This is a genomic window from Companilactobacillus sp. y65-5, from assembly GCF_057541095.1.
In genome coordinates, this window is sequence record NZ_BAAJOA010000006.1 from 115344 (window position 1) to 173014 (window position 57671).

Below are 57671 nucleotides of genomic sequence, written 5' to 3' on the forward strand. Positions count from 1 at the left end.
AGTCTTTTGTAGCGCTTGTTCACCAAAAGCAATTCTAGCTGCTCCAGATAAACCACTCATTTGCTTTTCCAAACTGGCACCTGAACCAAAAATCAAATACTTACCTAGTAAGATTCCTGTAACAGCTCCAACCGGATAAAATGTTTGAGAAATATTCAATCTCAAAGTTGATGTCTTTTCAGGTCCAAGCAATGAACTATATGTATTAGCAGATGTCTCCAAGAAACTCAATCCGATGGCAATTGCGAACAAAGCTACTAAGAAAACACTGTATGTGGCCATAGTTGATGCAGGGAAAAATAACATGCATCCGGCAGTGTAGAATAGAAGACCGATCAAAATTGCAATCTTATATGATGTCTTCTTGATTACGATCGATGCTGGAATGGCTATCACAAAATAACCACCATAAAAGGCACTTTGAACAAAAGCACTAGCAAAGTTGCTCAGTGTAAAAATAGTTTTAAATTGTGTGATCAAAATATCATTCAAACTGGCAGCAGCCGCCCACATTGGAAAAAGACACGACAGCAAAATGAATTGAAAAATTGGAATTTTATTTAAATATCCATCATCCATTTGCTTGGCGTGTAGCTTAAAGAGATGAAATCCATTTCCGCCAACTTTATGTACTGATGTATTAGTATTTGTGTTTTCCATTGTTACACCTTCCTTAGTTAGCCGTTAACAATCTTCATACTTGCGCTAGTTCCTAAACGAGTAGCACCTGCATCAATCATTGCTTGAGCTTCTTCTTGGGAATGAATACCGCCTGAAGCTTTGACTTGGATGTTATCTCCAACTGTATCTTTTAGAAGTTTTACATCTTCAACTTTGGCACCACTTGTTGAAAATCCTGTGGATGTTTTAACAAAATCTGCTCCAGCACTCATAATCAACTCAGCAGCTTTCACTTTTTCATCATCTGTCAAAAGTGCTGTTTCAATGATGACTTTGACTAGCTTGTCATTGGAATGTCCCTCATCAACAACAGCTTTGATGTCACTCTCGACATTCTCATAATTCTTACCTTTTAATTCACCGATGTTGATTACCATATCTAATTCATCAACACCATCAGCAATTGCTTGTTTTGATTCCGCAACTTTGATTGCAGTAGTATTAGCTCCTAGAGGAAATCCGATGACAGTTGCTGTCTTAACGTCTGTATCCTTCAAAGCTTCATGAACGTGTTTTACCCAATATGGGTTAATCATAACTGATGCGAAATCATATTCTTTGGCCTCTGCAACAACCTTGTCTATTTGTTCTTCAGTAGCTTCTGGTTTTAACAATGTGTGATCAATGTATTTTGATAGTTTCATTTTTGAAACCCCTTTCATATCCGATGACAATAGAATACCATCATTTTTTACATATGTAAATATTCTATTTGAAATTATGTTCATATTTTTTGTATTCGCTTACCTCAAAAAATGGCACTAAAAAAACTGAATCCTATCATATAAGGATTCAGCTTCTTCAAAATGCTTTGTCTTATCTTGGAACAAAATTAAAATCTCTAAGCTCAATATAGCTATCAGTTAACTCAATCGAAGTGATGCTACCATTATCAGGAAAAGCACGTGAGTTTCCAAATTCGGATTTAAAATATTTCAGCAGTAATGTCTCAATATAGGCTCCATGTGTGACTACCAAGACCTTAGCATCTGAATCGTTCTCATTACGTAGCTGTTGGATAGCTCGTTCAATTCGCAAACCTAGATCCTTAGTATCTTCAGCCCAATTTTTTGGTTCTGCCTTTTTCAAGACTTCTCTAGCAAATTCGATCGAGTACTTAGCCGCAACTTCATTTTGTGTAGAACAGTTATAAGGTGCCGCAAGCTTTTGCCATGTAATTGCCGCCTCTGATCCTTCGAATGAGCCAAAAAAGATTTCTCTAAAATTGCTACTTACATTTATTTCTGGAGGATCAGTCAAATTTTCGTTTTTTATTATCTTTGCTGTATCGATAGCTCTTTTCAAATCCGAGCTATAAATCGCATCGAAATGCGTATTTTGCAGATACTTACCTGTTTTTCTTAAATCTTCTATACCCACTTCAGTCAGCGGAGTATCAGACCATCCCTGCATCTTATTAAGTACATTAAATATTGTCTGTCCATGTCGTACAAAAAGTAATTCCAATAATCCCACCCCATTATTTAATAAAAGATTTTAAGTCTGAAACTAATTATTTAACTGTTGGTAAATAAAATTCATTACATCATCCACTGTTGTCTCCTTATCACTTAGCAAATGTAAAAAACTTTCCATATTCAACAAGAACATCAAATCTTGAAGAGCAGTCAGATGATCTGTCGAATTGATGGCACTCAAAATGAATATATACTTAATCCTCTTACCATTGTCAAAAACCAACGGTTGCTCCAAAGTAGCAAGGCCTATACCTATTTTTTTAGCCCCGTACCGTGGATTAGTATGTGGCAAAGCTATATCTGGGGCAATGATAAACGTAGACTGATGATCATTGATCTGTTTTATGATTTCATCAATGTATTCCTGTTCAACCACACCATCATCCAATAACGGTTCTGCCGCATGAGATATTGCATCCACAAAATTAGTCTCTTTGATTTTAAGTTTAACAAATTCTGGTTTTAAAACATCAAGTAAAGATACTTTGTGTTTATTGAACACCGCTTTGGGTTTAAAAACATTGTCCGATAATTCTTTTCTGATCCTATTCAAAGTATCGGAACTATTGATACTATGACCGACTATCCTCATGACTGAGTCTAATGTTGGTACAACAAAATCTGTAGTGGAAAACTCACTATTGACCTTCTGCATAATAGAATACTTGTCATTAGTAGTCATAATGGGATTGATAACAAAACATGGTTTACCTTTAGCGAATAAATCACTTCTATAAAAGGTCGAGAATATCATATCTATCTCATCCAAATGTTTATCTAAGTCAGAATATGGGAATGGAATCAAAAATTTGATATTAGGAAATAAGCTAGTCAATTGTAAATAGGCCAATGCTGAACTACCGATTCCGTTAGGACAGACGATAGCGGCTGAGAGAAAATGTTTCTTTTGGCTATTAGCGCTATAAATAAAACCTATCAAGTGAATCGTTAAAAAAGCTATTTCTTCATCTGGGACCTTGCCCAGTTCTTCTCTAAATGGAACTACTGCTTGTGTGACTAGTGTGAATATCTCCCCATACTCTTGAATAACTTGATCTGTCAAAGGATTAGTTATCGGAAATTTGAATTGTAATCTAAAGTACATCGATCTAAAGTGTGTAAACAATTGATGGACTACTTTGTCATTATCCACAAAACTAATACCTGAAATATTAGAGAATTTTCTTACAATCAAACTAGTAATATCATAAATGTGCTTGTCTTCAATCAAGTTGTCATATCCACCGATACTCAAACACAGTACGATCGTCGTGATATATTCAACAGTATTTGTATTAGTTATCCCTAGCTCACTCAATATTTCTTTGGAAAAATCATACTCATTCGTTTTGCTTATTTCATAATATTTTGCTTTAGCGGGAATGTAGTTAGGCTTCATCAGTAATCGATTCAAGATGATCACCAGAATGTAGCAAAACTCCCTTAATCGATTTTCGATAAATTCAATATCATATTCGTTAGATACTTTCGCTACTAATTCAAATACTTTTTTTATTTTGCAATCACTATTTAAATTAATAAAATTATCCAGTAAATCCGCGCGATTTTCCATTAATTCATTGGATACTACCTTTATTAAATAACTTCTCAATGCATTCTCATGACCAACTATCTTGTATCCGTTCTTGCGATCATAGTTTATTTTTAGTTGTTCCTTTAATAAGTCAATTTCCAGTTGTTTCAGGTCTTTTGAAACAGTAGATTGACTAACTTGTAGTATTTCTTGTAGATGCACTAATGATAAGTAGTCATTATTAGTCGATAATAACAGAATCAAAAATAGCTTACGTTCTTTGGTGCTAAGAATATACCCCTTCAACGAAGTAAGATTATCCGAAACTCTGATTCCTAATAAGAATTTGTAAGTATCACTAGGAACTGTTATATAAACACCTTCTGAATCAATTTTCTGTTTATCCTGCTCATCTAAGTACTGATTTAATTTTTCAATAGAATACTCTATTTGACGATCAGTTAATGAAAGATTTTTGATCAATTCATCTTTGGTCAAAATTGGGTTTTGAATTAGTTTATCAATAATTTGTAATTGCTTATTATCTAACATCAAGGTCTCCCTCCTAAATTAATAAAAAGCTGACAGCCCCGTTATAAAAGACTGACAGCTCTATAAATTATTGTTGACGGAAATCATCGATTTTCTTTCTGAAGGCTGCAGCAGCTGTGGCGATTTCATCAACTGATCCCTTTGATAAGGCACCACCGATCCCAACTACATCAGCTCCAGCTTCTAGCCAATCTGTGATGTTATCTACATTTACACCACCAGATTCAATCAGTGGCAAATATGGAATTGGCGTCTTCAAGGTCTTGATCAAGTCTGGACCGACGATTCCTCCATACGGAAATACTTTCACAAAGGTTGCTCCAGCTCGTAATGCTTCTACAGCCTCTGTAACTGAGGTGCATCCAGGTGCATAGGGGATTTGATATTGATTACATAGCATTGCAACGTCTTTATCAAACATTGGTGAATAGATGAAATCTGCACCATTAGCAATAGCTTCTTTGGCAGTGGGTCCATCTAGGATCGTTCCTGCACCAACTAATAACTTATCTCCAAATGTTTTGTGCAAGGTTCTGATTGATTCAGGTGCGCTAGCAATCGTATAGCTAACTTCCATTACATCAACTCCACCTTTTACAATCCCTTCAGCAATTTCTACCACTCGCTCAGGCTCTGCACGTACTACTGCTAGTGCACCTGAGTTGGCGATTCTATTTACACGATCTAGTTTTTTCATATGATCCACTCCTAAATAATCTTGTTGTCCTTGTAATACTTAATCATTTCTTTGATTTTGTTTTCTTGCTCAGCATTAGGCATGCTTGCAGGAGCGCGTGCTGGTCCAACATCTACGCCAGATGCTGTAACCGAAGCTTTGAGTGCTGTTGGAGTAGTACGCATATGTAAGACTTCTCGTAGTGGTTCGATTTGTTTTTGACATCTTTCAGCATTTTCCAAATCACCAGCTTTGAAATATTGATAAATATCAACGTCATTTTGAGTCAGCAAGTTTGCAGTGGCAGCGATGGCACCATCCCCACCAGCTTCCAACAAAGCCAGAATCTTAGAGTCAGATCCTGAAAGAACGGCAAAACTATCATCAGCACGAAGTTTCAGATATCCTTTCATGTTATCGATCTTTCCAGAACTATCTTTAACCCCGACAATATTCTTGTTCTTGGATAAGATGGCAATTGTTTCTGGATCTACATTTACACCTGTCTTACCAGGCATGTTATAAATGAGTATTGGAACTGATACGGCATTTGCAAGTTTTTCGAAATGATCAATCAACTCTTCTTGTGTAGGAGCAACAAAGTATGGAGTTACAACTGATAATGCATCAGGGTTCAATGTAGCGATTCTCTTACTAAATACTATTGTTTCTCTAGTGCTATTTAGCCCCGTCCCAACATAGACGTTAGTTCTGCCAGCAACATAATCTATAACGTATTTAGCAAAATCATATTTTTCATCCTGAGTCAGAGCATATGCTTCACCATTGGTTCCCAAAATAAAAATACCGTTGATTTTGTGATTCAATAGATGATTTAATAATTTAGCTGTCTTTTCATAACTAATATTTTGATTTTCATCGAGCGGTGTAATCATCGCAACTATGATTCCTGAAACATCAACCATAAATTAAAATTCCTCCTAAAGTATTATTTATTAATGAATTAAACCTAAGAACCAGTTCAATAGTGAACCAACGACGTTGTAATCAACGTTAGGGAAGGTTGAACCAGTGATTCCCATGCCTGAGAATGTTGGATATAGAAGTAGTGGCAAGAATGCTAGTAATAGACCAACAACGAATGAACCTAATACAGCACCTCTCCAACCACCAGTTGAATTACCGAATACTCCGGCTGTACCACCTGAGAAGAAACAAATGTGAGCGGCTGGAATAATAACGATAGGGAACTTCATGAGTACCATTACAAAAATTGCCAAGATTCCGGCAGTATATGAACTTAAGAAACCAACCAAGACGGCTGTTGGTGCAAATGGGAAGATTGTTGGAACATCCAAAGCTGGACGTGAGCCAGGAATGAATTTTTCTGAAATAGCAACGAAAGCTGCTGTGATTTCAGCCAAGAACATACGAACACCTGTCATCAAGATTGAAATACCAGCTGTAAATGTTAGTGCTTGGATCATTGGGAATACTAGCCAATCTGTTGTACCAGATAGTTTTGAAACAACTGACTTACCTGCGGCAAGTGCAGCAACATAGAAGATAACTAACATAACAACTGCAACACCCATCAAGAAATCCTTGAAGAATGATAGCCATTGTGGGAAGTTGATGTTTTCAGTTGTTTGGTCTTTGTGTTTTTTGAAAACTCCACCTAGTAGACCAGATAAAGCATAACCAATCATGTTAAAGTGACCGATAGCTTGGAAATCTCCACCTGTAATCTTTCTCATAAATGGTTGACATAACTGTGGTAGTGCTGCTGAAACAAATCCTAATAATGTACCACCGATAATGATGGCGATAGTATTACTGTATCCATATGATTTCAGAATTAATGCTAGAACACAGGCGAAGAACAAACTGTGACCACCTGTGAAGAAAACGTTCTTAAATGGTGTAATTCTTGCAAACACAAGGTTCATGATGAATCCCATGATCAATGTGACTGAAACTACGAATCCATACTTACCTTGTGCCAGAGCTGTGGCAGCTTCAGGTGAAGCAATAACACCAGTTAGATGGAAACCCTTTTGGAACATGACGTTAAAATTCTGCAATGTTCCTGTCATGGTAGTGGCACCAACGCCAAAGATTAGAAAACCGATGGCAGTTCTAAATGTTCCGGTTAATATTTCTGTTCCTTTTTTATGTTGAGCAATTAAACCCACACAAGAAACAATACCTAATAAAATAGCTGGATTAGATAGTAAACTTACTAAGAAATTCATATAGCCTTCCCCCTCGAAGTCTTTATATTTAAAATTTATTCTTCACCAATGTTTTTCAATGCTGCAGATAACTTCGTATAGATTTCATCCTTATCGAGGATATTTCTGATGCCGACAACTTCCTTATCGATGCCTTGTTCGTTGAGTTCATCTGCAACGTCACTCAATGAAACAACGATTGGACCATCAAAACCTGGTAAACCATCTAAGGATGAATGTTCAACTTGAACTGGTAGGTCATGTTCACTAATTACCTCATTCAACTTAATCTTCAACATCAAACTTGAACCAACACCTGCACGACATGCTACTAAAGCTTTAACCATAATAAATACTTCCTTCCGCTATCCTTTTAGGATATTTTTTTATTTAATACAGAATCTTTTATAAACTGTAAAATTTCTCTTGGGCTTTGTGATTTATCCAAAACTCCATAGAATTCATCCCCCGATAATAATTCCACCAACTCTTGCATTGCCTTCAAGTGAGAATCACTATCAGGTGCGCTTAGAGTGAATACATAGGAAACTGGATCGTTATCAGCATTATTGAATTTTATAGCTGGTCTCAAGGTTGAAATACCCATTGCGAGTGATTTAGCCCCAGATTCACTAGGTGCATGTGCCAATGCTACATGAGGAGCAATGACAAAATATGGTCCGTATTCATTTACAGAATTAATAATCTCGGAAACATAATTATCTGTAATGTAGTTATCATCTACCAGTGGTTGTGCGGATTGCTTAATAGCATCTTTCCAATCGCTAGCTTCGATATTAAGTTTTATCAAATCCTCTTGTATAATTCTTTCAATCATTAACAACACCGCCTAATCTCTTTTACAACGTTATTATATTTTCAGATACCATCCTCCAGCAATGGTAATCGCTTACACCTTTTGGACTGGCTTGGACATTTATTACAATCAAGATTTTTTTGAAACCGATATAACTATTGATATATCAGCACTTTAGATATATTGTGATTTTCCGAACAATAGTCTTTTGAGACCCCGGAAGACACAATATACAACCAATGACAATTGACCTCTTATTTATATTTATATAAAAATAGACTCATATAGTTTGAACTGGAGGCAAGAATATGTCTGAAAATTATTCAGTATTAATGCAAGAATTCATGACAAGTGAAATTGATTCTTTAGAAGTCATAAAAAATAGCATCTCAGAAAATGCAAATGAAGTGGTAGAGAAATTGCTTCATCTGGATGGAAAACTGATCTTCATGGGAGTAGGCAAATCAGGTTTGATCGGTAGGAAATTAGCTGCTACTTTTTCCAGCACGGGTACTCCATCGTTCTTTGTCCATGCGACCGAGAGCGTTCACGGTGATCTAGGTATGATCGAAAAAAATGATACAGTGATCCTCATCTCTAATAGTGGTGAAACAGCTGAGATATTGGCTCCCATCCCTTCTCTCAAGAGGATTGGTGCTAGCTTGATCGCCTTCACAGGCAACAGCGACTCTTCATTGGCACAGCAATGCGATCTGAGTCTAATCATCCCCGTAGACCATGAGGCAGATAAATTAAACCTTGCCCCAACGAATAGTTCCACAGCAGTTCTAGTCGTTGGCGATGCGATTGCTTGTACCCTTTCAGAACTCAAAGGTTTCACCAAAGAAGATTTTGCAACGTTCCATCCTGGCGGTGCCTTAGGTAAAAAACTTCTCCATACTAAATAATCTTTGAAAAACGATTTTAACTAAAAAAGTGCATTAATACTATTTATTTGATAGTATCAATGCACTTTTATTATTTTTTATATAGAAATAGAGCAGGTATCCCTATGAAACAATATTATACTGTTCAAACCCAAATCCATCCCCATCCAATCGTGCGATCGACACGCTACCATTATCAGGAAAGGCATCCTCTGGATCCAAATTCAAATCTGAATAATTCAACGCCATTGTTTTGATGAGTGTTCCATGAGTCACTACTAGCACTCTTGCATCAGAGCTATTTTCATCCAACAATTGTTGCCAACCGAGTTTTATCCGTTTATTTATAGCCTCGGCATCTTCGGCGAAGCCTTTGGAATCGGCTTTATTCATCGCATCTCTGACAAAATCCATAGAGTGTTTTCGAATTAAGTCATTTTGATTATCGATGCCGTATGGTTTACCGATGGTCTCCCAAGTATAAACATTGTTCAGCCCTTCAAAAGAGCCAAAAAATATCTCTCGAAAATTCTTACTTGTTTGAAGCTCCAGGTCACTAACTTGATTCTCAGCTCTGATGATCTCTGCCGTATCCATTGCTCGCTTTGAGTCCGAGCTATACAAGGCATCGAAGTGGACTGAGCTTAAGTAATCACCGGTTTTCTTAAGGTCAGCAACTCCTCTATCTGTGAGTGGTGAATCAGCCCATCCCTGCATCTTACTCATCAAATTAAAAATAGTCTGACCATGTCTTACAAAATATACTTCCATCTTCTTCCCCCCATTGACTAATCACAATAAGTCCAGTATCTGCTCAACACAAATACTGGACTTATTTTATCAGAAATTATTAAGCTAGAACTTTTTTAATGATTTCAAACAGAGTTTTGACATCTTCTGGACGGGTGTCGCCTGTCTCCTTGTCAATAATAGAGCTGTATACGTGAGGAATGATCTTCTTAACTCCGGCATCAACTGCTACTTGAAGAATTTCTTCAAAATTATCTAAGTCTAAGCCACCAGTTGGCTCGAGATAAAAGTCGTTCTCAGCACAGGCTTTAGCAACTACTTTGAATTCTTCAATATGTGCTAATCCCTTCATTGGGAAGAACTTGATCGAGCTACCACCCATGTCTTTGAGCAAGGCAATGGCTGTTTCGATAGGAACTTCTGCGGCTGGTTGTTGGCTACTCAATGGACCTGTAGCAACATTGACCAATCCTGGTTTGCCAGTTGGTGATACTAAACCATTGATAAATGTGTCAGATTGACCTAACAAGGCCCTACTTGTTCCTACACCTGTGAATACTTGGTTGATATGTTGTGGTTGTAGTTCAGCTGATATTCTACTTACCATTTGGCTCTGGTTAGGGTCACCAGCACCCAAGCCAACTGAGAGTGCGTTATCTGTTTCTGCTTGATACAACTTCATATCTGCAATAGCGGCTTCATCGCTATCATAATTCTTAGATAGAACACCTAGTACGACATGATGGTCTGCGGCTTCATAGCAATCCTTGGCATTTTGAACTGATCCTGCCAAAACATTGAGTGCGACACGATCTTTATAAAAATTAGGTACGTTTGACATAAGTAAGACTCCTCTTGATTATTTAATTTTGTTATTTAAGTGATACTGGGAAGAATGCTCCAAAAATCATAGCTCCTAAGATGGCTCCACCAGCGATAGGTTTCTTCCAAAGATAGAAGATAACTGCACCAATAATTGAACCAATACCGATAGGAATAGATGCTGTAGCGGCACTAAGAATGATCAAAGGTCCAAGGAAACGACCTGATGAATTACCAGCTCCCATCATGACGTCGGCACCGAAGGTTGCATTGGATTGATTGATAGTATACTTACGAACCAAAGTGATGATGCCACCGATTATCAAGCCTAGTACCATTCCGGTTGTAATCGACAGAGCAAAGTTAGTGATCGGTGCTTTCCAGCCAATACTCAACATGATAGCGGGAATACCAATACCTACACCAGTTAATATCGAACCACCTAAATCCAAAATACCAACTAGTGATCCTTCCAAAATACGAGCAAATAAGAAACTAGCACCAAAAGCAGCTGCAGCTCCATATGAACCACCGTCCATACCAGCCTTCAACATCGCAACGATCGCAACTTCATTAAAGGCACCGACATTATATACAAAGTACATATGCGTTCCCGCAAAGACACCTGCGGCCATTAGTCCAACCATTATTGGGAAAGACCATTCTGAATACCAAAAACTTTTTTTATCTATTTCCATTGTTTGTTCTTCATCCATGATTTCCCCTCCTACTTAACGTTGAACACATTGTGCATATTATTTAAGAAACTTGGAACTTGAAGTTTGAAACTCTCGATCATTTGAAGATCGAATCCTCTAAAGAATCCACTCAAGATGAACAGTGCAATGATTGCTCCGAACATAACTCTAGTGATACGTGTCCAACCTAATTCGTCGACACCTTTACCAATAAGAATACCTAGAACTACACCGGGAACAGCATTTCCCATGATCATAGCTGATAGTCCACCGAAAATAGTTCCCCATAATCCTGAACGTTTACCTGCATCGATAGCAGCCAACCAGAAGATGATAGGCATAACTGTGTTGATCAATAGTTCAGCGGCTGGAACTAAGACTTTGACCGCTGTGATCTGTAATGACTTAGGAATAGCTGATGCGGTTGTATTTAAGAATGCGACTACAATAATACCGATAACAGCGCCCGCAATAGCCATCTTTTTAGGATTGTGAACTGTATTTTCGACTTTCTTGTCCTTCAATAAGAGGACTGATGCTGCCCAGTTAGGAATAACACGGTGAGTAACATCCTGTGTGAACGCACCAGCACCAACAGTTGATGCCCATGCATTGAAGAAGAAACCTAATCCGAATGAAAAATGTGATGCGGCATCCCCTTCACAGGCATTCATTTCCCCTAGAGTTCTAAAAGCACCTAGCGCCTGAACGGTCGGAGCGTTGAACATTCTGGCAGCACCCATGCCGGCAGCGAATCCAACTAATCCACCAATTAGAATCGATTTAAGTAAAATGACGAATATTGTCATAATTAACTCCCCTTACTACTTCCCAATGAACCAAGTTTTGGTAACTTAACACCATTAGGATCGCTTATTTGTTTTTCGACGAAATCTATTTCTGCCAAGTCCATCGACTTGATTTCAACATTGATACTCATTGAAATATTGTAAATAGTTCTTTTTCTAGGTAGAAAAACAAAAAGGAAGTGTTCGGTATATTCTCTACATTCTGCCTGATCGATCTCGATAGAAACAGGCGTTATTTGCACTGTGATTTCGTTTTTCTTTCTAATGATCTTAGATATCTTAGCCAAGCCGTCAGCAACTGCTTCTTGTTTCGTTTGACCAGTACCGGATACTTGGATGACTTCGTTTGATACCTTCTGAGAGTTGCTCATCTTCTTAACCTCGATTCCTATGAGTGTACACGGTTGTATGCTTCAACCAATTTTGTTCCTAGTTCTTCTTTGTCCATGAATCCAAAACCTAGTGCTTGAATGCCGTCTTCAATCGCTGTGATTCCTTCTTGAACTGAACGCATGCTGTGACGTTCGCTGTAACCATATTTGTTCTTAGCAGTGATTGCTCCTGCACCACCACTACCACAGAATGAAATTCCGATGTCAGCGTTTTGTTTTTTCATTTCGTCGCCAAGACGCATGTCAGCACCCATACCTGGAACGACAATAGCCTCTCCGCCTGCGGCTTCAACACCTTTAGCTACGTTTTGACCTTTACCCATTCTATCTGCAATAACTACTTTAACCATTTTTACGTCCTCCTTATTTACGTGCAACTTCGAAATGAACTGCTAGAATATACTTTTCTTGATCTTTTAAATTACCGATCTTATCGATGACTTTGCCTGCCACAGCGATGCTGTCCTTTGGTAGACCATCAAATACTTCAAGGTCGACATCGTCTAATTGGCGATTGGTCTCTGATCTATCAACCATTTCAGCCACGTGATTCGTTAAGACTTCTGCCTGTGTTTCATCAGGAAATGAATTTATTGTCTGCATCTGGCTGAGCGTGTATTCAAGTATTTCTCTAACTCTCTTAGGATCGATGCTGTCTTGAATTATCTTCTCAGCTGCTGCGTTTAGTTCGATAGTATTCATAGATGCCACCTACTTCATTATTTGTTTGATTTTATCAACGATCATTGTCATTTCTGTTTCATGAACCGCACGAACATCGAATTCGATGATACCCATATTTGCTCGATACTCTCTGGTATACACGGCTGGACTGTCTTTTTTTAGTCCTGCGATCAAGGCTGGTGCATCAATCTTTGCGTCCGCATTCACGGTCACACTGGCACGATAGATGTCACGACCAGCGGCGTCTTGTACGATTTTGGCATCGATACCATTGATCTCGTTCAATGCTTCGACGAAAGGTGTCAATCTTGCTTTCATTGAATCACCAGTTTCAGGACCATATTCTAGATAATCTTCAATAGCCTTAGTAAGTCCTAAAATATTATCTTTACCGATCTTCATCGAACGACCGATACCCTTTGACTGTAGTCTGATCCATTCGATATAAGGTTTCTTACCTAAGGTCAAGCATGATGAAGGTCCTGAGAAGGCTTTGGCACCACTATAAATTACGATATCCGCATCCATATTGACGTATTTTTTCAAATCTTCTTCGGCGGCGGCGTCGAGGATCAATGGTAAGTTATGCTTGTGTGCTACTTCGATCGCATCCTTGACACTCAACATACTCTTTTGGACTGCATGATGACTCTTAACATAGAAGATAGCGGCAGTTTGGTCTGTGATCATCATTTCCACATGTTCTTTACTGCACATATTGGCGTAACCAGCTTCAACGACTTTTCCGCCACCAAGTTCTAGCATTACTTCTTCTGGAGTACCGTAGTCGACATTTTGACCTTTAGGGATAATGATTTCACGATTTGTGTAACGTGCATCGAATGGATGATATACGTGATGCATACTACCTTGTCCAATGATTCCTGCGACTGCTTGGGCAATAGCTGCGGAAGCTGAGGCTAGAACTACTCCGTCTTCAGCTCCGATTACTTTGGCAAGATGTTGTCCAGTTTTTAGAACTAGATCACTCATTTCAAAGAAATGTTGTCCACCAAATTTTTGTGCTTCTATAATATCATCTGAAACTTTTGAAACGCCTAAGATAGTCATCTTTCCACTGGCATTGATCACTTGCTTCAAACCATATTTTTCGTAAACATTTTCCATTAGAATTCCTCCAACTTTGTTTCATAAACATTTCCTGCAACAACTGCATAATGTGGTACAACGACTTGGTTTGTAGTCTCTTTGTTTCCGTTTGAATCGGTCAATTCTTTTTCTCGATCTTCAATATCAAAGATCGTTAAGTCACCGTCAAAGCCCTTTTGTAGTGAGCCTTTATTTTCCAAATGAAAATCTTCGGCTGGATTAGTAGTTATCATTGGGAGGATTTCTTCCATCGTATAACCCAGATGAAGCATCTTATCCAAGCAAGTAGCTAGGTTGTAAACTGGACCGTTCTCGCGATTCTTATGGTAAAGATCACTACTGATAGTCTTAGGAGTTAAGCCGATACCCTTGGCAACTCGAGCTACTTCAAAGTTGAAACTATCCGTTCCGTGACCTACATCGAAAATAATTCCTCTATTATATGAATCAATCGCAAATTGTTTGATTTGATGCAAGTCCAAATTCATGATCCCGTTTGGCTTACCATTGTAACAATGTGTAATGATGTCACCCGGATCCAAGAGATCCATAATATCGCTTAGCTCTGGTGGGTTGGTTCCAATGTGAACCATCAGTGGGATATTATTATTTAATTTTTGAATTTCTTTGGCACGTTCCAAAGGATGGATGCCACTTCCTGAAACAACTGACTTGCTCATTCTGGCTTTGATACCAACTACGAAGTCGGGGTAGTTCTTGATGATATCCTTGACTAAGTTGTCTTGAATACGATCCATGTGACCTAATTCATCTTGAGCAATGATTCCAGTCTTAGAAATATTGCACATAGCGTAGACATTCGTTCTTACTTTTTTAGTTAATTCATAAAAATCAGGTAAATTGTCAGCCCCAGTTGACCCAGCATCAACGACTGTTGTTACGCCGGCATCAACACCATCTAAATCGGGTTGATCATAATACAAAGTTAATTTTTCGTAGCAGTGAACGTGATCATCGATCCATCCAGCGCTTAAATAATATTTTGATTCCAAATCTAATGTTTTTTTAGCACTAACATCACCGTCAATATGTGATTGAACATCAATAATTTTTCCTTGATCAATTAATACATCAACGGGACTTCCAGTAATTGTTTTACCGTTCTTTACATATAAGTCGACCATTTCAAGTCCCCCTTATTTGATTACGAATACATAATAACATTATAATGTTATTATGTAAACGCTTCCTTTAAATTTCGTATTTTATTTTATAAGGGAATTCATTCGTTAAATAAATTGCCTCAGCGTACTCCACTAGATTATCGAGTTGATTATACGACTTTCTGATCCGTTTGATACCCACATTGTCAGTCGTTTCTAGTACTTTTTGTTGTTGTTCATCTAAGATACAGCCATAAAAATCATCATCGAATCTATTTACCATCTCACCCATTTCCTTAATAACCTGATACAGTGAGACCTTGTCCAGATCCTTACGACTCTCTGCATCCAGTTTGAATGGCAGATAATGTTTAAAAATAATCAATGGTTTTTCATTCATCTCATAGATTTTCGTAACTTCAGTAATACATCCCGTCAACCGATTGATCTCGAATTCGGCTGGACTGGCTTCGGCAGATATCTCTTTGATAGATACGATTCTCTTCTTAACATCTTTACCATTATTTTCCAAGATACTGCTGAATGATTCAGCCTTGGATAAGCGATTGAAAAGACGATTGCTGATGACCGTCGTCCCCTTGCCACTTTGCTTAGTCACGTATCCTTCATTGACCAGTAGCTTGATGGCATTTCGAATAGTTATTTTACTAACATCGTATATTTTTTCTAATTCTATTTCTGTTGGTAAGAAGTCTCCGACAGAATAAGTATCATTCAATATTTTTTTCTTCAAATCTTCGGCTACACTCTGGTACAAGATTCTTCTTTCCATTGTCTTTTCCTCTTAAATTCAAATATTCTTTGTATACGCATTCACTATTATTTTTATACACCATCTAGAGTAGTATTTCAATCATTAAAATTATAATGTTATAATGTTTTTGTTATTAAATACTAAAAAGAGCGTGAAATGTATATTTCAAATCGCTATTAATTGAATATATGTACAATTTTAAGTACAATATTGTGTACAAGGAAGGTGATTTTATGACATTAGCTTTAACTCAAAGTGACTTCAGAGCTCACATAAAAAAATACTTAGATCAAGTTAATGATGACGACGAAACGGTCTACATTGCTCGTTCAAATAGTCGTTCGGTAGCTATTATTTCTCAAGAAAAAATGTATTGGCTAGAACAGGCGATAAATGCAAAAGAAGATTCACTAGAATTTGCGGTTGCTCGTGACCAACTTATCAAGCGTCACGTCTTACCAGATGACGATGTCATAACAGATACTGACGATTATTGGAGTCAATTCAAAAAATGAAAAGACTACGATTCAAACCTAGGGCAACTTTTAATGCCGATTTAAAAAGATTGGCCATCTTAGACCAGTCGATCATCGATGAGGTTAAAGAAGCGATTTACATATTGTTAGAACAACATCGCCTACCACCCGAATTTGATGATCATGAATTAAGTCGTAGAATGGCTGGATACCACGAATTTCATCTGCGTGATACTCCAAAAGGTAAACGACCTAACGACGTTAACGACATACTAGTCGTTTATACGATCGATAACGAAGAATTGGTCTTAATTGGAATTAGAATCGGTTCTCATGCCCGTCTATTCCCTAATCAAAACAGTTTGAAAAAATATCAAAAAAATGAAGACTAAATATTTTTCAGAGTAAAAGAGCGTGAAATCAGCCATAATCGACTGATTTCACGCTCTTTTTGTAATTAAGCACTATAGGTACTATCTTTATCCTCTAATCCTAAGAATCTCCGCATGATATGCTTCGGCATTCTTCTTAACTTGCTCATAGTCACCTTTAGCTGCTGGTCCAACTAAGTTTCCACCAGCTCCAACCACGATGACACCTTTATCGAACCATTCTTTCATGTTCTCCAAAGATACGCCACCCGTTGGCATGATATTCACTTGTGGGAATGGACCCTTTAATGCGGAGACCATTCCTTGACCTACAACTGAGCCTGGGAAAACCTTGATGACGTCTGAACCATAAGTCAATGCGTCCTGCACTTCCTTAGGTGTCATACATCCCGGCATATATGGAAGGGCATAGAGATTACTCAACTTGGCTACTTCTTTATTGAAAGAAGGACTCACGATGAACTTAGCTCCAGCGATGATAGCCAGACGAGCTGTAGCTGGTTCTAGAACTGTTCCAGCTCCGATAACTACTTCAGGATCATCCTTGTATTCTTCGACTAACTCACCGATGATCTCATCGGCGTGTGGTGCCGTAAATGTGAGTTCGATGGCTTTGACGCCACCTTCGATGCAGGCTTTAGCAGCTTGATAGGCTTCTTCTTTTGAAGCACCACGAACAACTGCCACAACACCGGATTTTTGAACACTTTTGAGAATTTCTGCTTTTTGTAACATTTAATTATCACCTCAATAAGATTTAAGAGCAGTCATCTAGTGATTACTCCATGTTACTATGTGCTGACTTAGCTGAATCATTTGATGTATGATCACGTCTACTTAACTTCAAGCACAATGCATCTAGTGTGATGTGCACACTTTGATCAAATAAAGTGCTCAATAATTGGATCGACTTAACGCCATCGCCGCTCTTTGTGGCTCCAGGTACAACGATAGTGGCATCGCCCAATTGACCCAATGGTGAGTCTGCCTTGCTAGTGAGGGCAACGATCTCCACGCCGTCTTCTTTAGCTTTTTGAGTTAATTCCAAGATGCTAGCTGTCTTACCAGAACCTGAAACTGAGACTAATACGTCACCTGATTGAACTGAAGGTGTAATTGTTTCGCCGATCACAAAGACTGTATAGCCGATATGCATCAAGCGCATTGCAAATCCTTTAGCCATCAATCCTGAACGTCCGGCACCGAGAACAAAGATGCGTTTGTCTTTTTTGATTAGCTTTTCGGCGTTATCCAATTGGTCCTCATCGACCATGTTCATAACTTCGTTAACTTCTTGCATTATTTGACTAATTAATGTCATTTTATTGCCTCCATGAATTGTTTAGCAGATTCTACTGGATTATCTGTCTTAACTATTTTACCACCAACGATAATCGTGTCAGCAATCCCTTGTGTAGCAATGGCTTTGGCTTGTTTCAAGTCGATTCCACCAGCAACTGCGATTTTTTTGATGTCTGGGAAATTTTTCTTGAATTTATCTAAAGTGTCTACTGCGTCAAAGGAATCTTGAGCATCTTTGGAATGATGTAATCCATATATTGCGTTGTTAAATCCTGAAATTTCTTTGATCTTATTGTCGTCTACCTCTATTAGATCGATCAACATCTCTTTTTTATGACTTTCAGTCACATCATAAACTTGTTTGATTGTATCCAATGATGATCCGCCCATAACCGTGAGGATATCAGCCTTAGCGTCGAATCCCTTCTCAAATTCATACACGCCTTCATCATTTGTCTTCAGATCATACAATATTTCAGATTTAGTAACATTAAATGGTGCATCTTTCAGTGCTAATAATCCATAATCCTTGATCAATGAAGTACCTATCTCAATAATATCAACTACTCCATCCAATTCATGCGTCAATTCAATTGCTTCGTCTAAAGTTACTCTATCAATGGCCACTTGAAGCTTCATTATTATTCTTGAACTCCTTCTTTTGCGTAAAATTCTTTCAATCCATCTTTATCTGGATATCCATCATTATCACCCAATGTCTGAACTTGTAAAGCTCCAACGGCATTACCACGTAACACGGCTGACTTCATTGGTTGTCCTTCAAGTAAGGCTGTGATAACTCCGAGTGCAAATCCATCACCGGCACCAACAGTATCAACGACTTTGTCGACCTTGAAACCTTTAACTGTATAGCTGTCACCATCTGAAGTCTTAACAAAGGCACCTTCGGCACCGACTTTGACGATAACTGTCTTAGTACGTTCACCTTTAAGATAGAAGTCGGCGATTTCTTCTGGATCATCTGATCCCATCAAGATCTTACCTTCTTCAACACCTGGCAATACGATATCAGCTGAAGCTGCCAATTCATTGATCGTACTGATCATCTTTTCTTGGCTGCTCCACAATGATGGTCTCAAGTTTGGATCGAATGTAACTAAGATACCCTTGTCAACGATTCTCTTGAGCAAGGTTCTGAATGTGTCCTCAGCAGTATCTGAGATGGCTGGGAAAATTCCTGACATGTGCGCAACTTTGACACCGTCAAGGTCTACTTTGTTGATGACTTCACTAGTTAAGTGAGAAGCAGCAGAACCTTTACGATAATTGAATGTGTCAGGATCACCTTTAGTAACTAATTGTTTTAACTGATGACCAGTGAAATTGTTAGGATCTTTTGAGATATACTTGGTACCCACATCGTGGCTCAAGATCGTCTTGATGACATAGTCACCGAATGGATCAGCGCCAACTTGAGAGATATATTCGACTGAATGTCCCAGACGACGTACACCGATAGCGACGTTCAATTCAGCTCCACCCATGATCTTGTGGAAATTAATGGCATCAACTAATGATACGTCAGGGTCCTTTGATGCAAATGCTACTAATGGTTCGCCAATTGTAATAACTTCACTCATGATAAAACTCCTTTGATTTGATTAATATTTTTTGATTTAACCGAAGAAATAATAAACTAGAACTTCATTAATAATCGAGACTATCCACATGACCGGTACGCCATACTTCAGGAAGCTCTTAGATTGAACTTTCATGTAATCTAGTCCCCAGATATTCCATGATTGGGTGATATCGGTTGAGACAGCTAGTAATGTTGGTACGTATAGTAATGGTAGTAAGAATGCGTCACTGAACAATCCAGTTCCTGATAGAACTGCGGCTGTTGCGGCACCAGCACCCCATACGTGCAATGGTCCACGGAATAAGGCTAGTGGTGCCAATACACCTAGAGCAATGGCTAAGATCAAATGATCATGAGGCAAGATTGCCTGGAATACCGGACGGAAGCGGGCAGCATTCAATGAAGCGGCACCAGTAAACATAGTTAGTGCCATTAAGAACATGATCAATCCAGAAATATCACTGATAGATTTTTTGATCGATTCATTCAAGAAATTAACGAAGGCTTTGTAGCTCTTCATCTTACCAGTTAGCAACATAGCTAGTAATGTCGAAACTGTTAGTGCAGGTACGGCATCCCATTTGAAGATCATATTCATAGCAACTGGGATGATTGGAATAATAAATGCAATCTTAGGAATCTTATTACCATCGTCAGCATCATCAGCACTGGCGCCGATAATCTCCAAGTTCTTTTCTGCTTGTGATGGGTCGATCTTTTTGCGGTTAAGGATCAACAAGATAATAACAGCGACTAATTGAACAAGTGCTGCGATAACACCGAAGACAAGATATTCACCGCCATAAACTGCCTTAGGGAAGAATGCCTTGATTTGATTATATAAAACAACGTTGATGTACATTGGAGCACCGATTGCGAGTGCAAAGACTGATAGAGCTAAGTCTCTTGGCAAACCAATCGAAAGAAGGATCGGTAGTAAAATAACACCAATAGCGATAACTGAACCTACACCGTAGGCACTAACGAAGATAAAAGCTGTAACGATGATAACTAGAATTCCAGCTAGCAACGGTTTCTTTCTACCTACTTTGTTAGTCTGCTCCGAAATTGCTGGAGCGATACCACTTTCAACCAAAACACGTCCGAACCAAGAACCAAAGACAATGTAGATAATGGTTGGCCCGTAATTCAATGCTGGTTCAGCAAAAATCTTTTGAACAGCAGTATCGAACGGAACCATACCGATCAATGCCCATAAGATGGCCATCACGAAGAATCCGACCATCAAGTTACCACCTTTAATGATGTAATAGATAAAGGCAGCAAACGTAATTAATAATAGTATTGCGATTACTGTAGAGCTCATATGCTATGCACCTACCTCTTTTTGAAACAACTCGATTTGACCTTTGATTTGTTCATCTGTTGCCATTGGATATTCAAGTGCGAAATAGACATCTTTTGGTAGATATGTAAGGATGTTCTTCCAGTCATAAATACCTACGTCTAGATCATCAGATGTTGATAATTCACCTGCGTTGTCGATCGTATTCTTCAAGTGAATGTAATGTGTGTATGGTGCAAGAGCTTTAGCAGCTTCAACTGCATCACCGTGTGTGAATGCCCAGTTACCTAAGTCATATACATAGCCGATTTCTGGAAGGCCTGCATCATGTGCAGCTGACAAGAACTTAGTCAAGGCTTCAACAGTACCGGATACTTGTGTTTGGTCATTTTCAACGTTCATCTCGATTTGGTCGAGTGGGAATTGTCCTAGAGCTTCTTTCAAGTCACCAGTGAACTTGTCGAAATGACCGATATTGAATTTGATCTTCTTCAATCCTAATGTCTTACCTTCTTCAAAATAAGTCTTTAACATTGGATTCAATGAACCATCTTCTTCGAAGACGACGTCAGGAACACTGTAATTTACTACTAAATTATGTTCTTGAGCTTTTTTAGCTGTTTCTGGTAATTCTTTGTCCAAGTCCTTGAAATATTCACGGCGTACTTCGATACCATCTGCCCCCAAAGCAGCCACACGATCTACTAAATCAACTTGGTTAGTACCTTCCTTAACGTCTTTTTCAAAAATCCATGTATTTAAAATTAAAGTCATTTTTTCCACCTCATTAATAGTTGTTTAAATCACGTACACGATTGATCAATTCTTCAAAACTCAAATCTTGAAATTGTGTCCCATCATCTTCAAAGCTTTTATCCTCGGCTCTGTTGAAGTCTTGGGCTAGATAATATGCAGTTAGATAGCTGATCAAGTAATTCTTCGACTCTTTGATCAGCTCTTTTTTATCGAACCCCTTCTCATAACTAGAGCTAGCAAAGTTCAATGCAAATTTTTCTGGATCAATTTGTGTTCTCTCCGACATATGCACATCTCCACATCATTCTATTTTTGTAACCCTTTACAAGACATATGGTAAACGTTTTCCTAAAATATTTCAAGTATTTTTTTATATTTTTATAAATCCCTCTATATCAACAATAGATGGATATTTATGTTAGAATACTAATAGTAAAACGTTTAACTTGATAAATTATCTTATGATTTAAATATAATCACAATATGGTATAGTATTAATTGATATTTTAGGAATAATGGTAAATTAAATAATGAAGAAGAAACAAGCTGCTAACATGAAAGACGTAGCCGCCCTATCGAATGTATCGATCGCTACCGTCTCTCGTTTTTTAAATAATGATCTTTCGCGTATGTCTGAAGAAACTGCTAAACGTGTTGCCGATGCTATCGACAAACTCAACTACGTCCCTAATTCAGCTGCTCGACAGATGGTCACTAAGACTAGCAATATGATCGCCGTCGTGGTCTCCAATATCGATGATTACTTCTCAACCGAGCTGTTCAAAGGTGTCAGTTCTATCTTGGAGAGCAATGGCTATATCGGTGTCTTATTTGACACCGATACCAATCAGAAGCGTGAGATCCAATTGATGGACTCAGTCAACAAGCACAGTTTTGATGGTTTGATCTTCCAGCCATTGACTAGTGACATGAACTTGATATCTGATGAGATCCGTCGGGACATCCCCATCGTGATAGTCGATCGTGAGATCGAACGTTCTCCCTGGCCTCAAGTCATCACCAACAACTTTGACGCTGCCCGTGAAGCCATGATTCACTTCAATGACAGAGGCTTCAAACACGTCATCGTACTGAGTTCCGAGATCAACATCGCTTCAACTCGTCGTGAACGTTTCCAAGGAATACAATCAGTGATCCCCGATGAAAATATCGACATTATCGAGATATCTGAACAGTCTCACAACCACAAAGAAATCCAAAAAGAGATCGTCTCCTTGCTTAAAAACAGTGATGAGAAGACTTTGATCTTCGCCATTAAGGAGAGATGGTTACTAGAATTCATGCCGGGACTGATTGCTGGTGGATACGTTGATGACGTCAACGTAACTTCAACCGGCTTCTCCGATACTGATCTAGCTCGAGCTATTGAACCTAAGGCCAAGTTGATCGAACAAAACCCCTTCTTGATGGGAGCTAGTGCGGCAGAAGTCATGATCGACCTGCTAAATGACAACGACAAGAATATCAGTTCCAAATTAGTCATACCTGCAAAATTAAGATAGTGAACACAAAAAAGCTTCGATGATTTTCAATCAAATCATCGAAGTTTTTTATTCACTCACATTTTCTTGTTGGTAAAATGCTTCTAATCCAGCTGTATCAGGATAGCCATCATTGTCACCCGGCGTCTGAATCTGCAATGCTCCGACTGCATTACCACGCAACACGGCCGACTTCATTGACTTACCTTCGAGTAAGGCGGTGATCACTCCGAGTGCAAATCCATCACCTGCACCAACAGTATCTACGATATTATCCACCTTGAATCCTTTGACAGTATAGCTGTCGCCATCCTTAGTCTTCACATAAGCTCCGTCAGAACCTATCTTGACGATGACCGTCTTAGTACGTTCACCCTTCAAATAAAAATCGGCGATAACTTCTGGGTCATCAGATCCAACTAAGATCTTACCTTCATTGATTCCCGGTAATACGATATTGGCTGATGAAGCTAGTTCATTGATCGTACTGATCATCTTCTCTTGGCTACTCCACAATGGCGGTCTCAAGTTAGGATCAAAAGTTACTAAAATATCCTTATCAACGATCCGCTTCAATAATGTCTTAAATGTTTCTTCAGCCGTATCTGAGATTGCCGGAAAAATACCAGACATGTGCGCTACTTTAACACCATCCAGATCAATCTCATTGATGGTATCACTCGTCAAATGTGAAGAAGCAGAGCCTTTACGATAATTGAACGTATCAGGGTCTCCCTCAGTGACTAATTGCTTCAATTGATGACCGGTAAAATTATCAGAGTCTCTGGAGATGTACCTAGTCCCAACATCATGGCTCAAAATAGTCTTGATGACATAGTCACCAAACGGATCGGCACCCACTCGAGAAATATAATCGACAGAATGTCCCAATCGACGTACACCGATTGCAACGTTCAACTCAGCCCCGCCCATTAGTTTTTGAAAGTTGACAGCATCAGTCAATGAAACATCTGGATCCTTTGATGCAAAGATGACTAATGGCTCGCCAATTGTGATAACTTCGCTCATAATAACTCCTCCTCAGTTTAAATTAATTCCATCTGTTCTTTGATTTCTTCATCCGTATCTATGGGGTATTCTAAGGCAATATCAACATCGGGTAAGTATGTGACGATGTCTTTCCAATCATAAATACCTGTATCCAAGTCGACTGACGTCGCAAAGTTACCTTCGTCCTCGATGATATTTTTTAAGTGAATGTAATGAGTATAGGGTGCCAGTTCCTTGGCATTTTCGACCGCATCTTCATGTGTAAAGGCCCAATTACCGAGATCATAGACATACCCGATCTGTGTAAGACCCACTTCGTAGACTGTCTTTAAAAATTTCAGCAGTGATACTTTAGTACCTGATAAACTAGTCTGGTCATTTTCAACATTCATTTCGATCTCATCGATGGGATAGGCACTCAAACTAGCTTTGAGATCACCTTTGAAGTTATCAAAATAGCCCACGTTGAATTTTATCTTCTGCACTCCTAGTCTTTTACCTTCATCAAAATATCCTTGTAGCTTAGGATTGACCGTGCCATCTTCTTCAAAAATAATATCAGGAACACTGTAATTAGCGAGTAAGTCGTTCTTCTGAATCTTATCAGCCGTTTTGGTTATTTCATCATCGAAGTTTTGGAAATATTCACGTCTAATTTCCACTCCTTGAGCACCCAATTGACCGACACGATCGATCAAGTCGACTTGACTAGTACCTTTATTCACATCGTCCGCAAACAGTAACGTATTTATAATCAATGACATTTTAACACCCCGTATTTCGTAATTTTTTTTAAAAAAAGAGCCGGAACCGCAGTTCCTGCCCCTTTCACAACAAACTAATCAATCTCGTAGTCGATCACAAAACTCCGCTGTGAGCGAGCAGCCAGTTTACAATTGCCTTCTTTATCATTCAACTCGACTTCTTCGCCGTACTTATCTGAAACACCATAGAACGGCTCGATACATAAGAACCCAGCCTTAGCATCGTTCTGCGTCCACAGACATAATTGTGGAAAATCTTCGAATTTTGCCGTGATCGAATGTTCACCATCAGCTGACTTCAGTGCAACACTGTCCAAATGATTTTTTTCAGTGAAGACGATCAGTCCATCTTGGAATAACTCGTGACTGAGTGGTAGAAAGTCGCCATTGTAACTCATAAGTTTCTTGAGCTTACCCGTTCGCAACGGCACACCGGTCTTAAAGGTTATTTCGTGATATTCCAATTGTTTGACACTAGGTTCAAAGACTAAATAATAATCCTCGAATTCACTACTATTGGAGCCGATCGGAACATTAAAAGCTGGATGGGTTCCCACAGCAAAGCTCATTACTTTGTCATTTAGGTTCTTGACCGTATCGATCATCCGCAAACGTCTGCCAACTAATTCAAACTTGATCGAGAACTCAAACTCAAACGGATAATATTCTTTAGTTTCATCATCACTGTGCATGGTGAATTCAACACTATTGTCTGATAATTTGTTAGCAACGTATTGATGGAAAAATCCCACACCGTGTTGAGGCATTTCGTATCTCGTGCCATTGACTAAATAGTGATCGTTCATAGATCTTCCGATAGATGGAAACAGATTAGGAGCATGCTTAGGCCAGATATCAGGATCGGCGTCCCAAATATAATTAAACCCCGTTTTTTTATCGACTAAACTAGTTAATTCAGCCCCTAATTCGTTGATTTCAGCTCGTAAATAATCATTTTCAATTACTTGCATCATTGGCCTCCTGTAAAATTACAACTTATTGATTGGATAGTGGATCTTTTCTCCGTTAGCGAATCTTACAGATTCTTCAGCCACTTTGCGTTTTAATTCTGAGGCTGCTTCGACTGAATACCAAGCCATATGTGGAGTAGCAATCAAATTGTCATGTCTGAATAGCTTATTATCAGCCGAAACAGGCTCGTTTAACATGCAGTCTAAACCAGCGCCTGCTATTTCACCAGCAGTCAACGCCTTATCTAAGTCATCTTCATTGATGATTCCACCACGAGCTACATTGATGATGACCGCACTCTTTTTCATCTGTTGGAAGGCCGCATAATTGAACAAATCTACGTTATTGTCAGATGGAATATGTAGTGAAATGGCATCTGATTCTTTGATCAAGTCTTCCAATTCTACTGGTTTGATGTAATCAAATTCTTCTGAGGGTTTAAAGTATGGGTCGTAGCCGATAACTTTGAATCCTAGTGCATGAACTTTGGACGCAAAGTTACGACCGATTCGACCTAAACCAACAACTCCGACAGTTTCCTCGCTGAATCGATGGATCGGAACGGATTTTTGGAAGTTCCATTCATTATTCTTAGTATTATCGTTCATCATGACGATCTTTCGCTTGAGGCTCAAGAGAAGTGCGATCGCATGGTCAGCCACTTCATTCATCCCATAGTCAGGGACATTTCCAATTTGAATACCATGTTTGGTAGCTTCTGGGACGTCGATCGTATCTACACCGACTCCGTAACGAACGATATACTTCAAGCTCGGAATAGCATCCATTACTTTTTTAGTTATTTTGGCATACTGTATGATAAAAATATCACCATCACCGCATTGATCGATAACTTCATCTTCAGTCTTAGCATCGCACAGTGTTACTTCCATACCTGCCTTAGCGAAGACGTCTTTTTCGATATCGACACTTCCTTGATCACAATCTGTAATATAAATTTTCATGATTTCACCCTCACTATTATTTAACTAAGTATCCACCATCTACTGGAATGATGGCTCCATTGATGTAATTAGAAGCATCTGAAGCTAGCCATACGACTGGTCCCTTCATATCTTCTGGTTGTCCCCAAGCTTTAGCAGGGATTCGGTTGGTAATTGCTTCGTAACGTGGATTAGCTGGATCAAGCAAGGCAGTATTCATAGTCGTTGCCATATATCCCGGCGCTAAGGCATTTACGTTGATACCTTTTTCAGCCCATTCGTTACAGAGAGCCTTCGTCAATTGAGCAACTCCACCCTTGGAAGCAGCGTATGCAGGGACGGTATAACCTCCGAAGAATGATAGCATCGAAGCGATATTGATAATTTTACCTGGTCCGTCTTGTTCGATGAATTTTTTACCTGCCAATTGACATAGTGCAAAGACTGCTCGTAAGTTGACGTTGATCACGAAGTCCCAATCTTCCATTGGAAATTCTTCACTCTTATGACGACGTTGCACTCCGGCACCATTGACCAAGATGTCTAGATGCCCACCTAATTTTTCAACCGCTTCATCAAAAGCAGCACTTCTCTTGTCATCATCTCCAAGGTCAGCGATAACTGCGTAACAGTGGTAGCCTTTTTTAGTGAATTCTTCAGCTACTTCTGTCGCTTTCGGATTAACATCCAAAATCGTTACATCTGCTCCCGCTTCAAGTAAACCTTCAGCCATACCATTACTGAGACCTTGAGCTGCTCCTGTCACAATTGCTTTTTTACCAGTTAAATCATTCAAATTCATATTATTTTCCTCCTACGCTTAACGCTTCTACTTTTATATTGCTTTTGTGTGCATCTAAATATTTATTGATGGAAACAAGAACTACTAATGCCACCGCTACCATAACTAACATAATTATGAAGACCGGTATGTACGAACCCGTGCTCTCATAAATTTTACTTGAGCCATACGAACCGATAAACACGGAAATGATTCCATAACTATTGATAACACCAAAGTTAAGAGCCATATTCTTCAAGCCCCAGATTGTCTTGGTGAAGTAGGTCATGACGATCAAGATGGAACCAAAGGACATACCACAGAGCAGGCAACCTAGTGATAAAATCCAAATACTGTTGTTATACTCAGACATCAATAACAATCCAATCGCAACAACGTACAGTAAGTTGGAGAAGAACATCGTATTCTTCCGACCATACTTATCTAGAACAAAACCACCGATCAAACGGCCAGCGCCATTACCTAAGCTAACCAATCCAACGATGATCGCAGCTAAGGTAGCCGCTATGTGATGTTGATCAGGTAGACTCTTACCGATACCCAGAATACCTAAGCCGACGCCACCTAGAAGAACCATCCAAATATAGAACAAGTAGAACACTGGATCACGTAACATATCATGAAAGTCTTTATCTTGTGTTTTCTCAACTTGACCTTGATCATCTGCTTCGACTTCAACGATGTTATCTGCAGCTGTTGGGTCTTTGATCACAAATGAACTAAACAACACCAGAGCTGAGAAGATAATACCTATTGCAATAAATACTATTCTCCATTGAACCACAACGTAAATCTTAGTAATAATTGGCCCTAATATAAAAGCTCCCATACCATAACTCATCAATAAGGTACCTTGAGCTTTACCGACATTGTCCGGATACCATGCCGTGATCGTTGGTAAAATCCCGTTATAAACGAAACCTATTCCTAAGCTGGTCAGCACACCGTATAAACTATAAATGACTACTAAATCATATGGTGCACGTGCAAACGCTGATCCGACGAAACCTATCAGTATACAAACAGCACCTAAATTAAAAACAGTCTTAACGGAATACTTCTTCAACAGCCTACCGGCAATGATATTACCAATAGTAAAACTGATTATCGATAAGACGAAGATCATTGATAATTCAGATGGAGTCCAACTAAATTCTTTCTTTAGGGGAACCATAACGATTGAATAAGCATAAATCAGACCCAAAGAAAGTAACAAAACACATGCATCAATCAAAAGATATTTTCTTTTTTGCACTTAAAGCTCGCCTCTTCTCTTAAAACAATAACTATACAGTAACTATGGTAAGCGCTTACCAATCAGAACAAATAAATAAGTCATCTGATGAATTAAAACTATCACACATCAGATGACTTTGTCAATTTATTTTTTTAACAACCTTTTGAACGCCAGACGATTATTAGCCATGTGTACTAGCATGGAATCATGCGCCATGATAGCATTGTGGTCACTTATCGCCTGACAGATCTCCCGATGTATTTTTACAGTAAATCTTTTGGCGTCATCATCAACATAATTGCGATTGAACACCAGAATGGACGTATTAATTATCGGTAATATGTAGGAGTATGCCATGTTATCACTAGCTTTGGCAATCAAAGAATGAAATTTTATATCTAAGTTTATGTGGTCATTGTTACCCAAACTGAATGACTTCTCAATCTCTTTGGCTAGTCTATTGATCTCTTCGACTTGATCATCTGTCGCATAAATAGCAGCTTTACTGGCAACCTCAGGCTCCAAAACGTAACGCATATCGTAAAAATCACTGATCACTTTGGTTTTATCACGAATCATCGTCAAACCAAACGGATCAGTCGAACGCCCTTCCTTCTCACTGACATACGTTCCTGAACCTTGCCGAACCTCAAGTATATTCCTCGATATGAGGATTCGAATAGCCTCTCTGAAAGTACTCCTACCAACATCTAGATTGGTGGAAAGCGTATATTCGTTAGGTAACTTCTTGCCGGGTTGAATGTTATTTTCCTTTATGTACTCAATTATCTTATCTGTCGTTTGTTGTACTAAATTTTGAGCCATAACGTCCTCCTAAGTCATCATATGTATTTTCATTGATTTAATGATTACTACTGCTTATCAATACTTATATTACACTATGGTATGATGACTTTTCAAATTTTGGAGGTTGATAACCAAAAACAATCTAAGGCAATATATTAAATTCTCCAATCTCAAACCCTTTACTGGTCAGATATGTCTTAGTAATACTCCCATTATCTGGGAATGCATCCTCTACGCTAACTTTTGGATGTGCATATTCTAAAATCATAGTTTCAATCAACGTTCCATGTGTAACAACAGCAATTCTCGCATCTCTCTTATTTTCTCTATTAAGGTCTTCTAATCCCTTATTGAAGCGAACTAATAAGTCATCAGAACCTTCTGCATAACCCCAAGAATCTGCTTTTTTCATAATGTCTCTCGTGAATTTCATTGAGTATTTTTTAGCGAAGTCTAATTGATTATCAAATCCATAAGGCTTGCCCAATTTTTTCCACAGATCGGTACTATTTAAGCCTTCCAGTGAACCAAAAAATATCTCTCGAAAATTTTCATTGACCTCTAAATTCAAATCACTAGCTTGATTCTCTTTTTGGATTATCTTGGCAGTATCTATTGCACGTTTCAAGTCTGAACTATATAAAGCATCATAGTGAACATTTTGTAGATATTTGCCTGTTTTTTTTAAATCATCAATCCCCTGATTCGTCAGCGGCGTGTCTGACCATCCCTGCATTTTATCCATTAAATTGAATATTGTCTGTCCATGTCTGATAAAATCTATTTCCATGATTATTCCTCCAAATAAAAAATGAGGAATCACAAATCAAACTCCTCATTATTATTTAAATCTATTTATTATCAACTATCGAAACGCTTTGACTAGTACCTAATCTAGAGGCTCCACTCTTGATCATATCCATAGCTTCAGAATATGAATGGATCCCACCAGATGCTTTGACTAATGTTCCATTACTTACATTATCGCTTAAGATCTTGACGTCGCGAACTGTCGCCCCTTTAGATGAAAATCCTGTTGAAGTCTTTACATAATCAGCACCACTTTCAGATACTATTTGTGCAGCCTTTGCCTTTTCAGCATCTGTAAGAAATGATGTTTCAATGATTACTTTTAATATCCTCTGACTTCCGTGCGCCAACCTAGCAAGCCTGTTAATTTCATTAGCAACGTAAGTATAATTACCTTCTTTGAACATGCCTATATTTATTACCATATCCAATTCATCGGCACCATTCTGAATTGCATTCTCCAATTCAAATTCTTTAACAGTCGTAGTATTCGCACCTAACGGAAATCCAATGACAGTTGCAGTTTTCACATCAGAATCTTTTAACTTTTCGCTGACATATTCAACCCAGAATGGATTGACCATTACTGAATAAAACTCGTTTTCTTTAGCTTCAGCAATTACCTTGTCTATGTCTGCTGTCGTTGAATCGGGTGCTAATAAGGTATGATCAATATAACTACCTAACGAATTTATCCCTTGCACTAACTCGGATATTTCATCGATTATGCCAGTGTAATCAACTTTTGAAAAGTCAGAAACATCTACTCTGAAGACTTTGCCCAGCTCAAAATCATCATACTTCTTGCTCTCTAAGAACTTCTGAAGTTCCTCTTTGGTAGGATGAATATCCACTTTGCTTCGATCCTCTAATTTATCCCCAAGATGATAATGATTCATCAAATGACCAATATGCCTATCTGGATCTAAGTCTCTTTTTAGTTGTCTTGCGTACAAGGCATCTATATCAGCTGTAAGAACCACCGAAATATCTTGATATTCGAATTCATCACTCAGTCTCTTTAGGGTACCCCATTGTTTCACACTGAATGGGTAGTCAGAGATAATTGAGTTACCTTTTTCCATTTCAATTCTTACTTTTTCTAAGTACAGTTGAAGAGCTTCGTAATCAAGCATTTCTTTTTGTTGTACATCATCAAATCCATATTTGTCATAAAGAAATTCTTTTTCCACATCTATCGATAATTCCACAAATCCTGAAATTTTCTGTCGTATCATATTGTCGAAATATGATTTACCAGTACCCGGTGAACCTGCCATTAATAATAATGTTTTTTTCAAAATGATGCCTCCATTAAATATAAAAGAGATCCTGCATTCAGCAGAATCTCTTTTATTTTCTATTCTGTAACTGCTGGAATTGGGCTTTTCTTATTCATGAATAAGTCAACTTTGTGCACGATGATATCATGCACGGCCTTGTTACATGGCATAATGTTATTTCTTAGTGAATTATTAACTTCAGTTTTGCCAAAATATTCTTGTGCAGTTCTTGTCCAAGCAACCAACAATTCAGTACCAACGTTAAATTTACGAATTCCATTCTCTGTCAAACGATGATAATCATCTTCGTTTACACCTGTACCACCATGAACAACTAATGGTTTATCAATATCAGCATGAATTTCTTCTAGGAGTGGGAAGTTTAACTTAGTCTTTGATTGGAATTGGCCGTGATGAGTACCAATACCAACAGCCAATGCATCAACATCACATTCTCTAACAAATTCTACTGCATCTTTAGGATCAGTATATTGACCTTCCGCCACAGTGAAACCTTCTTCCGTACCACCGATAGTACCAATTTCGGCTTCAACTGATGCACCATGGGCATGGGCATATTCAATAACTCGTTTTGTCTTTGCGATATTTTCTTTAAATGGTAATAGTGATCCATCAAACATTACAGAACTATATCCTGCATCAATAGCATCTTTAATGTCAGTCAAATCTCTAGCATGATCCAAGTGTAATACTACATCAACTGCTTCTTTTTCTGACATTGATTTACATACAGCAACAAAATTACTCATACCAACATAACGGGCAGTTGAAACACTAGTTTGAATAATGATAGGTGAGCCTGAATCACGAGCTGCTTCAATCATACTAGGTACCATTTCTAAGTTATGGGCATTAAATGCTCCGACTGTATAATCCAATTCTTCTGCTTCTTTTAATACTGATGCTAATGTTTTATACATTATATAAATTCCTCCAAATTTAATAATTTGATTTTAAGACTCGTTTTGAAATACTCAGTAAATCGTCCATCTTACCAACATACTTTTGAATGCCATCATCATCCTTTTGATAAGCGGCCTCTTTTCTCTTTTCTTCGTACAATTTCAGTAGCCCATTATAGGCATCACCAAATTGTTCTTTTTCATCCAAACTTGCCTCATAGTATTTGATGGCATTATCTTTATCATCGATTTTTTCATATGAAGCACCTATGGCATTAAGAGTGGTGATTTTTTCGTCACCTGACTTTTCTTTTAAATCAGATTTAAGTGACGAGATTTGATTGTTTATATCTTTTATTTCATCCTCAGTCAGTTCAACTTTTTCTGGTTCAACTGGCTTTTTAGATGGTTTTTTCTTAAATAATCCAAACATGTTTTACCTCCTTAAATTGCCTTAAGAATAGGTGAGATCATCCATGCATACATTAAGCAAGCGACGATCGTATCTGAATCTGTTGCAGAAGCGTTGGTGAATCCCATATGTGTTAATACTCCTACTAATAAAGCTGGTAATAATGTGATAAATAGTCCGTGAACAACACCACCGACAATTGCTCCACGACGACCACCAACAGCATTACCGAAGATACCTGCAGTACCACCGGCAAAGAAGTTTGTTAACATACCGGGTAAAATAACAGCTAATCCAAAGACTGGTAGGAAGAACATTCCTATCACAGTACCGATTGTTGTAGTAATAAAACCGATAATCACTGAATTTGGTGAATAAGGGAACAATACTGGACAATCCAAAGCTGGTTTTGAATTCGGAACTAGTTTCATAGCGATACCACGGAATGCCGGAACAATTTCACCAAGCAAGAGTCTAACTCCGGCTAGCAATACGTATACACCAACAACGAATTGAATAGCTTGTAAGAAGGCGAACATCATGTAGTTCATACCACCGGCACCGACTGCTCCATACTTAGGACCAGCGAATGCTGCAGTAATAAGATAGAGTGGCACCATAACTACCATTACTGATAGGTATGTATCTTGCATAAATTCCAAACTCTTTGGTAACTTAACATCTTCAAGTGAATGTTTTTCTTTACCACGTTCACCGAACAGCCATGCTGTACCAGCTTCAACCATATAACCTACGGTACAGAAGTGACCTAGAGCAATTGCATCATTACCGGTGATCTTCCGAACGATCGGTTGTGCGACAGCTGGCATAGCAACTGCGAAAATACCACCGATAACACTACCTAAAGCAATTAGTGGAAAGCCACTGAGACCAGCTGCGTGACCACCAATCGTTGTCATTGTTGCCATCCATAGCAGTGCTTGACCTGTTAAGAAGATATATTTCCAAGGACTGAATCTAGCAATAATGATATTTACAATAAAAATTCCTAAAAATGTTAGAGCAATTTCATTACCTAATCCTAATTGATTCATTGCTTGACCATTTATGGCTTCAATACTAGGAACAATTCCTGTTAAATGAAATCCATGTGAGAAAATTTTCCCAAAATATGTCAAACTACCAACGATGATTGAAGAACCCGCGGATAGAACTTCAAATCCTAGTAAGGTTTTGAATGTACCGCTAAGAACACTACCAAATGATTTTCTTTGAAGAATCAAACCCAGAGCGGCAATTAAAGCAATCGTTATTGCAGCTTGAGTCAAAACGTTATCAATAATGAACTTAATAACAGCCATAACTTATCACCCCTTTGATTAATTACGATAATTCCTCTATTACTGGAATTAACTTCTCCTCTATTTCTTTTGTATCAACAATATTGTGCAAAAATACAAATCTGATAGCTGGATCTAGATCAAACTTCTCAAACTGTGGTTTAAAATTCTCAGCGGAAACAATGATATCTGCTCTCAATCCAGGTGTGGACGAGATAGCTTCATGCTCTAGTGTTTCATCCAAGTTATGTTGGTTCAATACATCCTCAGCTGTCATCTGACATGCCAAACTACTACCTAAACCTGCGCCACAAATGAAATAAATCTTTAGTTTTTTTGCCATTTTAATCTCTCCCTCTAATTATTCTGTGTTTTCTTTACAAACAGAGCTTCTTTAAACGTATTCAAATCTTTGATCTGAGACAGTTCCTCGATTTTCCCCGGATCCGACACTAGTTGTACGATTGCCTTCATAATATTCAGATGCGAATAATTATTGACAGCTGATAAACAAAATACTAGCGAAACAGGATCGTTGTCCTTATTTCCAAAATTAACTGGGGTTGATAACGTTAGTACACTAACGCCGAGTTGATTAGCTCCTTCTTCTGGTCTGGCATGAGCAAGTGCTAATCCAGGTCCTATAACTATATATGGTCCAAATTTAATAACTGCTTCTAACATCGCGTGCACATAATGATCACTTATTACATCATCATTAACTAACGGCTGAGCAGCCAATTGAATTGCTTCTTTCCAGTTGTCGACCTTCTTCTGTATTTGAATACGGTCATCTGTTAATAAATCTTCTAGCATTGGTTGCACCTCCTTTTTATTTATGAATAAATTATTATTTCTAAATTCAATCGATAGTTTCTTTATGAATTCATTAGTAATCCCACTGTATGTTTCGCTAATACAATTGAGCACATCATCAAACAATTTATTAGCGTTTATCATCGGTGATTTTTTTGAAGCTTTATGCCCCTTCAAAAAGTTGCTGATTTGTAAATAATCACTTTCTTGTGGAATCGGTGGTAATTTGATACTAGGAATATTTCCTGTGTCAATCTGGATAGTTTTAACGACTAAATCAATCGATAATTTTGACAAAACTCCGATATCCGCAACACTCAACACGGCTAATACTTCAATATTGAAATTCTTTTCTAAGTTTGCTGCCAACAAATGACCTGTTGCTAAGCCATAATTACAGACCACTGCGACGCGATACTTGTATTCTTGATCTCGTTCGATCTGCATTTCAGCAGTGCCGAAGTATACCGTTATGTAACAGATCTCATCATCTGAAACCGTTAATTCTTCCTTATCAAAGTAATTAGTCATGAACTTATAAATGTTCTTATATATATCCGGATAATTGGTTTTAATGATTTGTTTTAAAGGATTGTATGATTGAATCCTTTCATGGAGTCGATAGATCAAGCCGGTCAAGTGATTATACAGACCTTCATATAGATCCTCCTGTGTGGAGAGTGGCAGCGAAAGTTGCTCTTCCATATAAGTAACTAGCTGCATCGTAAGAATCTGTGTCTCTATCCATTCACTATTTGTATTATTAAAATTAGAATTGAAACTGTTTAAAACAAAATAGATATATCTGATTTCTGTGTCATCTATATTTTCCAGTTTGAAGTCAGATGATAATTCCTTGATATAATTTATGGTTTTTTTGTTTTTTGGATTCCATTCGTCATGACTTTCTGCGATTATTCTTTCATTACCTAATATCCTTTGAATCCATATACAAGAATGAAGGATCAATTGATAGTCATTGGCGACATTCCCCGTGGATCCGATTTTTTGGATATTGTCAGAATAAATTTGTTTAACTGCATTAAGTAATTGAGTAGAAATGAGTTTTTCGATACTTTTTGAAATAATATTGCTATATGTCTTATCGTTACTTATGAATCTGGAGAGATCGGTATTCTGGGTAATGGCGTCAGCAATCATCATCCTGATTGATCGCTCAGAGCCTTGAATCTGAACTCCTCCTTTAGCACTACTAACGGCTTTCAAAGAATATCTTTCCAAAAAACTTCTCAATACACGCATATCTTCATCAATGGTACTTTTACTGATTTTCAGTTTCTCTTGTTCTTGATATACAAAAATTGGTTTACTTCTTGTCAAAATATCAAATAATAATATGATGAATCGTTCATTTGGTGAGTAATAATCGGCATCATCTCCTAATATGCGAAGATCTTCGATCTGAATCAGTTCTTTTTCGGTATGATCCAAACGTATGAATCCTCGGTTTTGATAGATATCTGAAAGACCACTTTTATTGAAAATAGAATTAATAGTTTTCAATTCGTTTCTAATGGTTCTATCTGAAACATTTAACATTTCACCTAATTCGTGAATTTTCATCCCATTAGGCTTAGAAAGTAATATATGAATTATCCTATCTGTTCTTTTGGTCATCTTCCCTTACCTCAATTACAATTCTATGTAATCGCTTGCAGAGATTAAAGTTCATCTTTTTTCAATCGCTAATGGAAAAATTCTCCACCTAACTTCTGATAAACAAAAAAAGCCGACCCATAAGGTCGACTAAAAAACCATTAAACTATTCACTACTCAAATCGACATCGTCACTGACATCAATTTTCTTCTCAATAAATCCTTCTGAATAGAACAGGTCAGCAATTTCTTGTTGTTCCTTTACATACTTACTACTCATAGCTGCGATACCGTATGTTCGACGTTCAACCATCTTCTTGACTACGGACTTAGAAACTCCGAGTGACTTACTCATCATAGTTATCAACTCACTATGATTGTTATTGGCCCAAGTCATATCATCTTGAAGATATTCGATCATATACTTAGTAATAGTCTTATTGTTCTTAGCGAAGCTAGTTGTTGAGAGGACATAATCACGATTATTAGTGATTCCTTCACCTGTAACTAGAACTTTGGCATTTTGGTTGATCTCAGCTTGTGAGGTATACGGATCCCACGTTGCCCACGCATCAACTTTACCTTTGGAGAAGGCTACACTGGCAGATGATTGATCCATATTGACCCAAGTAACGTCATCAGCACTCAATCCGGCTTTTTTCAAAGCTTTTAGCAACATATACTGTGAGCTGGTTCCTTTAGTATAGGCTACTTTTTTACCTTTCAAATCAGCGACGGAGGAGATACTTGAGCTCTTATTAACTAATATCGCCGAACCTTTGGACTTGGAATATCCGGCCGCGACATAGGTCAGCTTAGTGCCAGCGGCTTGGGCGGATACTGGCGGTGTATCACCTGTTCTGGCATAGTCGACTGAACCTGAATTCAGCGCCTGCATCAGTGAGCTACCGTCTGAAAATTCTTTCCAGACTACTTTATAGCCTTTGGCTTTCATCTTTTTAGCGAACTCACCACGTTGCTTTGCGATATCGAAGGGATCACCTTTTTGATATCCCACCGTAACGGTCGTCAAACCTGAGGTACTGGCTCCAGCATCAGTTTGTTTGAATCCATAAAAGGCGATACATGCCCAGAAAACTAATACGACACTGATCAGGATCTTTTTTAAACGTCTTTTATTCTTTTTCATCTATTAAGCACCTTTACCTACGGCCTCTTCTAATATTTGGTTGCGCAACTTTGCTCTAATAACTTTTCCAGTAGGATTCCTAGGATAGTCATTCACAAAAATAACTTTGGTCGGTCGTTCGAATACTGCCAAGGTTTCTTTGGCGTGATTCAAAATATTTTCCCGTGCAATGGTTTGACTTTGGACATCCTGTCCAATGACTACGGCGGTCACGGCTTCACCATACATTTCATCAGGTGTACCGATAACGGTAACTTCCTTAACACAGTCGAGTTGACTCAAGGCATTCTCCACATGTGCCGGTGCTACTTTTTCACCACCTCGACTGATGATGTCTTTTTTGCGACCTTTTACAAATAAATAGCCGTCTTCGTCCAAGTAACCTAAGTCACCAGTTAAGAACCAATCTTCTTTGAAGGAATCTGGATGTGGATCCATATAATCTTTGATCACATGGTCACCACGGACTGCGATTTCACCGATTTGGCGGGCCTCATGGCTGAACTCATCTCCAACTAAAATTGCCAATTCAGTCTTAAATGGTTTACCAGCCGAACCAACCTTGGGTGCATCAAAGGGATTGATCGTGCACTGACTAGCGGTCTCGGTCATCCCATAACCTTCCAAGATGATAGTATGGAAGCGATTCTGGAATGCAGTCAATTTATCGAGTGGCAAAGCAAACGATGAACAGCGCACGAAACGTAAGCGGATATCTGCACTGTATTCTTGATTAGCTTTTTCATTTATCAATAAGATGTTGATGATCGTTGGGACGACTGACACCCAAGTCACGTGATTCTCACGGATCTGTTGCCAGAATTTCGACGCACTGAATTTTTTTGCGATCACTACCTTGCCTCCAGACAAGCGAGTCGACAATAACGAAATCGCCTGAGCATTGATATGAAACATCGGCATGATGATCATCGTCGTATCTGCGTTCGTCATCTTGTGGCTTTCGATATCATGTAAAACAGCATTGTGTAACAGCTCATGCGTGATACCTACACCTTTAGGCTTGCCCGTAGTACCAGATGTATTCATGATCAAGGCTAGGTCCTCTTCCATCGGATCTTGATCGACATGACCAATGATATTTTGGTCGCGGATGATCGACAAACGTTGTGAAGTGTGTAGGTTCACTTCGTCAATTATGGTGACAGAACGTTGTTCCATTACTGCCTCTACCAATTCTTCCTTGACGATAGCCGCGGCATACTGATGTTCATCCAATTCTTGTTTTAACTCCGTAGCTGGAGTTGTGTCTGAGATCGGGTGCACGACCGCTCCGACTTCCCAAACAGCCTGCACGATAGTCGGATAGACGCCGTTATTTTCTAAGCAAACTAGTACCACATCTCCGTGGCCTACTCGTAAGTCGATCAAATCATTTTTGATCATATTGACGTCATTCTTGATTTCAGTGCCGGTAAACCACAGATCGCGGCTTTCATCCTTAATGACTTCTTCCTGACTATTATTTTTCAACTGCTGGTTTAATTGTTGAGTTATTTTTGACATTTAACGTGCTCCTTTTAAATTTTTGTGGTCTACCAATCAAGATTCCAAATGGTGGTACTTTGTAGCAGAACCATGAGATCAGGAAGGCACTTCCTAAGACGAAGGCGTATCCGAGTGGCAACATGAGTAACATGAGCCAAGATGGAATCGAGAACAATGACAGGATTCCGTACAGTGTTAAGATCGGTAAACTTTGAACTAGATATAATCCGAATGAAACTTTTGATAGATTATTGATGATGCGATCGATCCAAACTGGTAGATCATTGTCTCTGGCATGTGCGTATTGACGACCGATCCAGAAGACGAAGGCGATCATGACTGCATCGTAGATAAAAATAAATGGTTGATGAATCGATAAGGTTCCACCCATGCTTAGTTGAAGCACTCTTTGGTCGAAGTAAAACAATCCGACCGTTCCTAGAGCCAAGACGGCTGTTATCCAGCCGATCAACTTGTGGAACTTCTCAATAAACGCATCCACCGCATCGTAGTGAATTGCCACGAAGGCTCCTGCAATAAAGTAAAATTGATAGGTAAAAACATTTAATCCGTAAGCACTGAGTAAGTATGGCCAACCGCTACGGTCGACTCCCGGTAACCAGTACTTGATAGCGATCGTTATCAGCAGTTGTAAAGCTGCACTGATACCTAAGATAGTTAGATGGTGCTTGTCGAATTTTTTAAACATTTTAATAATAAGTGGAAAGATCAAGTAAAGTTGGAAGGTTACGACGATGTAATACATGTAATATTCATTGCCATGTAACCAAGCGTCCAATAGATGGTTCCAGTAATCACTCCAGATTATCGTGCTACCAGCGAAAACCGTCGCAAATAGCATGATGATAGCATTCCAACTTAAATACGGAATACCTACGCTGGTGTAACGTTTCTTCCAAAAACTCAACCAGTGATTGTCACGATTGTAATAGTTAAGGACTAGCACCAAGCCTGTCATGAACATAAAACCCATTCGTGTAAAGTGAAGTGACAAGTGTGTCGCTTCTAAAAATAACTTGCTGAAAGAGCTGTCTGACATACTTGATTTGAATGCCGTCGTCGTGTGATTGAGTAATACACCACCGATGAAAATAACTCGCATCAAGTCGACTTCGTGTAAATATCGTCTCTTTTTCTTCTCGGCCAAGAGCTCACCTCTGTATCTTTTTTGTCTTCACAATGTTTCATAAAGCATATATAAGTTATAGCATCCCTATTAGACTAGGGTCTTGATGATTCACTAAGGTTAAAATATGAATTTCTTATAATTTATTTATTTTCTCTTTTTGGTAAATAGTAAATATTACTATTTACATTTAAATAGCATTCGTTTATTCTTAAATAGTAATGTTTACTATTTAAGGGAGAGGGATTCATGAGTTTTAAAAAAACCAGAAACATTGTTTTGAGTATCAGCATCTTACTACTAGGAGTATTCCTAGCCGGATGTAGTAATAATCCTAGTTCCACATCTACCGACGATAAGTTAAAGATCGTTACGACCACGGACTTCTATGGGGAAGTCGCCAAAGCTGTCGTCGGTGACAAAGGTTCAGTCGAGTCGATCATCAATAAACCCGGAGTTGATCCACACGATTACGAACCTACGACCGCCATTGCCCAAGATGTCAATAACGCCGATGTCACTATCGCTAATGGCTTGGGATACGACTCGTGGATGAATAAGTTAGGCAAAAAAGATCAAGGTGTTTTCATCAAAGTTGGTGAAAATGTACTTAATAAGAAGACTGGCGACAATCCGCATATTTGGTATGATCCACAGACTATGCCTGCCTTAGCAAAACAACTTGCAAAGGAATTAGGCAAGCAACAGCCGACTGACAAAAAATATTTCCAAGCCAACGCGGACAAATACATCAAGTCACTACAACCTGTGCAAGATGAATTGACTGAGCTGACTAAAAAAGCTACTTCAACTGAGAATAAGAAAGTATATGTCAGCGAACCAGTTTTTGACTATGCTATTAAAGCAATGGGCTTCACAATAGGAAACAAAGCGTTCGAAAAAGCTGTCGAAAATGGAACTGACCCCGCACCATCAGTCGTTAAGGACATGCGCCAAGGTATCATTAACCAGCAGATATCGTTTTTGGTTTATAATGCGCAAGCTGACAGCAAGACGGTCGATAACATGATCGCTCTAGCAAACGAGAACGACATCCCTATCCTTAAAGTGACCGAGACTCTACCAGCCCACAAAACTTACAAAGAGTGGATGCTGTCACAATACAAAAAGCTAAATAAGATATTAGAAAAAAATCGTCAATAAACGCTCCAAATCAGCATTGGTCTAGTTCATTACTGTGGGTATTTATCAGTTTTTGATAACGTATTCAAAAAAATTATTAGACCATATTGACCCACTCTAAACCCCTGTAAGCCTAGGAATCCTCTCTGGGCTTTTTTTAATTGGTATAGGTAAAAATCAAGAAAACGCTTGCATTTATTAAACTCGTCATATATATTCTAATTATTAATTAAAACGTCATATTAATTATTAAGGAGTTATATATAATGAGACAAATTTATTTCTTTTCTGAAGGTAACAAAGACATGCGTGATCTATTAGGTGGTAAGGGAGCTAACCTAGCCGAAATGACTAGATTAAACCTTCCTGTTCCCCAAGGATTCACGATCACAACTGAAGCTTGTCACGCTTATCAACAAAGCAGTCACGTGTTGAGTGAGAGCTTGATGTTAGAAATCGACAACGCTTTGGACAGATTGAGCGAAATCACTGGTAAAAAATTCGATGATGAAGCTGATCCACTATTGATCTCAGTTCGTTCCGGTGCTGCCATCTCAATGCCTGGTATGATGGATACGATCTTGAATATCGGTTTGAATGATCGTTCAGTAGTTGCCCTAGCCAAGATCACTAACAACGAGCGTTTCGCTTACGACAGTTATCGTCGTCTCCTAGGTATGTTCGGTAACGTTGTTTACGGCATCGACGAAGATATCTTCGATAATGTTTTGACTGAAACAAAAAAAGCCAACAACTATCAATCCGATCTCGAATTAACAGCTGATGACTTGAAGAATATTGTTACTGAGTTTAAAGAAATTTACCAAAACGAATCTAACAAACTCTTCCCTCAAAATCCTAAAGACCAATTATTAGCCGCAGTCGAATCAGTCTTCTCATCATGGGACAACAATCGTGCTCGTGTCTATCGTCGCCAAAACAACATCCCTGAAACTCTCGGTACAGCCGTAAACGTTCAAACTATGGTCTTCGGTAACTCTGGTGAAGATTCAGGTACTGGTGTGGCCTTCACTAGAAACCCTGCCAACGGTGACAAAGCCCTCTTCGGTGAATACTTATTGAATGCTCAAGGTGAAGACGTGGTATCAGGTGTTCGTACTCCTGAATCAATCGAAACTTTGCGTGAATCAATGCCTGAGATCTATGACCAATTCGCTAAAATCGCTGAAAAACTAGAAACTCATTACCGTGACATGCAAGATCTTGAATTCACGATCGAACACGGAACGCTCTACTTATTACAAGCTCGTGCTGGTAAACGTACTCCTGCTGCTGCAGTCAAAGTTGCCGTAGACTTAGTTCAGGAAGGCTTGATCGACAAAGAGACAGCTATCAAACGTATCAAACCTGAATCAATCTCTGCCATGCTTCATTCAGAATTTGCCCACAAAGCACTTGAGAGACAACAAGTCCTAGCTACAGGACTACCAGCATCACCCGGTGCTGCCAGTGGTCAAGTCTACTTCACAGCCGCAACTGCTAAGGACGCTCACGATGAAAAACATCAAAAAGTAGTTCTACTGAGACAAGATACTTCTCCTGAAGATATCGAAGGTATGGTTGTCAGTGAAGCTATCGTTACTTCACGTGGTGGAATGACTTCTCACGCTGCCGTTGTTGCTCGTGGGATGGGTTCAACTGGTGTCGTTGGTGCTCACGCCTTGCAAGTTAACTACGCTAAGAAGACGGCGACTGTTGAGGATACAGTTATCAACGAAGGTGACTGGATCTCAGTTGACGGAACACACGGTAACCTCTACCTCGGTCAACTAGAAACCAGTGACGCAAGTATCAATGATGACTTGTCAACACTACTAGAATGGGCTAAAGAAATCAGTCACATGGGTGTATACACGAACGCCGACACACCAACCGACTTCGAGCGTGCGCTTGAATTCGACGCTGACGGAATCGGTCTAACCAGAACAGAGCATATGTTCTTCAAGCCAGAACGTCTACTACAAATGCGTCGCTTGATCCTCGCTAAGGACGCTGAAGGTCGTAAGGACCCACTAGCTAAGATCCTTGCTCTACAACAAAACGACTTCTACGAAATCTACAAGTTGTCAGCTGGAAAATCAGTCACAGTTAGATTACTAGATCCACCATTACACGAATTCTTACCACACGATGAAAAAGAAATTAAGATCGTTGCTGAAGAAATCGGCACGACGGTTGATGCTTTGAAGTCTAGAATCGATTCACTTAAAGAATTGAATCCTATGTTAGGACATCGTGGTGACAGATTAGCCGTTACTTATCCTGATATTTACCAAATGCAAGTGAATGCCATCGTTAATGCAGCTATTCGCTTGAACGAAGAGGGATATGACATCAAACCTCACATCATGATTCCATTGACAAACTCAAAATCAGAAATGAAGTGGGTTAGAGATGTCGTTGAACAAACTATCCAAGAAAAACTAGCTGCTAACGATACTAAACTCGAATACAAGATCGGTACGATGATGGAAATGCCTCGTGCCTGTGTCACTGCTAATAAGATCGCTGAAGTTTCAGACTTCTTCAGCTTTGGTACTAACGATTTGACTCAATTAACATTCGGTTATTCACGTGATGACGTTGGTTCATTCATGCCTGAATACATTGCTCAAGGAATCTTACCAAATGATCCGTTCCAAACTGTCGATACTGAAGGTGTCGGTGAATTGATGCGTATGGCAGTAGATCGTGGACGTAGTACCAATGACAAGTTGCCAATCGGTGTTTGTGGTGAAGTCGGCGGTGATCCTGCATCGATCCAATTCTTCGAGAAGATCGGTATTTCATACGTTTCATGTTCACCATTCAGAGTCCCTGTTGCTAGAATTGCTGCCGCTCAAGCCGCATTATCTAACAAATAAGCTTTCAAAAAATACTACGTGATATTATAATTAATATAACAACATATATTTAGGGAGATATCATGTACTTAACTGAACGCCAAAAAAAAATTATCGATATGACTCGCAAACAAAGTCCTATGACTAGTGAACAGATTGCCGACAAACTACAACTAAGTGTGCCTACGATCCGTGGGGACTTACGTTTATTAACAGCAACTGAAATATTAAAATCACGTCCTAAAGTAGGATATGAATTCTCACAATTGCCAAAATCCAGCCTCGATTTTGAGGAATTGTATGGAGAATCAATCGCCCATATCCTGATCAAGCCAATCTTCGTACAGCCCAACACTACTTTGCCAGAGTGTGTCAACAAACTATTCATCAATGATGTCGGGTCATTATATGTGACAGACAATGATGACAATCTATTAGGACTGATTTCACGAAAAGATTTATTAGCTGTTACCGTCAATAATGCCGATACGGACTCAATGATCGCCAGCATGGTCATGACTCGTATGCCCAATCTGATCACAGTCGATGCCGACATGTCGATAATCGAAGTCGGAAAATTGCTCTATAAACATCAAGTCGATTCATTTCCAGTCACAAAAAAAGACGACCCTACTAAGGTCGTCGGTAAAATCACTAAAAACCGCATCTTCCAGTACTTTATTGAAGTCGGTTTGAAATATACAGAATAGAGTGTAGCCAGACACGTTGTCGCGTGCTTGGCTACACTCTATTTTTTTGCGGCACATTCTGGACAGAGTCCATAGATCTCGATGGCATGTGATTCGACTTCACAGCCGGGCAATTGATCGGTAAAAAAGCTCAATGGACAAGCTTTCAATTCAATTACTTTGCCACAGTTGGAACAAATGAAATGATGATGATGCATCTGATCGAAATCACACTGAAACTTGATCATCGTTTTATTTTTTTCTTGATACTCGACCAGCCCGATATCCGAAAATTCCTTCAGATTGCGGTAGACGGTATTATTGCTGATGCCAGGATAGATCGACTTCATATACTCATCTACATCACTGATCTGCACGTACTTATGAGTATAGTTACTCAAAAACTCGATCAAGTCCATACGTTGCTTAGTTACCTTATAGTGGTTATCTCTTAAAATCTTGATTGCTTCTTCCAAAGACCCTCACCTATGCTTTTTATTCTTCGACTAGTGTAACATATTACTGAAAGTTCCATGCATAGACTGATTCAGATAGTTCCTGAGTACCGACTTTGATAGTCCCGACACGATACAGTTCTGCTCCAAATAGCTGATAAAATTTTTTAGTAGGATTGGCAGATAGAACTTCAACTAAGACTTTTTTATGACCTAATCTCTGGAAATATTCCAATCCTAGCATCAATAAGGCCTTACCTATCCCACGATGTTGATACGCTTCTAACAAATAAATGGCGCCTAAAGAGGCTTGTTCATGTTTGATCTCTAAGCGTATATAGCCGACGACTAGACCTGACTCTGTATCCACAAAAATCTTATTGTTTGGATCATTAAGGTGATTTTTCCATTTTACAATCAATTCACTCAGATCCATAGTATCCAAAAAATCGCTATCTACGAGCCCCTCGTAAGTCTCTTGCCAACTGACCAAATTAACCTTTGCGAGCGCTGTAACATCTTCTAGGTTGGCTTCTCTGATCATTTTACTTGATCATCCTAGTGACGACCTTTTGATACAGTCCCGGCATCGTCCTACCGATGGCAACGATAGCATGGTCAGTAAATGAATTGAAGTATCGACGTTTAGGCTTAACATCAGTCGCAGCTTTATAAAATACTTTGGCTAGATCTTCTGAAGTGGCACTGATTTCTTGACCACTCAATAAATCACCCAATTTATTGACTAGTGATTCGTATGGAGAGTTCTCAGATAAGTTCTTGCGTGCATTGTCGATCGCTACTGTGCTCCATTCTGACTGGGTGCCACCGGGTTGAACGACGACTGAACGAATCCCGAATGGTTTTACTTCCAAGTCTAAGACGTCACTCCACATATCTAAGCCAGCTTTAGTAGCATGATACCAACCACCGAGTGGTGTATAAATATCGCCACCGATCGATGAAATATTCACGATCCGCCCACTTCCTTGACGTCGCATAACAGGTAGGACTAGCTTCGTCAGCATATCTACCCCAAATAGGTTGACGTCGAATTGTTTCTTGGCATTTTCAGTTGGAATCTCTTCAATCGGTCCAAATTCACCATAACCAGCGTTATTAACTAAGACGTCGATCCGACCTTGTTCTTTAACTGTTCTATCCACTAATTCACGCAATGATAGCTTGTCAGTAACGTCTAATCTTTGCGTATGGATGCCGACTTCCTTGAGGTCTTCTAACATCTCAACTCGACGGGCACCACCGTACACTTCAAAACCGTGTTCATTAAAATACAGAGCTGCCGCATGGCCCATCCCTGATGATATTCCTGTAATAATCGCAACTTTATTCATAATCATGTCTTCTTTCTTTTAAGAACAATCGTTCAGTTATTAATTAAATAAAAAGTCGAATCTAATCGACTAGACTATTTTTGACTAAAAGATCCAACAGCTCCGTTAATTCCGCGTCAGGAACTGATTGGCCCTTTTTAAAATAATATTCAATTACTTGGATCAATGGCGACAATAGAATCGCAAACAAGATAACCGGATCGTTAGTGACCCAGCGGCCATTACTAACACCATCCTCGTATAGATCAGTCACAGGTTTAGCTATCTGTTCGGAAGCTATCAGGACCTTAGGATCGACTAGATTACTATTGGATTGTACCGCTCTAATAAAATTGGCCTCTAGTGGATGTGCAATAAACTTCTTAGCAAAATGTTCCAAGACACTTCTAACTAGTTCATCGTACGGCTTAGTCTGGTCCAATTTAGCGGTCAAACCTTCATCAGTCATAGTCTTAACTTCCAGGTAGATCTTGCCCAACATATCCATCTTATTCTCAAAGTAGACATAGATGGTCGCCTTACTGACCCCGGCTCTCTTGGCGATCTTACCGATCGAAAGGTTAGTTATCCCCTCTTCACAGGTCACCTCAAAAACTGCTTGGACTACTAATTTTCTCTTTGTTTCATCTATTTTTCGCATAGCCATATACTAAACGCTCGTTCTTTTAATGTCAATAAATTTCTAAAAAAAATATGCTATGATAGCCTTAATAATAATTATAGAAAGGATCGAATCTATGACGAAGGGACTATTACTAGTTAATCTCGGTTCTCCTACTGCACCCACACCGGAGGCTGTCAAACCATTTTTACGTGAATTCCTAGGCGACCAAAATGTCGTCGAGATGCCTAAGGCGCTGTGGTACCCGATCTTACACGGCATGATCTTGCCATTCCGCTCTAAGTCTTCCGCTGAAATGTACCAACAAATCTGGGAAGATACAGGCTCTCCTGAAATTTATTATACTAATAAAATACTACATGAAGTCAGACGCCTACTGCCTGACTGGATCGTTGAAACTGCCATGACTTATGGTGAACCTGATATCGTTGAGACGCTGCACCAGATGTACGCTAGTGGCTGTGAAAATACGATTGTCCTCCCCTTGTTCCCTCAATATACCAAGAGTACACATGATACGATAATCGCTAAGGCGAAATCTGCCAACGTGCCGATCACTATCATCAAAAAATTCTTCAATGAGCCAGAATACATCAATATTTTGGCGCGAAAGATTCAAGAAGAATGGGACCAAGATGATTACGATCAACTAATCTTCAGTTATCACGGCATTCCACAAGCCATGGTCAAGCACGGTGACCCTTACCAAGCTGAATGTCTGACAACGACTGCTGCTACTGCTGCCAAGTTGAACATCCCTGAAGATAAGATCATGACCGTCTTTCAATCCAGATTCGGTCCTATGCCTTGGCTACAACCTTATCTCCATCAGACCTTACCTAAGTTAGCTGCAGCTGGTAAGAAGAACGTCTTGATAGTTACACCGTCATTTGTTGCCGACTGTTTAGAGACACTGGAAGAAGATGGCATTAGAAATCGTAATACTTTCAAAGAAAGTGGCGGTGATAAATACCAACTAGTTCCACCAATGAATGACGACGTAGATTTCAGCGCTTTTATCGCTGAACTGGCCGTTAAATATGACAATAAAAAAGTTGAGAATTAATTTTCTCAACTTTTTTTATGCTTAATTTACATTTATCTCAGTAATGATTTTCGTCTTATCAGGATCGATCTCATCATCGTCAAAAATTATCTCACCGATCGATTCAGCTTTGATCTGACCACTGATAGGATTCTTGACGCTGATAATATCTGAAGTTATTTCAGCATCAATGTCCGAACAATATTCAAAGGCCAAGTCAGTCTCTAATAATCGACAGTCTTTCATCACCAAATGGTCGATGTAGCACAATCCCTGATCACTCTCGATCAGACAATTGATCAGCGTCAGGTTCTTCGTATTCCAACCTAAATACTCTCCGTTGATGGTCGAATCATAGATGGTCACATTCTCACAGTTCCAAAAAGCATCTTTGGAAACAAAAGTAGAATTATGAACTTCAATATTTTTAGCACCGTCAAAAATATAATTTCCGATAAAACTAGAATCGTCTACACGGATATTTTGACTATTCATCCCAAAATAATCACCGTTAGCCTGAACCTGATTCAAGCTGATATCTTGGCAACTCCAAATCGTCTCTTCTGCATCAGAAAAATGAACGTTGTTCAATTCAATATTTTTGCAACGACGAAAGAGCTTGGGTGCTTGTAGTGCACTGTTAGTTATCTTGATGTCATCGGTATACCAGATGCCAGAACGTGACATGGTTTCAAAGATCGAATTGTCGACGGTGACTTGCTTGCTGTACCAAAGCGGGTATTTCCATTTAAAAATAGTATTATCGATCGCAATATTTTTAGATTCTTTAAGAGGTGACTCACCTTCGCCGAAGGTTGTATTAGAGATCACTGCGTCACGTTCACCGAATAATGAACGCTCTCCAGTAAACAATTTATTTTTGTAATCCGTCATTTATATACTCCTCCATGTTATTACATGTATTATTTAACACCTTGAAGTGAACTTTAATGCAAGAAGTATTTCAACTAATATATTCCTTCAAGCGAAAACTGCAGTATAGCTTGAATCTAGTATTGGCATCTTTCAAATCTAATCCTGTTAAATCCTCTATTCGTTCCAAGCGGTTGTGTAATGTATTGCGATGGATGAACAAGACACTTGCGGTCTGGGACAAATTGCCATCCTCCTGCAAGTAACTCAAGACCGTGGCCATCAGTTCCGTGTCATTCGCATCATCATATCGCTCCAGCGACTGTAATGCCGGATTGATGAAGAATGGCAACATGGCATCGTGGTGGATCTTGGCTAACATCAGTTCAAAATACTGATCTTCACAAAATACCACGGCTGAATTTTTACGGCCAAATTTGAGCGTTCGTTGACAGACAGTATAAGCTGCCTTAGTATCTGTCGGTTTGGTATAAAAATTCGATACAAAAATATTGCAATGAGCACGCTGGGCTACTTCTGACAGTAATTTTTTAAACTTAGCACTGTTGTAGTCACTCAGTGAGAGTGAGAGAAGTGCCAGACAGTGATGCTGATAAATCGTCGATAGCATCTGTGGGAAGTGCGCACCTAGACCGTGTTTTAGCTGTTGCTGAATGCCCGACAATGACTGTTTTGATAGCGGTTCGCAGGACAGTAAGACCATCTCCTCTGGCAGTGGGACTTGTTGACTAGCAAACATATTCTCAACATTGATCGACTGTTGCTCCGTCAATAAGACATTCAACAACCGGTCTCGATTGGATTCAGTGGGCGCGCTGAGATGGTTCTTGATGATCTGACTGACTAGTACCTTACCGACCTTAGGTAGTAATCCCTTGGACTTGTCGTTAAATGACGACTGGTCATCAAACATCACTAAGAATCCTATCAGTTCATTCTTACTATACAGGTTAGTCACTTGTCGATGAAATGGTGATTCTGAACAAGGCACATCATAAACGACTTGATTGTAGTGTGACTTCGTACGAACGATCTCTTTGACTGATCGAATGAAGTCATAACTACAATAGCCCTGTTTGATGATATCGCTCCACAAAGGATCAGGAAAACCATACACGTCCGATGACATCAGTACTTGATACCGAGGGTCGATCACCATCAGGGTATTACCCAACATCTCGGCAGCACGATTGATGCTAGTCTGTGGATCATCAGTCACCGCATTCATCGCCAAATTAGTGATTGCGATATTTTGATTTTGGACTTGTTCTAAAATCGTATTAGCTTGATTAAAAACTTGGATCAGTGGTTCATTACTCAGAACATTGTCAGTTTGATTGACTTGGCAAGGACAGAGGACTACCGCCGAATTTTTGGAATCTTCATCCGCAAAACTCATCAATTCTAAAGGCCCATCTGCCTGATCCTTTCCGATGTACATGATGTCCGAATTTTTTTGCTGAATCTGTTTTGGCTTAATCTGAATCCGCTTGATATCAGTTTCGCCAGCAACGTTGATATGACCGATTACAAAATATTGGGATAGATCGTTAATAAATTCACTAAACTGCATTTTTATCACGCTTTCTTGAACCATTCAGATTTACCAATTAATTTTTCTAAATAAAGAGTACAGCTAAAACGTTGTTATATCAAGACACTTATGCACAATGCACAGTTAAACCAATTTAATTGTATTCACCAAGTATCTTTATACTAGCAACGCTCTAGTTTATTGTAAAGACGGTAATGAAAACGTTTCTACGATAAGGAGGCACTTTAAATGACCCAATTTAAGAAAATGTTCACAAATGGTCATATTGGAAAACTAGCATTAAAGAACCGGATTGTTTTTCCAGCCATGGGCGTATCATTAGCTGAATTAAATGGTGAAGCAAGTGACGATATTATCCGCCACTATGAAGAACGTGCACGTGGAGGTGTTGGTCTGATCATAACTGAGATCACACGTGTTGACGATGAAACTGGCGTTGGAACCTACAAACAACTTGCAGTTACTGACCCTAAGGTCATCCCTCAACTACAAAGACTAGCTGATACAGTTCACAAATATGATTGCAAAATTTTTGTGCAATTACATCATCCCGGTCGTGAGACTAACGAGAGTCTGATCGGTGGCAAGCAAATGATCTCCGCCTCAGCTATCGCGGATAAATTTGTCAAACAAGTTCCACGGGCAATGACAACTGATGAAGTTACAGCTATGGTCAAAAAATTCATCAAAGGAGCTGTCATCGCCAAAGCAGGTGGAATCGATGGTGTCGAGTTACACTGCGCACACGGCTACCTACTGAATCAATTTATTTCGCCATATTCAAATCACAGAACTGACCGTTATGGTGGTAGCTTCCACAACCGTCTGAGAATCGTACAAGAAATTATTTCTGGTATCAAGTTCATGTGCGGACAAGACTATCCTGTCAGTGTTCGTATCTCTGCTGATGAATTCGTTGATGGTGGTCTGAAGATCGACGATACCGTTAAGATTGCTAAGACACTTGAGAGTTATGGTGCCGATGCTATCAACGTCTCCAGTGGTATCTACGAGAGTGCTCCAACTATCATCGAACCCGGCTCATATCCACAAGGATGGAAGAAGAATCTTTCGACAACGATCAAACAAAACGTCAGTGTGCCTGTGATCGCAGTTGATAATATCAAGACACCAGAATTCGCTGAGCAACTACTTGAAGAAGATGCCTCCGACTTCATCGGTATCGCTCGTGCAAGTCTTGCAGATCCCGCTTGGGCATACAAAGCACGCACTGGACAATCCGATCAAATCACTACTTGTATCGGTTGTCTCCTCTGCTTCCAAGCTTTGAGTGAGGGCAAACATGCGATCTGTGCCGTCAATCCACGAGCCGGACGTGAGAGAGAATTCTCTGCACTACCTAAGAATGGCAATGGTCAAACAGTTGCCGTCATTGGTGGTGGACCCGGTGGTATGGAAGCTGCCAAGACATTAGCTGACCGTGGCTTCAAAGTAGCCCTCTTTGACAAGCACGAACATCTCGGTGGCACACTCAACCTTGCTATCGTTCCTCCACTAAAAGACAAGATCGAATTGTTCAGAGACCATCTGATCAATCAAGTCAATAAGAGAGAAAATATCGAACTACACCTGAACCAAGAAGCTACCGTAGCTACTATCCAAGCACTCGATCCAGTCGGTGTATTCTTAGCCTCAGGCGCTAAACCAATCATCCCTATGCTTCCGGGTATGGATGGTAAAAATGTCGTTACAGCTGAAGATTATCTTGCAGGTAAGGCCAAAGTAACTGGCAATGTAGTCGTAGTCGGCTCAGGTATGACGGGTCTAGAAACATCTGAAAAATTACTCGAAGAAGGACATGCAGTTACTATCGTTGAAAAGCAAAAAGCTGTGGGACCGGGTATGAACCCTACACTCTTGATGGACGAAATGACACGTCTCAAGAAACTTGACCCAACTATCTTAGTCAACAAGCAAATGGTCGGTGCCGGTGAAACTGGTATCAAGGTTATGGACAGTATCGATCACGGTTTGACAGGAATTCCAGCTGACACTGTAGTTCTTGCGCTAGGAGTTACACCTGACACAACTGATACTGAGCCATTCACGACTGTATTTGATACTGCCAAGTTGATCGGTGACGCTAGTTCTAGTGGTCAGATCGCCGATGCAATGAAAGATGGTTATACCAAAGCTTATGTTTTCGAACCTGAAATGTGCTAGGAAGGAGAAGTAAAAATGAAGGATTTCAAAGATAAAGTAATGTTTCTGACAGGTGCCGCACACGGATTTGGTACAGAGATAGCCAAAGAAGGCGCTCGCCGTGGAATGAAACTAGCTCTGATAGATATCGATGAGCCTGCACTCAAACGCGTTTACAAGGAAGTCGCCGATATGGGCGCTCAAGTAGAAATGATCCCAGCAGACGTAACCAAAGAAGACGATGTTGACAAAGCCGTCAAGCAGACGATGAAGAGATTCAAGCAGATCGACTTATTGATCAATGATGCTGGTATCGCTCTACCCGGTCGAGTATGGGAGTTACCAAGCCGTGATTGGGAATGGATCATGCACGTTAACTTGATGAGCCAAGTCTACTCAATGCAACGTATCATCCCTATTATGTTGGAACAAAAGACCCACTGTGCCATCTTGAACGTGTCCTCAATCGCCGGTTTGATCGATACACCGGGAATGCCTGCATATCACGCAAGTAAATTCGCTAGTGTCGGGATGACTGAAGCAACGGCTTATGACTTGCAACGAATGAACGCTGATATTGAAATGCACGTCATGTGCCCAGGATTCGTACAAACTGACTTGTATCATACTGAACAACACAGACCAGCACAATATACCGATACCACCGATCCATATTACAGTAGCGACGCTTTCAAAGGTGGACAAAAAGTCGCTGAATTCGTTATCAAGAATGGTATGCCGATCGATTCGATCGCTTTGACCGTCTTCCAAGCTCTCGAAGATGACGAGTTCTATATTCTAACGCATCCCGTATTCAATACTATGATCGGTGATCGTGTAAAGAGAATCGTTAACGGAGATAAACCAGACGTACACGTTATGGATGGATTAATGTAGGAGGTCAAAAATATGGCAAGCTTCTTAGTATCAGATGATGACGTAAAGAATTTCTTAACATTACCACGAATGGACGATCAAGAAGGATTGATGTTCGCATATGCTGCACCAGAGAAGGTTTTGAAGAAATTATTGCCAAAACCTCTTAAATTGGTTGCTCCAGTAGTATGTGGATATACCGTTCAAATGGGTAAACCAAGTTTTGGCGGCACGTACATGGAGGCCGTCCTCTATGTCCTCGCCAATTATAACGACAAGATGATCGGTGCTTATCCGTTCAATCTAATGCTTCACGGACCAGGGGCTGAAGAGGCCGTAATCGCTGGACGTGAAGGTGCCGGCATTCCTAAGAAATTAGCCGACCACATGGAGATCAGAAGAAATGACAATTCCGCTACTGCCAAAGTCGTTCGTCATGGAACTACCTTGATGGAATTAGAGTGGGAAAAAGGCGAATACAATGACGAGAAGTTGGGACATCAAGTCTTCGACGCACAATCAGTGCTCAATTCTCAAGCCGAGACTGCTAGTTTCTTCTATACTTGGGACATGGATCAAGTTGAAGATGGTAGCAATGCTTTCTCAAACGTCAAATTAGTCGCAACAGAAAGTACGACCGTGACTGATAGCTTCGAGCCAGGTAAGTTGAGTATCAAGTTGAACTCAACTAGTGATGATCCCTTCGGCGAGTTAGAAGTGCTCAAGCCATTGGGTGCAGCTTGGTATCACGTTGATACATCTGTAATGCACAATACTTTGAAATTAGCAGATGTTGACGCAAAAGAAACCATGCCTTACTTACTGACAGGACGTTATGACAGAAGTATGATGAATCCCAAAGCTAATACCTTTATCGTTTAAATGAACGCAAAAGTGGACCTGAAACGTTAGTTTCAGATCCACTTTTTTGTCTATTTACTGGTATCGATACTATTTTTAAGATCCGTCAGTGAGCCGTCATTTGAGAGCGTCTTATATTGTTGGTAGACAGAATACCAGTTACCATTACCTACCGCTTGACGTAAGTTGTCATATTTACTGTCGGAGAAAATTTTTTTAGCGACTGTATTGGCTTGTGATTCAGACAATGATGAATTTTGGCTCAGTATTTTGGCGGCCTTATTCCTATCACTTGCCGATTGGATAATATCCGCCATTTTTGTTTTCCTCAAGGCCTTCATCGCCTTGTCCACCTTCTTGTCATGACTAGGATCGCCATTCTTGGTAGAATCTACTTTTTTGATGAGTTCACTTTTGACCACCTTGTCCGATGGCGTGTCATTACCACCACTGATGTTTCTGACAGTATTGTTGATTGGGAAGAAAAAGACTACCCCTAGCACTAACAATAATAAAATAGTAATTATCACTGCCCAAATCGTTTTCTTTTTTCTACTCCGTGATCGCCTGTGATATCGTTCTTGACGCAATTCTCTCACCTCTTAGCTTACGTATAATTAATGTTCCAATCATACCACGGTTAAGTAATCAGTTGTTATATTAACTTGATATATAAAATTAGAACAAAATTTATTTTGTTAGCCATTGGTTGATCCATAATTAGTCAGATTCATGTACTGAAATAATATCAACGTATAATTGATTTATTTTATTATTCCATTCCAACCTAGAAATGACCCCTTTACCCTCAAAATGTTTTTCATATTCAATATTTCTTAATCTAATAACTAGCATAGGTATCTTTTTAACACAGTCAATGAAGCTCCCATCATCTAATTGATACGTACTATCTAACTCATAGTCATAACTAGTGATATAAGGTTCCGCATAGTCTATATGGATCTCCAATGCTTTTATAATATAACTTATCTCGTGTCGAACAAAAAGCCACACGAAACCTGTAATAAGTAAAACTACCAGTGTAAGAATCCCAGCAATTATTAGTATATTTCCTATGAATGGCAAAAACATGAGGCTTTTATGAAGTGCGATAACTATAATCAGGAAATATAAAATGATTAAAATTATCGAACTGGATAATAAAACTAACATGAAGAATAGTAGCTTTATCATTAGCCTAATACATTCTGAGAGCACTAAACTACTTGTTCGCAATCTATTAACCCTTCTAAGATTATCTCCATCAGTTGATTGCCTAAGAGATTCTATCAATACAGGGTATCTGTACAAATCGAAAAAAATATCATTGCTAATTTTGGATTGTACGCTATCAACAGTATTCAATGTCTTACACCCACTAATTCGCTGGAATGATCATTCTGAATTTTTGATCCGCTTCTGCAATTTCAGGATCACGTTTTGTATCATAACGTGATAAACAAATTTCAGCCTGCCCAATCTGTTGCCGACGTATATTACCCGCCTCATATTGAGAAATAGAAAGTAATTTAGTTTTTGGACTTAACTTGAATCGAATGACTGTATTAGTTTGATCTATGTCATTAACGTCAACTATATAATATTTTTGTTCATTAATATCTACATAATCAACTCTACAATCTAAGTTTTTGATAACAGTTTCCATCTTCATCACCTCATATTTTTTGGTGCTTTTATTTATAACTTCTTTAATAATATCAGTAAAAAGTATAATTTCGAATCGTAAACAATACGATAAACAATAAACTTTATATTTTTAAACCCCTAATCCATTGGACCTCTCTTTTATCAGTTTTATTTACGTAAACTAACAAAAAAATACCTAGAACAATTTGTCCTAGGCTTCCTACTTATACTTAATTTTCATTCAATATCGAACTCGTAGCTTTAGCCAACTGTTCCACTAGTGCTTCACCACTAGCTTGGTCACTGTTGCCATAGGTCATCACTGCAATAGTATAACCACTGTTGTCACTTCCAACGTGCCCAATGCTATTAATGATCCAGCTACCGTCCAGACTCAACCAGCCGTTCTTCAATTGCGATTCACTGCTACCAGCAGACACGCCCCAGCTCTGATCACTGGCCGTATTAGCCATCAGCGTCTTGATGTAATTTTGTGAAGTGGTTGATAAATAATCGGACGAATAAAAAATATTATTCAATAATTTCAACTGGTCATTGGCAGTAGTAGTCGTCATACCCCAGGCACTGTTGGCGCTGGAATCCTTCATATTCAAGTTAGTGAATAGTTCATTCAACCCGTCGGCCCCACCTAAAACATTTTGGAACAAATAGGTCGCGG

At 39.1% G+C, this 57671-nt stretch carries 63 protein-coding genes (2 of these 63 cut by a window edge); 11 read left to right on the forward strand and 52 right to left on the reverse strand.

The features are described 5' to 3' along the window. The 9 genes from fucP to AC27FM_RS10725 all read right to left on the reverse strand — a co-directional run. Nucleotides 1-579: the start of an L-fucose:H+ symporter permease gene (fucP, locus tag AC27FM_RS10685; RefSeq protein ID WP_487088262.1), read on the reverse strand. It extends 708 nt beyond the left edge of the window; 579 of the gene's 1287 nt are visible here — the first part of the coding sequence; it begins with the start codon at nt 577-579; its stop codon lies off the left edge, out of view. Between the two features lie 98 nt (nt 580-677). Beyond that, entirely contained in the window at nt 678-1325 is a 648-nt protein-coding gene (gene deoC / locus AC27FM_RS10690) for a deoxyribose-phosphate aldolase (RefSeq protein ID WP_487088149.1), read from the reverse strand. Nucleotides 1326-1497: 172 nt separating this feature from the next. After that, nucleotides 1498-2148: a histidine phosphatase family protein gene (locus AC27FM_RS10695; protein ID WP_487088150.1), complete on the reverse strand. Its 651-nt coding sequence runs from the start codon at nt 2146-2148 to the stop codon at nt 1498-1500. 42 nt (nt 2149-2190) lie between these two features. Beyond that, entirely contained in the window at nt 2191-4245 is a 2055-nt protein-coding gene (locus AC27FM_RS10700; protein WP_487088152.1) for a BglG family transcription antiterminator, read from the reverse strand. A gap of 67 nt (nt 4246-4312) precedes the next feature. Continuing rightward, nucleotides 4313-4942 carry a beta/alpha barrel domain-containing protein gene (locus AC27FM_RS10705; protein ID WP_487088154.1) on the reverse strand — a complete coding sequence of 210 codons (630 nt, stop codon included), beginning with the start codon at nt 4940-4942 and terminating at the stop codon, nt 4313-4315. An 11-nt stretch (nt 4943-4953) separates the two neighbouring features. Continuing rightward, a complete protein-coding gene (dapA, locus tag AC27FM_RS10710) occupies nt 4954-5847 on the reverse strand; it encodes a 4-hydroxy-tetrahydrodipicolinate synthase (protein WP_487088156.1) in 894 nt (297 codons plus the stop codon). 30 nt (nt 5848-5877) lie between these two features. Beyond that, the gene (gene ulaA, locus AC27FM_RS10715; protein ID WP_487088158.1) at nt 5878-7137 is read right to left on the reverse strand and encodes a PTS ascorbate transporter subunit IIC; all 1260 of its coding nucleotides are present in this window, start codon (nt 7135-7137) and stop codon (nt 5878-5880) included. Between the two features lie 35 nt (nt 7138-7172). Beyond that, nucleotides 7173-7463: a PTS sugar transporter subunit IIB gene (locus tag AC27FM_RS10720; RefSeq protein ID WP_487088160.1), complete on the reverse strand. Its 291-nt coding sequence runs from the start codon at nt 7461-7463 to the stop codon at nt 7173-7175. A gap of 26 nt (nt 7464-7489) precedes the next feature. Next, entirely contained in the window at nt 7490-7954 is a 465-nt protein-coding gene (locus AC27FM_RS10725; protein ID WP_487088162.1) for a PTS sugar transporter subunit IIA, read from the reverse strand. A 287-nt stretch (nt 7955-8241) separates the two neighbouring features. Here AC27FM_RS10725 and AC27FM_RS10730 point away from each other — a divergent pair, with 287 nt between their 5' ends. Beyond that, a complete protein-coding gene (locus tag AC27FM_RS10730; RefSeq protein ID WP_487088164.1) occupies nt 8242-8841 on the forward strand; it encodes a KpsF/GutQ family sugar-phosphate isomerase in 600 nt (199 codons plus the stop codon). 102 nt (nt 8842-8943) lie between these two features. On the opposite strand, the gene AC27FM_RS10735 is transcribed toward AC27FM_RS10730, so the two are convergent. From AC27FM_RS10735 to AC27FM_RS10780, 10 genes are all read right to left on the reverse strand, one after another. Then, a complete protein-coding gene (locus AC27FM_RS10735) occupies nt 8944-9591 on the reverse strand; it encodes a histidine phosphatase family protein (protein WP_487088166.1) in 648 nt (215 codons plus the stop codon). 79 nt (nt 9592-9670) lie between these two features. Further along, nucleotides 9671-10411, reverse strand: coding sequence for a 2-dehydro-3-deoxy-phosphogluconate aldolase (dagF, locus tag AC27FM_RS10740; RefSeq protein ID WP_487088168.1), 741 nt, complete (start codon nt 10409-10411; stop codon nt 9671-9673). Between the two features lie 31 nt (nt 10412-10442). After that, the gene (locus AC27FM_RS10745) at nt 10443-11108 is read right to left on the reverse strand and encodes a DUF4310 family protein (RefSeq protein ID WP_487088170.1); all 666 of its coding nucleotides are present in this window, start codon (nt 11106-11108) and stop codon (nt 10443-10445) included. An 11-nt stretch (nt 11109-11119) separates the two neighbouring features. After that, nucleotides 11120-11899 carry a DUF4311 domain-containing protein gene (locus tag AC27FM_RS10750; protein ID WP_487088172.1) on the reverse strand — a complete coding sequence of 260 codons (780 nt, stop codon included), beginning with the start codon at nt 11897-11899 and terminating at the stop codon, nt 11120-11122. 2 nt (nt 11900-11901) lie between these two features. Then, a complete protein-coding gene (locus tag AC27FM_RS10755; protein ID WP_487088174.1) occupies nt 11902-12270 on the reverse strand; it encodes a DUF4312 family protein in 369 nt (122 codons plus the stop codon). Nucleotides 12271-12287: 17 nt separating this feature from the next. Next, complete coding sequence (locus AC27FM_RS10760) at nt 12288-12641, reverse strand: SFCGS family glycine-rich protein (protein ID WP_487088176.1); 354 nt, start codon at nt 12639-12641, stop codon at nt 12288-12290. Nucleotides 12642-12654: 13 nt separating this feature from the next. Further along, nucleotides 12655-12993: a hypothetical protein gene (locus tag AC27FM_RS10765; protein ID WP_487088178.1), complete on the reverse strand. Its 339-nt coding sequence runs from the start codon at nt 12991-12993 to the stop codon at nt 12655-12657. A 9-nt stretch (nt 12994-13002) separates the two neighbouring features. Further along, a complete protein-coding gene (locus AC27FM_RS10770; RefSeq protein ID WP_487088179.1) occupies nt 13003-14103 on the reverse strand; it encodes a DgaE family pyridoxal phosphate-dependent ammonia lyase in 1101 nt (366 codons plus the stop codon). After that, nucleotides 14103-15230, reverse strand: coding sequence for an amidohydrolase/deacetylase family metallohydrolase (locus AC27FM_RS10775; RefSeq protein WP_487088181.1), 1128 nt, complete (start codon nt 15228-15230; stop codon nt 14103-14105). The genes AC27FM_RS10770 and AC27FM_RS10775 overlap by 1 nt, the downstream gene beginning before the upstream one ends. 67 nt (nt 15231-15297) lie before the next feature. Next, nucleotides 15298-16002, reverse strand: a complete 705-nt coding sequence (locus tag AC27FM_RS10780) for a GntR family transcriptional regulator (protein ID WP_487088183.1) — start codon at nt 16000-16002, stop codon at nt 15298-15300. A 215-nt stretch (nt 16003-16217) separates the two neighbouring features. Here AC27FM_RS10780 and AC27FM_RS10785 point away from each other — a divergent pair, with 215 nt between their 5' ends. Beyond that, nucleotides 16218-16499: a type II toxin-antitoxin system Phd/YefM family antitoxin gene (locus tag AC27FM_RS10785; protein ID WP_487088184.1), complete on the forward strand. Its 282-nt coding sequence runs from the start codon at nt 16218-16220 to the stop codon at nt 16497-16499. Next, nucleotides 16496-16852, forward strand: a complete 357-nt coding sequence (locus AC27FM_RS10790; protein ID WP_487088186.1) for a type II toxin-antitoxin system YafQ family toxin — start codon at nt 16496-16498, stop codon at nt 16850-16852. The genes AC27FM_RS10785 and AC27FM_RS10790 overlap by 4 nt, the downstream gene beginning before the upstream one ends. A gap of 87 nt (nt 16853-16939) precedes the next feature. Here the strand turns inward: AC27FM_RS10790 and AC27FM_RS10795 are convergent, their stop codons facing one another. From AC27FM_RS10795 to AC27FM_RS10825, 7 genes are read right to left on the reverse strand one after another with little or no spacing between them, the layout of a single operon-like run. Further along, nucleotides 16940-17587, reverse strand: a complete 648-nt coding sequence (locus AC27FM_RS10795) for a bifunctional 4-hydroxy-2-oxoglutarate aldolase/2-dehydro-3-deoxy-phosphogluconate aldolase (protein WP_487088188.1) — start codon at nt 17585-17587, stop codon at nt 16940-16942. A gap of 43 nt (nt 17588-17630) precedes the next feature. After that, nucleotides 17631-18173, reverse strand: a complete 543-nt coding sequence (hxlB, locus tag AC27FM_RS10800; RefSeq protein ID WP_487088189.1) for a 6-phospho-3-hexuloisomerase — start codon at nt 18171-18173, stop codon at nt 17631-17633. Next, a complete protein-coding gene (locus AC27FM_RS10805; RefSeq protein WP_487088190.1) occupies nt 18170-18793 on the reverse strand; it encodes an orotidine 5'-phosphate decarboxylase / HUMPS family protein in 624 nt (207 codons plus the stop codon). The genes hxlB and AC27FM_RS10805 overlap by 4 nt, the downstream gene beginning before the upstream one ends. A gap of 2 nt (nt 18794-18795) precedes the next feature. Beyond that, nucleotides 18796-19755 carry a sugar kinase gene (locus tag AC27FM_RS10810; protein WP_487088191.1) on the reverse strand — a complete coding sequence of 320 codons (960 nt, stop codon included), beginning with the start codon at nt 19753-19755 and terminating at the stop codon, nt 18796-18798. Between the two features lie 36 nt (nt 19756-19791). Beyond that, entirely contained in the window at nt 19792-21084 is a 1293-nt protein-coding gene (locus tag AC27FM_RS10815; protein WP_487088193.1) for a gluconate:proton symporter, read from the reverse strand. Nucleotides 21085-21087: 3 nt separating this feature from the next. Beyond that, on the reverse strand, nt 21088-21837 hold the full coding sequence (locus AC27FM_RS10820; RefSeq protein WP_487088194.1) for a sugar phosphate isomerase/epimerase family protein: 750 nt from the start codon (nt 21835-21837) through the stop codon (nt 21088-21090). A gap of 13 nt (nt 21838-21850) precedes the next feature. After that, the gene (locus tag AC27FM_RS10825; RefSeq protein ID WP_487088195.1) at nt 21851-22105 is read right to left on the reverse strand and encodes a hypothetical protein; all 255 of its coding nucleotides are present in this window, start codon (nt 22103-22105) and stop codon (nt 21851-21853) included. A gap of 244 nt (nt 22106-22349) precedes the next feature. On the opposite strand from AC27FM_RS10825, the gene AC27FM_RS10830 reads away from it, so the two are divergent. Next, on the forward strand, nt 22350-23342 hold the full coding sequence (locus AC27FM_RS10830; RefSeq protein ID WP_487088197.1) for a LacI family DNA-binding transcriptional regulator: 993 nt from the start codon (nt 22350-22352) through the stop codon (nt 23340-23342). Nucleotides 23343-23390: 48 nt separating this feature from the next. Here AC27FM_RS10830 and AC27FM_RS10835 read toward each other — a convergent pair whose 3' ends face one another. The 17 genes from AC27FM_RS10835 to AC27FM_RS10915 all read right to left on the reverse strand — a co-directional run bounded on the left by AC27FM_RS10835 (nt 23391) and on the right by AC27FM_RS10915 (nt 40844). Next, entirely contained in the window at nt 23391-24350 is a 960-nt protein-coding gene (locus tag AC27FM_RS10835; RefSeq protein WP_487088199.1) for a sugar kinase, read from the reverse strand. Nucleotides 24351-24367: 17 nt separating this feature from the next. Continuing rightward, nucleotides 24368-25096 (reverse strand): sugar phosphate isomerase/epimerase family protein, encoded by a 729-nt coding sequence (locus tag AC27FM_RS10840; RefSeq protein ID WP_487088201.1) that lies wholly within the window; start codon nt 25094-25096, stop codon nt 24368-24370. A gap of 74 nt (nt 25097-25170) precedes the next feature. Beyond that, nucleotides 25171-26067, reverse strand: coding sequence for an aldose 1-epimerase family protein (locus AC27FM_RS10845; protein ID WP_487088202.1), 897 nt, complete (start codon nt 26065-26067; stop codon nt 25171-25173). Nucleotides 26068-26085: 18 nt separating this feature from the next. Then, complete coding sequence (locus AC27FM_RS10850) at nt 26086-27033, reverse strand: C-terminal binding protein (RefSeq protein ID WP_487088204.1); 948 nt, start codon at nt 27031-27033, stop codon at nt 26086-26088. Between the two features lie 16 nt (nt 27034-27049). Next, complete coding sequence (locus AC27FM_RS10855; RefSeq protein WP_487088206.1) at nt 27050-27814, reverse strand: SDR family oxidoreductase; 765 nt, start codon at nt 27812-27814, stop codon at nt 27050-27052. Between the two features lies 1 nt (nt 27815). Then, nucleotides 27816-29069: an MFS transporter gene (locus tag AC27FM_RS10860; protein ID WP_487088208.1), complete on the reverse strand. Its 1254-nt coding sequence runs from the start codon at nt 29067-29069 to the stop codon at nt 27816-27818. A 126-nt stretch (nt 29070-29195) separates the two neighbouring features. Then, nucleotides 29196-29876, reverse strand: a complete 681-nt coding sequence (locus AC27FM_RS10865) for a FadR/GntR family transcriptional regulator (RefSeq protein ID WP_487088209.1) — start codon at nt 29874-29876, stop codon at nt 29196-29198. 124 nt (nt 29877-30000) lie between these two features. After that, nucleotides 30001-30648 (reverse strand): histidine phosphatase family protein, encoded by a 648-nt coding sequence (locus tag AC27FM_RS10870; protein WP_487088211.1) that lies wholly within the window; start codon nt 30646-30648, stop codon nt 30001-30003. Nucleotides 30649-30709: 61 nt separating this feature from the next. Continuing rightward, nucleotides 30710-31363 (reverse strand): deoxyribose-phosphate aldolase, encoded by a 654-nt coding sequence (deoC, locus tag AC27FM_RS10875; protein ID WP_487088264.1) that lies wholly within the window; start codon nt 31361-31363, stop codon nt 30710-30712. A 665-nt stretch (nt 31364-32028) separates the two neighbouring features. Beyond that, nucleotides 32029-32892, reverse strand: a complete 864-nt coding sequence (locus AC27FM_RS10880; protein WP_487088213.1) for a class II fructose-bisphosphate aldolase — start codon at nt 32890-32892, stop codon at nt 32029-32031. A gap of 19 nt (nt 32893-32911) precedes the next feature. Continuing rightward, nucleotides 32912-33307 carry a tetratricopeptide repeat protein gene (locus tag AC27FM_RS10885; protein WP_487088215.1) on the reverse strand — a complete coding sequence of 132 codons (396 nt, stop codon included), beginning with the start codon at nt 33305-33307 and terminating at the stop codon, nt 32912-32914. A gap of 11 nt (nt 33308-33318) precedes the next feature. Next, nucleotides 33319-34608, reverse strand: coding sequence for a PTS sugar transporter subunit IIC (locus AC27FM_RS10890; RefSeq protein WP_487088217.1), 1290 nt, complete (start codon nt 34606-34608; stop codon nt 33319-33321). A gap of 22 nt (nt 34609-34630) precedes the next feature. Further along, on the reverse strand, nt 34631-34930 hold the full coding sequence (locus AC27FM_RS10895; RefSeq protein WP_487088219.1) for a PTS sugar transporter subunit IIB: 300 nt from the start codon (nt 34928-34930) through the stop codon (nt 34631-34633). A gap of 14 nt (nt 34931-34944) precedes the next feature. After that, the gene (locus tag AC27FM_RS10900; protein WP_487088221.1) at nt 34945-37041 is read right to left on the reverse strand and encodes a BglG family transcription antiterminator; all 2097 of its coding nucleotides are present in this window, start codon (nt 37039-37041) and stop codon (nt 34945-34947) included. A gap of 145 nt (nt 37042-37186) precedes the next feature. Beyond that, complete coding sequence (locus tag AC27FM_RS10905; protein WP_487088223.1) at nt 37187-38170, reverse strand: aliphatic sulfonate ABC transporter substrate-binding protein; 984 nt, start codon at nt 38168-38170, stop codon at nt 37187-37189. Between the two features lie 3 nt (nt 38171-38173). Beyond that, complete coding sequence (locus AC27FM_RS10910; RefSeq protein ID WP_487088225.1) at nt 38174-39694, reverse strand: AMP-binding protein; 1521 nt, start codon at nt 39692-39694, stop codon at nt 38174-38176. After that, nucleotides 39651-40844 carry an acyltransferase gene (locus AC27FM_RS10915; protein ID WP_487088227.1) on the reverse strand — a complete coding sequence of 398 codons (1194 nt, stop codon included), beginning with the start codon at nt 40842-40844 and terminating at the stop codon, nt 39651-39653. Before AC27FM_RS10915 ends, AC27FM_RS10910 begins: the two co-directional genes overlap by 44 nt. Nucleotides 40845-41072: 228 nt before the next feature. Between AC27FM_RS10915 and AC27FM_RS10920 the strand changes: the two genes are divergently transcribed. The 3 genes from AC27FM_RS10920 to AC27FM_RS10930 all read left to right on the forward strand — a co-directional run bounded on the left by AC27FM_RS10920 (nt 41073) and on the right by AC27FM_RS10930 (nt 45540). Continuing rightward, nucleotides 41073-41987: a metal ABC transporter solute-binding protein, Zn/Mn family gene (locus AC27FM_RS10920; RefSeq protein WP_487088229.1), complete on the forward strand. Its 915-nt coding sequence runs from the start codon at nt 41073-41075 to the stop codon at nt 41985-41987. 245 nt (nt 41988-42232) lie between these two features. Further along, nucleotides 42233-44851, forward strand: a complete 2619-nt coding sequence (ppdK, locus tag AC27FM_RS10925; protein WP_487088230.1) for a pyruvate, phosphate dikinase — start codon at nt 42233-42235, stop codon at nt 44849-44851. A 62-nt stretch (nt 44852-44913) separates the two neighbouring features. Then, nucleotides 44914-45540 carry a CBS domain-containing protein gene (locus AC27FM_RS10930; protein ID WP_487088232.1) on the forward strand — a complete coding sequence of 209 codons (627 nt, stop codon included), beginning with the start codon at nt 44914-44916 and terminating at the stop codon, nt 45538-45540. Nucleotides 45541-45578: 38 nt separating this feature from the next. Here AC27FM_RS10930 and AC27FM_RS10935 read toward each other — a convergent pair whose 3' ends face one another. The 4 genes from AC27FM_RS10935 to AC27FM_RS10950 all read right to left on the reverse strand — a co-directional run bounded on the left by AC27FM_RS10935 (nt 45579) and on the right by AC27FM_RS10950 (nt 47975). Next, the gene (locus AC27FM_RS10935) at nt 45579-45995 is read right to left on the reverse strand and encodes a Fur family transcriptional regulator (protein ID WP_487088234.1); all 417 of its coding nucleotides are present in this window, start codon (nt 45993-45995) and stop codon (nt 45579-45581) included. Nucleotides 45996-46038: 43 nt separating this feature from the next. Beyond that, nucleotides 46039-46518 (reverse strand): GNAT family N-acetyltransferase, encoded by a 480-nt coding sequence (locus AC27FM_RS10940; RefSeq protein WP_487088236.1) that lies wholly within the window; start codon nt 46516-46518, stop codon nt 46039-46041. A gap of 1 nt (nt 46519) precedes the next feature. Continuing rightward, entirely contained in the window at nt 46520-47329 is an 810-nt protein-coding gene (locus AC27FM_RS10945; RefSeq protein ID WP_487088237.1) for an SDR family NAD(P)-dependent oxidoreductase, read from the reverse strand. Between the two features lie 61 nt (nt 47330-47390). Beyond that, complete coding sequence (locus AC27FM_RS10950; protein ID WP_487088239.1) at nt 47391-47975, reverse strand: TetR/AcrR family transcriptional regulator; 585 nt, start codon at nt 47973-47975, stop codon at nt 47391-47393. 91 nt (nt 47976-48066) lie between these two features. Here AC27FM_RS10950 and hemH point away from each other — a divergent pair, with 91 nt between their 5' ends. Then, nucleotides 48067-49017 (forward strand): ferrochelatase, encoded by a 951-nt coding sequence (gene hemH / locus AC27FM_RS10955; RefSeq protein ID WP_487088241.1) that lies wholly within the window; start codon nt 48067-48069, stop codon nt 49015-49017. A gap of 21 nt (nt 49018-49038) precedes the next feature. On the opposite strand, the gene AC27FM_RS10960 is transcribed toward hemH, so the two are convergent. Together AC27FM_RS10960 and AC27FM_RS10965 are read right to left on the reverse strand one after the other, a co-directional pair. Beyond that, entirely contained in the window at nt 49039-49890 is an 852-nt protein-coding gene (locus AC27FM_RS10960) for a DUF3737 family protein (RefSeq protein ID WP_487088243.1), read from the reverse strand. Between the two features lie 70 nt (nt 49891-49960). Beyond that, nucleotides 49961-51463 carry a PucR family transcriptional regulator gene (locus tag AC27FM_RS10965; protein WP_487088245.1) on the reverse strand — a complete coding sequence of 501 codons (1503 nt, stop codon included), beginning with the start codon at nt 51461-51463 and terminating at the stop codon, nt 49961-49963. A gap of 210 nt (nt 51464-51673) precedes the next feature. Here AC27FM_RS10965 and AC27FM_RS10970 point away from each other — a divergent pair, with 210 nt between their 5' ends. Genes AC27FM_RS10970 through AC27FM_RS10980 form a run of 3 tightly spaced genes read left to right on the forward strand, consistent with a single transcriptional unit; the run spans nt 51674 to nt 55366 of the window. After that, nucleotides 51674-53629, forward strand: a complete 1956-nt coding sequence (locus AC27FM_RS10970) for an oxidoreductase (RefSeq protein ID WP_487088247.1) — start codon at nt 51674-51676, stop codon at nt 53627-53629. Nucleotides 53630-53644: 15 nt separating this feature from the next. After that, the gene (locus tag AC27FM_RS10975) at nt 53645-54505 is read left to right on the forward strand and encodes an SDR family NAD(P)-dependent oxidoreductase (protein ID WP_487088249.1); all 861 of its coding nucleotides are present in this window, start codon (nt 53645-53647) and stop codon (nt 54503-54505) included. Nucleotides 54506-54517: 12 nt separating this feature from the next. Then, entirely contained in the window at nt 54518-55366 is an 849-nt protein-coding gene (locus AC27FM_RS10980) for an acetoacetate decarboxylase family protein (RefSeq protein WP_487088251.1), read from the forward strand. Nucleotides 55367-55416: 50 nt separating this feature from the next. Here the strand turns inward: AC27FM_RS10980 and AC27FM_RS10985 are convergent, their stop codons facing one another. From AC27FM_RS10985 to AC27FM_RS10995, 3 genes are all read right to left on the reverse strand, one after another. Then, a complete protein-coding gene (locus tag AC27FM_RS10985; RefSeq protein WP_487088252.1) occupies nt 55417-55935 on the reverse strand; it encodes a hypothetical protein in 519 nt (172 codons plus the stop codon). A 788-nt stretch (nt 55936-56723) separates the two neighbouring features. Next, nucleotides 56724-57011: a hypothetical protein gene (locus tag AC27FM_RS10990; RefSeq protein ID WP_487088254.1), complete on the reverse strand. Its 288-nt coding sequence runs from the start codon at nt 57009-57011 to the stop codon at nt 56724-56726. A gap of 211 nt (nt 57012-57222) precedes the next feature. Further along, nucleotides 57223-57671, reverse strand: the 3' portion of a protein-coding gene (locus tag AC27FM_RS10995) for a serine hydrolase (RefSeq protein ID WP_487088256.1). It continues 436 nt past the right edge of the window; 449 of the gene's 885 nt are visible here — the last part of the coding sequence; the start codon falls outside the window, past its right edge; the stop codon is at nt 57223-57225.

Excerpts from the sequence above, each read along its gene's own strand:
- AC27FM_RS10885 (WP_487088215.1), bottom strand. The coding sequence starts at position 33,307 with ATGTTTGGATTATTTAAGAAAAAACCATCTAAAAAGCCAGTTGAACCA.
- ppdK (WP_487088230.1), top strand. The coding sequence starts at position 42,233 with ATGAGACAAATTTATTTCTTTTCTGAAGGTAACAAAGACATGCGTGAT.
- deoC (WP_487088149.1), bottom strand. The coding sequence starts at position 1,325 with ATGAAACTATCAAAATACATTGATCACACATTGTTAAAACCAGAAGCT.
- AC27FM_RS10950 (WP_487088239.1), bottom strand. The coding sequence starts at position 47,975 with ATGGCTATGCGAAAAATAGATGAAACAAAGAGAAAATTAGTAGTCCAA.
- AC27FM_RS10720 (WP_487088160.1), bottom strand. The coding sequence starts at position 7,463 with ATGGTTAAAGCTTTAGTAGCATGTCGTGCAGGTGTTGGTTCAAGTTTG.
- AC27FM_RS10750 (WP_487088172.1), bottom strand. The coding sequence starts at position 11,899 with ATGACAATATTCGTCATTTTACTTAAATCGATTCTAATTGGTGGATTA.
- AC27FM_RS10830 (WP_487088197.1), top strand. The coding sequence starts at position 22,350 with ATGAAGAAGAAACAAGCTGCTAACATGAAAGACGTAGCCGCCCTATCG.
- AC27FM_RS10820 (WP_487088194.1), bottom strand. The coding sequence starts at position 21,837 with ATGACTTTAATTTTAAATACATGGATTTTTGAAAAAGACGTTAAGGAA.
- AC27FM_RS10775 (WP_487088181.1), bottom strand. The coding sequence starts at position 15,230 with ATGGTCGACTTATATGTAAAGAACGGTAAAACAATTACTGGAAGTCCC.
- AC27FM_RS10790 (WP_487088186.1), top strand. The coding sequence starts at position 16,496 with ATGAAAAGACTACGATTCAAACCTAGGGCAACTTTTAATGCCGATTTA.
- AC27FM_RS10770 (WP_487088179.1), bottom strand. The coding sequence starts at position 14,103 with ATGGAAAATGTTTACGAAAAATATGGTTTGAAGCAAGTGATCAATGCC.
- AC27FM_RS10705 (WP_487088154.1), bottom strand. The coding sequence starts at position 4,942 with ATGAAAAAACTAGATCGTGTAAATAGAATCGCCAACTCAGGTGCACTA.
- AC27FM_RS10845 (WP_487088202.1), bottom strand. The coding sequence starts at position 26,067 with ATGCAAGTAATTGAAAATGATTATTTACGAGCTGAAATCAACGAATTA.
- AC27FM_RS10895 (WP_487088219.1), bottom strand. The coding sequence starts at position 34,930 with ATGGCAAAAAAACTAAAGATTTATTTCATTTGTGGCGCAGGTTTAGGT.
- AC27FM_RS10880 (WP_487088213.1), bottom strand. The coding sequence starts at position 32,892 with ATGTATAAAACATTAGCATCAGTATTAAAAGAAGCAGAAGAATTGGAT.
- AC27FM_RS10890 (WP_487088217.1), bottom strand. The coding sequence starts at position 34,608 with ATGGCTGTTATTAAGTTCATTATTGATAACGTTTTGACTCAAGCTGCA.
- AC27FM_RS10725 (WP_487088162.1), bottom strand. The coding sequence starts at position 7,954 with ATGATTGAAAGAATTATACAAGAGGATTTGATAAAACTTAATATCGAA.
- AC27FM_RS10855 (WP_487088206.1), bottom strand. The coding sequence starts at position 27,814 with ATGAATTTGAATGATTTAACTGGTAAAAAAGCAATTGTGACAGGAGCA.
- AC27FM_RS10760 (WP_487088176.1), bottom strand. The coding sequence starts at position 12,641 with ATGGTTAAAGTAGTTATTGCAGATAGAATGGGTAAAGGTCAAAACGTA.
- AC27FM_RS10780 (WP_487088183.1), bottom strand. The coding sequence starts at position 16,002 with ATGGAAAGAAGAATCTTGTACCAGAGTGTAGCCGAAGATTTGAAGAAA.
- dagF (WP_487088168.1), bottom strand. The coding sequence starts at position 10,411 with ATGTCAAACGTACCTAATTTTTATAAAGATCGTGTCGCACTCAATGTT.
- hemH (WP_487088241.1), top strand. The coding sequence starts at position 48,067 with ATGACGAAGGGACTATTACTAGTTAATCTCGGTTCTCCTACTGCACCC.
- AC27FM_RS10865 (WP_487088209.1), bottom strand. The coding sequence starts at position 29,876 with ATGGCTCAAAATTTAGTACAACAAACGACAGATAAGATAATTGAGTAC.
- AC27FM_RS10960 (WP_487088243.1), bottom strand. The coding sequence starts at position 49,890 with ATGACGGATTACAAAAATAAATTGTTTACTGGAGAGCGTTCATTATTC.
- hxlB (WP_487088189.1), bottom strand. The coding sequence starts at position 18,173 with ATGACATTAATTAGTCAAATAATGCAAGAAGTTAACGAAGTTATGAAC.
- AC27FM_RS10930 (WP_487088232.1), top strand. The coding sequence starts at position 44,914 with ATGTACTTAACTGAACGCCAAAAAAAAATTATCGATATGACTCGCAAA.
- AC27FM_RS10900 (WP_487088221.1), bottom strand. The coding sequence starts at position 37,041 with ATGACCAAAAGAACAGATAGGATAATTCATATATTACTTTCTAAGCCT.
- ulaA (WP_487088158.1), bottom strand. The coding sequence starts at position 7,137 with ATGAATTTCTTAGTAAGTTTACTATCTAATCCAGCTATTTTATTAGGT.
- AC27FM_RS10980 (WP_487088251.1), top strand. The coding sequence starts at position 54,518 with ATGGCAAGCTTCTTAGTATCAGATGATGACGTAAAGAATTTCTTAACA.
- AC27FM_RS10990 (WP_487088254.1), bottom strand. The coding sequence starts at position 57,011 with ATGGAAACTGTTATCAAAAACTTAGATTGTAGAGTTGATTATGTAGAT.
- AC27FM_RS10910 (WP_487088225.1), bottom strand. The coding sequence starts at position 39,694 with ATGTCAAAAATAACTCAACAATTAAACCAGCAGTTGAAAAATAATAGT.
- AC27FM_RS10765 (WP_487088178.1), bottom strand. The coding sequence starts at position 12,993 with ATGAATACTATCGAACTAAACGCAGCAGCTGAGAAGATAATTCAAGAC.
- AC27FM_RS10970 (WP_487088247.1), top strand. The coding sequence starts at position 51,674 with ATGACCCAATTTAAGAAAATGTTCACAAATGGTCATATTGGAAAACTA.
- AC27FM_RS10835 (WP_487088199.1), bottom strand. The coding sequence starts at position 24,350 with ATGAGCGAAGTTATCACAATTGGCGAGCCATTAGTCATCTTTGCATCA.
- AC27FM_RS10965 (WP_487088245.1), bottom strand. The coding sequence starts at position 51,463 with ATGCAGTTTAGTGAATTTATTAACGATCTATCCCAATATTTTGTAATC.
- AC27FM_RS10940 (WP_487088236.1), bottom strand. The coding sequence starts at position 46,518 with ATGATCAGAGAAGCCAACCTAGAAGATGTTACAGCGCTCGCAAAGGTT.
- AC27FM_RS10730 (WP_487088164.1), top strand. The coding sequence starts at position 8,242 with ATGTCTGAAAATTATTCAGTATTAATGCAAGAATTCATGACAAGTGAA.
- AC27FM_RS10805 (WP_487088190.1), bottom strand. The coding sequence starts at position 18,793 with ATGAAGCTTCAAGTGGCCATTGATAGAGTAACTTTAGACGAAGCAATT.
- AC27FM_RS10870 (WP_487088211.1), bottom strand. The coding sequence starts at position 30,648 with ATGGAAATAGATTTTATCAGACATGGACAGACAATATTCAATTTAATG.
- AC27FM_RS10850 (WP_487088204.1), bottom strand. The coding sequence starts at position 27,033 with ATGAAAATTTATATTACAGATTGTGATCAAGGAAGTGTCGATATCGAA.
- AC27FM_RS10735 (WP_487088166.1), bottom strand. The coding sequence starts at position 9,591 with ATGGAAGTATATTTTGTAAGACATGGTCAGACTATTTTTAATTTGATG.
- AC27FM_RS10945 (WP_487088237.1), bottom strand. The coding sequence starts at position 47,329 with ATGAATAAAGTTGCGATTATTACAGGAATATCATCAGGGATGGGCCAT.
- AC27FM_RS10810 (WP_487088191.1), bottom strand. The coding sequence starts at position 19,755 with ATGAGTGAAGTTATTACAATTGGCGAACCATTAGTAGCATTTGCATCA.
- AC27FM_RS10815 (WP_487088193.1), bottom strand. The coding sequence starts at position 21,084 with ATGAGCTCTACAGTAATCGCAATACTATTATTAATTACGTTTGCTGCC.
- AC27FM_RS10920 (WP_487088229.1), top strand. The coding sequence starts at position 41,073 with ATGAGTTTTAAAAAAACCAGAAACATTGTTTTGAGTATCAGCATCTTA.
- AC27FM_RS10975 (WP_487088249.1), top strand. The coding sequence starts at position 53,645 with ATGAAGGATTTCAAAGATAAAGTAATGTTTCTGACAGGTGCCGCACAC.
- AC27FM_RS10785 (WP_487088184.1), top strand. The coding sequence starts at position 16,218 with ATGACATTAGCTTTAACTCAAAGTGACTTCAGAGCTCACATAAAAAAA.
- AC27FM_RS10840 (WP_487088201.1), bottom strand. The coding sequence starts at position 25,096 with ATGTCATTGATTATAAATACGTTACTGTTTGCGGACGATGTGAATAAA.
- AC27FM_RS10745 (WP_487088170.1), bottom strand. The coding sequence starts at position 11,108 with ATGGATGAAGAACAAACAATGGAAATAGATAAAAAAAGTTTTTGGTAT.
- AC27FM_RS10755 (WP_487088174.1), bottom strand. The coding sequence starts at position 12,270 with ATGAGCAACTCTCAGAAGGTATCAAACGAAGTCATCCAAGTATCCGGT.
- AC27FM_RS10905 (WP_487088223.1), bottom strand. The coding sequence starts at position 38,170 with ATGAAAAAGAATAAAAGACGTTTAAAAAAGATCCTGATCAGTGTCGTA.
- AC27FM_RS10825 (WP_487088195.1), bottom strand. The coding sequence starts at position 22,105 with ATGTCGGAGAGAACACAAATTGATCCAGAAAAATTTGCATTGAACTTT.
- AC27FM_RS10700 (WP_487088152.1), bottom strand. The coding sequence starts at position 4,245 with ATGTTAGATAATAAGCAATTACAAATTATTGATAAACTAATTCAAAAC.
- dapA (WP_487088156.1), bottom strand. The coding sequence starts at position 5,847 with ATGGTTGATGTTTCAGGAATCATAGTTGCGATGATTACACCGCTCGAT.
- AC27FM_RS10795 (WP_487088188.1), bottom strand. The coding sequence starts at position 17,587 with ATGTTACAAAAAGCAGAAATTCTCAAAAGTGTTCAAAAATCCGGTGTT.